The following is a 55,457-nucleotide window of genomic DNA, read 5'->3' as shown; positions in this document are numbered from 1 at the left end:
GACATGGAATGACTCCTCGGGATCTCTGGTTTAGCCTGCCATAGCGGAGTGTGCGGGTATAGAGGATGTCATCAGACATTGTTGCCACGAAAAGATCGTCGCCACTCGCTGGGGGAGATGGCAAAGCGGGCACGAAAGTGATTGCGCAGAGAGGTAGCACTCTTGAAGCCGACCAGCTCGGCAATGCGATCGATGGAATGGCTGCTTACCTCCAGCAGCTCCTGACTGCGCCTGAGCCGTTCCGCCAGCAGCCATTCACCCACCGAGAGGCCGGTTGCCTGATGAAAACGGCGGGTAAAGGTGCGCCGACTCATCAGGGTGTGATATGCCAGAGAGTCCAGGGTGTGAGGCTCGGCCAGATGGGCACGCAGGTGATCGAGCAACTGGTTCATCCGGACATCGCGGGTGGAGGCGGGCACCGGCTGCTCGATAAACTGAGCCTGCCCCCCTTCCCGGTGAGGCGGGATAACCAGCCGCCGCGCCACCTTGTTGGCGATGGCCGAGCCGTGGTACTGGCGTACCAGATAGAGGCAGCAGTCCAGCCCGGCGGCAGTGCCTGCCGAGGTGACCAGCCCTGCGTCATCCACATAGAGGGCGTTGGTATCGAGCTGCACGCAGGGAAAGCGGTGGCAGAAATCCTGTTCGTACTCCCAGTGGGTCGATGCCTTGCGTCCATTGAGCAGCCCGGCGTAGGCGAGCACATAGGTGCCGAGACAGAGCCCGACCAGCCGGGCACCTCTGGCTCTGGCGGCAATCAGGGCATCGAGCAGCGCTGCGGGTGGCCGTGCTGCCGGGTCGTGCCAGAAGGGGATGACGATGATCTCCGCCTCGGCCAGCACCTCCAGCCCATGGGGAGCCTGAATGGTGAAGCCTTGCGCCGAGTGTGAATGAGGGTTGCCATCGCCGCAGCAGATCTTGAGCTCGAACAGCGGTTGGCCCGGCAGGATATCGCCGAAGATGAGGCAGGGGACGGCGCAGTGAAAAGGGCTGAAGTGATCGAAGGTCACCACGGCAACGATAGGGGTGGTCATGGTGTTGGCTCCTCTCTTGCGCGCAGACCACTCATCATAAGCGTTCGGCAGTGAAAGCCGAAGGGCCATCTCTGACATGGCCCTCCTGCGGGTCACAGCGATATCGCCTCGCCATCTTCTGGCACCCGTACCCGATCCATCATGCCCCGTTCCGCCAGATAGTCGCGCAGCTCCTGGCGTGACAGCACGGCGTGGTTGACCGCCTCCATATGGCTGGCGATCAGCGTGGCTTGCGGTGCGGCCTGATAAACGGCGGCGACATCCTCCTTGCCCATGATGATGGAACCGAGCCCGGGCACCTGTGCATCGCCACAGTTGAGGATGATGACCTCGGGCTGATGCTGTTGCAGGGCTTGCTCGACCCGGGGATGCCAGATGGTGTCACCGGCCAGATAGAGGCACTGTTCATCGGGGTGGGAGAAGACCACGCCGCACACTTCTCCCATGCGCTCGCCCAATACCGCCATCAACTGGTCGCTGCCGTGCTGGCCACCGGTCTGCTGCAGGCGAATGCCGGCAAACTCGGGCTGGTCGCTCAGCAGGCGCACATCCTCAAAGCCACTGGCACGAATGGCATCGGCATCTTTCTGATGTTGTACCAAGAGCGGCAGATGTTTGGGGATTAGCGCTCTGGCGGCATCATCCCAGTGGTCGGGATGGTCGTGAGTGACGATTACGGCGTCCACATCGACCAGCGCATCGATCGGTAGCGGCAGCTCGACCAGCGGATTGCGCAGATGGCTGTTGGCGGTGCCCTCAAAGCCGGGGAAGGCCCCCCTGGCCGAGAGCATGGGGTCGATCAGAAAGCGGGTGCCGGCATAGTCGAGCAGCAGGGTGGCGTTGCGAACCTGGGTAATCTTCATGGGATGGCTCCATGTTGGCTGGTGGATATGCAACCAATTATGTGAGACGGAGCGAGTTGCCATCAGTGGCCCATGGGTCGATTATCATCACTATCGGGCCAACAGGTTGATGTTCTACAGATCGGCGCGGCCATTTAAAAAATTTGAAAAAATCCCCTTGAAAGGAAAAAGTGAGCCCCTATATAGGTAACAAGGCCGGAACGCTCGACAGAGGTTTCGACCAGGCGCCCGTCCATAAGGAGGGCAAACAATCCGTTATCGCTCACAAGAGGGTAATACTATGCGTTCTATCGACTTTTCTCCGCTCTATCGTTCTGCCATCGGTTTCGATCGTCTGGCCAATCTCATCGAATCTGCGGCCAGCAATGGCAATGCCGGTTACCCCCCCTACAACATCGAGCTGTTGGGTGACAACGACTACCGCATCAGCATGGCGGTGGCGGGCTTTACCCAGGAAGAGCTGGAGCTGAGCTTCCAGGAAAATCTGCTGACGGTGAAGGGCAACAAGCAGGCCGACACCGGGCGCAACTATCTCTATCAGGGGATCGCCGAGCGTGGTTTTGAGCGCCGCTTCCAGTTGGCCGACTATGTGCGGGTGAAAGGGGCCGACCTGAAAAACGGCTTGCTGCACATCGAGCTTGTGCGTGAAGTGCCCGAGGCGATGAAGCCGCGCAAGATCGAGATCAACGGCTGATAGCCTGAATTCACTGAAATTTTAAAATTTCCCGGGTGCCGATGACGGGCCTGTGGAGAGTTGAACCTGTTGCTTATTAGAAGGATAGGATTATGCGTAACCTCGATTTTTCTCATCTCTATTCCAACGCCGTCGGCTTCGAGCGGATGGCCCGTGAGCTGGAAGGTCTGTTTGAGCAGAAGACCGCCGCTTACCCCCCGTACAACATTGAGAAGCGCGATCAGGATGGCTATCGCATCACGGTCGCCGTGGCTGGCTTCGAGCGCGAAGAGCTGGAGCTGGAGACCGAAAACGGCGCCCTCAGGGTGAAGGGGCGCAAAGGGGCTGCGGCCGGTGAGCGTCAGTTCCTCCATCAGGGGATTGCCGAGCGTGACTTCGAGCTCGCCTTCAAGCTGAGCCAGCACGTGGAAGTGCAGGGCGCCAAGCTGGAGCATGGTCTGCTGACCATCGATCTGGCACGCGAGCTGCCGGAGGCGCTCAAGCCCCGCGCCATCCCGATAGGCAAACCCGAGCAGCTGGCGCTGCCCGGCTAAGTAAACCGGATCGCGACAGACAACAAAGGCCTGCATCTGCAGGCCTTTCTGTTTTTGGCTGGCCGGACTGAGTTAGCCAGCGTAGAGGGCATTGATTTCGTCGGCCAGAATGGCGATGCCGCGGCGCACCAGCTCCTCGCTCTGGGAGTAGTTGAGGCGGATGCACTCCTGGCTGTGGCGCCACTCAGGGTCATCGATACCGGGGAAGAAGTAGTGACCCGGCACGATCAGCAGGTTCTTCGCCTTCAGTCGCTCATAGAGCTCCTGACAGTGGATCGGCAAATCTTCAAACCAGAGCCAGAGGAAGAGGGCGCCTTCCGGCTTGTGAATGTGGAAGCGCGGGTCGGGGATCGCTTCGCGCAACAGCTGCACCGCTAGCTCCGCCTTCTGCTGATAGAAGGGCTTCACCACCTGTTCGCTGAGGGCGATGATCTCGCCGCTCTCGATCATCGGGATGGTGATAGCAGGCCCCAGACTGCCCGGCGCCAGATTGATGATGCCACTCAGGTTGGTGATGGCCTGGATGATCTTCTCGTCGGCGATGACGATGCCGCAGCGGGTGCCCGGCAAGCCGAGCTTGGAGAGGCTCATGCAGAGGATGGTGTTGGCATTCCAGAACGGCTTGGCTTCGCTGAAGATGATGCCCGGGAAGGGGACGCCGTAGGCGTTGTCGATCAGCAGCGGAATGCCCTTGTCGCGGGCAATCTGGTCGAGGTGTTCGATCTCTTCGTCGGTGAGCACGTTGCCGGTGGGGTTGGTGGGGCGGGAGACGCAGATCACCCCGATATCGTCACCCACCTGCAGGCTCTCGAAATCCACGTGGTACTTGAACTGACCATCGGCCAGCTTCTCGATGGTGGGCTTGTAGGCCACGAAGTAGTCGTCCGCCAGCGCAGAGTCGGCATAGCCGATGTACTCGGGGGCGAGCGGGAACAGCACCTTCTTCTTGCGGCCATCGGCAAATTCACCGGCCAGCAGGTTGAACAGGTAGAAGAAGGCATTCTGGCTGCCGTTGGTCAGGGCGATATTGCGGGCCGAGATATCCCAGCCCAGCTCCTTGCTGAGCAGTCCGGCTAGCGCCCTGGTGAACCTGTCTTTGCCTTGCGGGCCATCGTAGTTGGCCATCGCCTTCACCAGTTCGCCGTTGTCGAGCAGGGTTTTGGCCTCGGCCTGAAAGCGTTCCAGCATGGCGGGGATGGGGGCCGGATTGCCGCCACCCAGCATGATGGCGTCCGGATTGGTCAGCCCCTGATTGAGGTCATCCATGAGTTGGGTAATACCGGCGTGGCGAGTGAACTTCTCGCCGAACAAGGAAAATTCCATTCAGTGACAGATCCAGATTTGAGTTACGGGGATGTAGCACCATAGCTCAGTTTAAAAGCGGGTGTCGATCAAAAAGATGGGACGTTCCACGTGGAACATGGCGTAAAAATTAAGCGCGGAGGCACTGCGGTTTCGAAAGAAACATTAACCGGACAAGCGCACAGGTTAAATGTATTTATTTGAACCAAATCAGCTGGTTGGAGCATCTCCTTGGTGGGGAGTGATATAGCGTGCAGGAGTCTGCCCGGTGTGTTGCCTGAAGAAACTGATAAAGGCGCTGTCGCTGGAAAACTCCAGAGCTGAGGATATGCGACTGATGGATTGTCCCTCGGCCAACAGCTCCATCCCCCGCAGCAGTCGCCACTGCTGACGCCACGCCTGATAGCTCATGCCTGTTTCCCGCATAAAGATACGGCCAATGGTCTTGTCACTAGCACCTACCCGTTCGGCCAGCCGGTTGAGCCGATCGGGTAGGGCATCCCCCCGTTTCAACTGCTGTAGCCAGTCGCCCAGTCTGGGATCGGTTGGCAGCGGCAGCTGCCACGACTCCCGCGGCGCCTGCCCCAACTCCTCCATAAACAGTGCCACCGTCCGTTGTTGCTGCTCTTGCGGTTTGTCCCACGGCCAGAGCGCCATCCGTTCGATCAGTTCGTGCAGCAGCGGATTGACCGCCAACACCTCCATCGTACCGGGCAACTCGGGGTGCGGTTGGAAGTAGAGGGAGCGGTAGGCCACCACACCGCGCATCAAGATCCGGTGTGCGGTGCCGGCAGGCAGCCAGGCGGCGCGGGTGGGTGGCAGCAGGCAGACCCGACCTTCCAGCTCCATGGTCATGCAGCCGGATTGGGCGAACAGCAGCTGATGGCGTTGATGTTGATGCAGACCTGAGTCGTGCCAGCCGAGCGCGGAGGCGATGCCGATCACGCAGCCGGTCAGCTGGTCGGGGTCAAAAGGGTGATCGGGAAGAATAAAGGCCATATGTCCGATTCTTGATGTTTATAGTCCTGCTTATTGTAATCAGACAATCGGCATCTCTCTAGAATGGCGACCTCTTGTGAAGGAGGTTTGTCATGAACAACAAGTTGCCACCGCTCTGGCTGGTGGTGGGATTGATGATGTTTCCCCAGATTGTGGAGACCATCTACAGCCCGGTCCTGACCCACATCGCAAGCCAGTTTCAGGTGAGCGAGGGGCAGGCATCCCAGACCCTGTCGGTCTATTTTCTGGCGTTTGCGGTGGGCGTGGTCTGCTGGGGACGGCTCTGCGATCTGATCGGACGGCGTCCCGCCATGTTGGCCGGGTTGCTCACCTATGGCGTCGGCACCCTGCTGGCGCTGCTGGCCAACCAGTTTGAAACTCTGCTGCTGGCCCGGGTCATCTCGGCCTTTGGCGCCGCCGTGGGCTCCGTGGTGACCCAGACCATGCTGCGCGACAGCTATCAGGGCAGCGATCTGGCGCGGGTCTTCTCGGTGATGGGCATTGCGCTCTCACTCAGTCCCGTGCTGGGGCTGCTCAGTGGCGGCCAGCTGGCGAGCGGGTTCGGTTATCTCGGGGTGTTCAGCGGTCTGTTGGTTCTGGCAGTAGGTTTGCTGCTGGTGACCTGCTGGCAACTGCCGGAAACCCGTCCGGCCACCACCCGGCAAGTCGCACTCTGGCCGCTGGCGTGCCGGATGATGAAGGATGGCGGGCTCTGGCGCAGTGCTATGCTGGTGGCCCTGTTCAACACCATGCTGTTTGGTTACTACAGTCTGGCGCCGTTCCTGTTTGCCGGATTGGGATTGAGCACCGGCGAGTTTGGTTACTCGGGGATCTTGCTGGCACTGGCGACCCTGCTTGGCTGCCTGCTCAACAAGCATCTGCTGGGGAGGGAGTGGCTGCCGTCCTCTCTGATCAGACTGGCTTGCGCTCTGGCGCTGGTTGCCGGGCTGCTGGTCTGGGCGACTGAGGTCAGCCTCTGGTTCCTGCTGCCCATGATGGGAATCGTGGTGGCCTTCGGACTGGCGATCCCCAACGTGCTGAGTCAGGCGCTGCTGGCCTATCGCGAGGTGGCGGGTAGTGCAGGCGCCCTGTTCGGGCTTGGCTACTACCTGCTGCTCAGTCTGGGATTGGCGGTGGCGGCCGGATTGCAGGATCTCGGCCTGTTGCTCAGTGGCTGCGGTCTGTTGGCGCTGCTTTGCAGCGGGCGTCGTTCCACGTGAAACGTCAGTTGCCGATAAAGCGGTAGCCGATGCCTGATTCGGTCTCGATAAGCGTCGGTTGCTGGGGGTTATCCCCCAGCTTTTTGCGCAGGCTGGCGATGACGATGCGCAGGTAGTGGGTGTCCTCTTTGTGGCTCGGCCCCCAGATGTCGTTGAGCAGCTGGGTCTGCATCACCAGCTTGCCGGGGTGGCACACCAGCGCCTGCAGCAGGGCGAACTCCTTGCGGGAGAGGGGGATTTCTTCTTCCTTCATGGTCACCTTGTGGCTGCTGATATCGAGCGTCAGGCCACACTGGGGGAAGTGGCGCCGCTCGCCGCTGCTGACGCCAGCCCGCTGGCGCAAGAGCACGCGAATGCGGGCCATCATCTCGCCGATGCCAAACGGCTTGCTCATGTAGTCGTTGGCACCGGCATCCAGCAAGCGCACCTTCTCCTGCTCCGAATCACGGGCCGACAACACCAGCACCGGGTTGGGGTGGTGTTCGCGAATGGCCTGCAGTACCTGAATACCATCGCCATCAGGCAGGCCGAGATCGAGGATCACCAGATCGGGGTTGAGATGGCGGTATTGCTCCAGCCCCTCGGTGACGCTGACCGCTTCGCTCACCTGATGCCCCTCGGCAATCAGGCTGATCCGCAGAAAGCGACGGATCGCCGCTTCATCATCTATGACCAGAATGTGCGCCATCAAACCTCCGGTGAATTGAGCGCGAGCGGCAGGGATATGCGCATGCAGGTGCCGTTGCCATTGGGGCCGGAGAAGGCCCAAATCTTGCCGCCGTGGGCCTCTATCATAGCGCGGGAAATGGCGAGGCCAAGCCCGGTGCCACGGCTGCCGCAATCGCCCACCGGTTGGGTATAGAAGAGGTTGAAGATCTTCTCCCGATCCGACTCGGCGATACCGACCCCGATATCGATGATATCGATGATAAGGTCGGGTTCGGCCACCATCACCTTGAACTCGATGGGGGTGCCTGCCGGCGAGTAGCGGGAGGCGTTATCGAGGATGTTGACCAGCACCTGCTCGATCAGGGCGCCATGCACATAGAGCTGGGGCACATGCTGATCGATGTGTACCAGCAGCTTGTGCTGGCGCCAGGAGGAGTCGAGCCGCTTGCGGGCGCTCTCCACCAGATCGGTCAGGTCGACCCAGTCCCGCTTCAACTGGAAGTCGGGGGAGCCGATACGGGTCATATCCAGCAGGTTCTGCACATAACTGTGCAGGCGGCGCGCCTCGTCCTGTACCGAGTGGAGCAGTTCGTTGCGATCATCCGGCGGGATCCGGTCACCATATTCCAGCAGAGTGCTGCCAGCCCCCATGATGGTGGCCAGCGGCGTCTTCAAGTCGTGGGAGACCGAGGAGAGCAGGGCGGCCCGCATCCGGTCTGTTTCCGCCTGCAGCTGGCTGTCGGCCAGCCGCTCGTTGAGGTCGATCCGCGCCAGCGCGGCGCGAATGTCGGTGAGCAGCGCCTGAAGTTGATGCTCGGCGGAGGAGGAGAGCGGATTGGCCAGTGTTATGCCGATCACCAGATCATCGCTGAGGTGGTGATACTGCGCCTCGGCGGCATTGAGGGTGGCGGTGTGGGCTCCGGCACTCTGCTTCTGGGCCAGACACCAGTCGATGGCCGCTTTGTCGGTCTGGCCGGGTCTGTGCTTCTCGTTGCCGAGGCGGTCGTGAAAATCCTTGTCGATCACTACGGTCGGCTGGCCAAGCGCCAGCGAGATCGCTTGTGCTCCTTGTCTGAGCACCTCCTCCGGGCTGTTGGCGGTTGCCAGCCCCTGACTGAGGGAGAGCAGGGCATTGCCCAGCTGCTGGGTCTCGCGCAGGCCGATCAGCTGTTGCCGCTGGCGGGAGGCGAGGCGTCCCGCAGTCATGCCGACGATAAGCAGCACGAACAGGGTGAGCAGGTCGCTGTGGTTGGCGACGCTCAGGGAGAAGTAGGGGGCGGTGAAGAGCAGATTGTGGGCGATAAAGCCCAGCACGGCCGCCAGCGTGGCGGGCACCAGACTGGTGGTAAGGGCAGTCGCCAGCACCCCCAGCACGAAGATGAGTGGCAACGCTGCGGGGGGTAGCCAGTAGGAGAGCCCCCATGCAATGGCCGAGGTGATCCCCATGATGGCCACCGCCAGCAGGCTGTGGTGAATATCCTTCGGCGTCGGGGAGCGCATCCCCACTCTGGGCTTCTGCTTCTCGGTATCGACCAGGGTGATCTCCAGCCCCTGTGCCTGCTTGAGCAGGTGCTGCACCAGCGAGCGACGCCACGGCGCCTTGTGGGGTTTGCCGAGCAGCAGCTGCGATACTTGCTGCTGCTCGGCAGTCTCCAGCAGGGTATTGGCGACCGCCGGACTGGAGAGGGTCAGCACCTTGGCGCCCAACTGGGAGGCGAGCGCCAGCGCCTGCTCCACATCGGCCGAGCTGTGGCCATTGCTGTCGACATGCACCACCAGCCAGGGCAGCTGGCGACGCTGGGCAAAGCGGTGGCCATAGCGCACCAGCGCAGCCCCGTGCTGGTTGCCGAGGCAGACCATCAGCTTGCCCCGCAGCGGCAATGTGGTTTTGCCCGCCGCCTGCCATTGCAGTTGCAGATCGCCCTCCACATGGCTGGCTGCGGTCTGCATCGCCAGCTCCCGCAATGCGGTGAGGTTGTTGAGGGAGAAGAAGGATTGCAGGGCGGCCTTGGCCTGATGGGGGACATAGACCTTCCCCTCGCGCAGGCGGCCGAGCAGCTCCTTGGGGGGGAGGTCGATAAGGATAATGCTGTCTGCATCGAGCAGAACCTGATCGGGCAGGGTCTCTTTGACCCTGACCCCGGTGAGTTGCCACACCAGATCGTTGAGGCTCTCCAGATGCTGGACGTTGAGGGTGCTGTAGACGTCGATACCGGCGTTGAGCAGCTCCTCCACATCCTGCCAGCGCTTCTCGTGGCGGCTGCCGGGGGCGTTGCTGTGGGCCAGTTCGTCCACCACGGCGATGGCTGGCTTGCGCGCCAGCAGACCGTCGAGGTCCATCTCCTCCAGCCGCTGCTGACGGTGCATGTGGATCTTGCGCGGCTGGATAGCGAGTTTGTCGAGCAGGGCCAGTGTCTCCTGCCGGCCGTGGGTCTCCACCACGCCGATCAGGATGTCGACCCCCTCCTTGGCCTGTTCCCGCACCGCCTGCAACATGGCGTAGGTCTTGCCCACGCCGGGGGCGGCCCCGAGAAAGACTTTCAGCTTGCCCTTGTGCTCTTGCTCCAGACTTGCCAGCAGGGCGTCAGCCCTTACCTCATCACGCATGCTTATCCCTATCGAGCCAACTGCCCGCGTCGAAAATGGAGGTCAACGCCAGATCGGCAAGGAGCGCCCTCAGGCGCCCTTTTGATGATCCAGTTGCAGGTTCAGCTGGAGAATGTTGACCACCTGCGGGCCAAGGATACCAGCTTGTGTGGCCGACTTGACCTGCTCCGTCAGTTGGGCGGGATCCAGTCCACGTTCTCTGGCGACGCGATCCACCTGCGCCAGCACCGCATCGAGTGGCAGATGGGGATCGAGGCCAGAGGCGGAACGGGTCAGCATGGCGGGAGAGCTGGTTTCAGGCTGTGCCTTGGCGGCCTGTTCGGCGAACTCCGCCCGCAGCGGTGAGCTCATCCCCAGATTGCTGGCACTACCGCCAATGGTGTTGAAATCACTGGCGGAGGGGCGGGGGTGGAAGTACTCAGCCCGCTCGAATTTCTGTGCCAGCAGGGCGCTACCTATGAGTTGCTGCTTGCTGTCGGTCAGCTGGCTGCCGTTGGCTTGCCAGGGGAAGAGCAGCTGGGCCAGTCCGGTGACGACCAGCGGATAACCCACGCCCAGCAGCAGGGTCAGGGTCAGCAGGGTTCTGATTGCGATCATGATGGATATGCTCCGAATTCGTTGTGTGGATGCGGGCTGACCCGCATCCCGGTTATGCCGTTACACCAGACCCAGGCCGGTAATGACCAGGTCGATCAGCTTGATGCCGATAAAAGGCACCAGCAGGCCGCCGACACCGTAGATCAGCAGGTTGCGGCGCAGCAGGCTGGCGGCCGATCCCTTCAGGTCGACACCGCGCAGGGCCAGCGGCACCAGCGCTACGATGATCAGGGCGTTGAAGATGATGGCCGACAGGATGGCGCTCTGCGGGCTGCCCAGCTGCATCAGGTTCAGCACCCCCAGTTGCGGGTAGGCGGCGATAAAGAGGGCCGGCAGGATGGCAAAGTACTTGGCCACATCGTTGGCGATGGAGAAGGTGGTCAGGGCGCCACGGGTCACCAGCAGCTGTTTGCCGACCAGCACCACATCCAGCAGCTTGGTGGGGTTGGAGTCGAGATCCACCAGATTGCCCGCCTCCTTGGCGGCCTGGGTACCCTCGTTCATGGCCAGACCCACATCAGCCTGTGCCAGCGCCGGTGCATCGTTGGCACCGTCACCACACATGGCGACCAGACGGCCATCGGCCTGCTCCTGCCGGATATAGGCGAGCTTCTTCTCTGGCGTTGCTTCGGCGATGAAGTCATCCACCCCGGCTTCGGCAGCGATGGCGGCGGCCGTTTTCGGGTTGTCACCGGTGATCATCACGGTACGGATCCCCATATGGCGCAGGATCTGGAAGCGGGCCTTGATGCCGGGCTTGATGATGTCCTTGAGGTAGACCACCCCCAGCAGCTGTTCATGGGTACAGACCAGCAGCGGTGTACCCCCCTGACGAGCGATGTTGTCGACTGACTTGAGCACCAGCTCCGGTACCGCTTTGCGGTCGAGGGAGAGGTAGTTCAGTACCGCATCGACAGCTCCCTTGCGATATTGGTGACCGTTGCGATCCAGTCCGCTCAGACGGGTCTCGGCGCTGAAGGGGATCACCTTGTCATCGTCCAGTTGGCTCGGTTTGGTGTGGCTCTTGCCCGCCAGAGTCAGGATAGATTTACCCTCGGGAGTGTTGTCACCCAGCGAGGCCAGCATGGCCGCTTGTGCCAGCAGGGCCGGGTCAACGCCGGGTGCCGGGATCAGTTCGTCAGCCATCCGGTTGCCGAAGGTGATGGTGCCGGTCTTGTCCAGCAGCAGGGTGCGCACGTCACCGGCCGCTTCGACGGCCCGGCCCGATTTGGCAATCACGTTCAGTTTCACCAGTCGATCCATACCGGCAATGCCGATGGCGGAGAGCAGGCCGCCGATGGTGGTCGGGATCAGGGTGATAAAGAGCGCGATCAGGTAGAGGCGCGGGACCTGAGTGCCGTTGTAGTCGAGGAACCAGGGCAGGGTGGCGACCACCAGCAGGAAGATGAGGGTCAGCCCGACCAGCAGGGCATCCAGCGCCATCTCGTTGGGCGTTTTCTGGCGCTTGGCCCCTTCCACCAGTGCAATCATGCGATCCAGCGTGCTTTCGCCCGGATTGTTGCTGACGCGTACCCAGATCTCGTCTGAAACGACGGTGGTATTGCCGGTTACACCACTGCGATCGGTACCCGATTCGCGGATGACGGGGGCGGATTCGCCGGTGATGGCGGCCTCGTTGACCGAGGCGATACCGGCGATCACCTCGCCGTCGGCCGGGATCATCTCGCCGCTGCGTACCAGCACCAGATCACCCTTCATCAGACTGGTGGCGGGGACCCATTCGCCCTGACCATCTTTTGCATTAGCCACCCGACGGGCCTTGAGCTGGCTCATGCCAGCCTTGAGGCTGTCGGCTCGCGCCTTGCCGCGACCTTCGGCCAGCGTCTCGGCGAAGTTGGCAAACCAGAGGGTGAGCCAGAGCCAGGCTGTCAGCTGCCAGGCCAGCGAGGGGGCGACCCCGGAGAACGGCTGCCCCAGCAGTGACTCCACCGTCGCCATGACTGCTGCCAGCCAGAGGGTGAACAGAATGGGGCTGCCAAACAGCGCCTTGGGATGGAAGCGGTAGATAGCTTCAACCATGGCCTGCAGGATCTGCGATTGCTGTTTTTTGCCCTTCACCTGCATGGTGTCGGGACTCATTGAAGTGGACTTGCTCATTTAGAAAGCTCCCAGCATCAGATGTTCTGCCACGGGGCCCAGTGCCAGCACCGGCAGGAAGGAGAGGCCGCCAATCAGCAATACGGTGATGATCAGCAGGGTAATGAAGAGCGGGCCGCGGATCGGGAAATCCCCTTCGCTTATCTCCTGACGCGGAGCGCGGGCGAGCTGGCCGGCAATGGCCATGATGGGGATGATGTAGCCGAAGCGACCGAGCAGCATGGCCAGACCGATGGCAACGCACTGCCAGTTGTCACCGGCAGCAAAGCCGGCAAAGGCTGAGCCGTTGTTACCGGCAGCCGAGGCGTAGGCATAGATGAGGCGTGACAGGCCGTGGGGGCCATCGTGACCTATGATAGTGGCCGCATCCGGCATCAGCAGAGTGACACCGCCGATCACCAAAACCCCCACCGGCATCACCAGCATGCTGGCGACGACCCACTTCATCTCGGTGATACCGAGGCGCTTGCCCAGATAGGTCGGGGTACGACCCACCATCAGACCGCACAGGAAGACGGTGAGCAGCACGAACAGCATCATGCCGTAGATGCCGGCACCCACGCCGCCGAACACCACCTCACCCAGTAGCATGTTGATCATGGCGACCATGCCGGAGAGCGGAGCGAAGCTGTCGTGCATTGAGTTGACCGAGCCGTTGGAGGCAGCGGTGGTCGCCACTTCCCAGATACTGGAGAGCACCGGGCCGAAGCGGCTCTCTTTGCCCTCCCAGTTACCCGCTTCGCTGGCAAGATGAGTCAGGGCCGGATCCAGTTTCATCTCCTGAGTGATGGAAACGAAGAGTCCCAGTGCCAGCATGATGGTCATGGCAATGACGATAGCGCGGCTGTGGGCCATGTCCTTCACATAGCGACCCAGGGTAAAGACCATGGCGGCAGCCAGGGTCAGCAGGGCGACCATCTCCAGCCAGTTGGAGAGGGCGGTCGGGTTCTCGAATGGGTGGGCGGAGTTGATGCCGAAGAAGCCGCCGCCGTTGGAGCCGAGCTGCTTGATGGCAATTTGCGAAGCTGCCGGGCCGAGCGGCAGCAGCTGCTCCTGACCTTCCAGAGTGTGGAACGGCAGATAGGCTGACAGGCTCTGCGGAACCCCCTGCCATACCAGCAGCAGCGCCAGGATCAGCGACATCGGCAGCAGCACGTAGAGGCAAAAACGCACCAGATCCAGCCAGAAGTTGCCAAGGTGGGTTGTCTGCTGGCGGGCGATACCGCGGAACATCGCAACCGCTACGGCAGCACCTGTGGCGGCAGAGACGAAGTTCTGGGTGGTCAGGCCCACCATCTGGCTGAAGTAGGAGAGGCTGGCCTCACCGGAATAGGCTTGCCAGTTGGTGTTGGTCATAAAGCTGACCGCAGTGTTGAAGGCGAGTTGCCAGTTCAGGCCGGGCAACTGCTGCGGGTTGAGGGGCAGCAGACCCTGCGCCATCAGGATCAGGAACAGCAGGCCGAAGCCGGCGCCATTGAAGGCCAGCAGGCTGAGGGTATAGGACTTCCAGTCCTGTTCCCGTCCGTCCGTGCCGCAACATAACAGGGTGGCACGCTCCACGGGGGCCAGCCAGCGGCACTGGCCTTCAAATACCCGGTAGAGATAATTGCCAAGCAGCGGTGCTGGCAGCAGTACCAGCAGCACAAATGCGACGGGATAGATCATTTCTTGCCACATAGCGGATTCCTCACTCGTGACTGCGCGTGAGTGCGCGCAGCAGATAGACCATCAAGGCGAGGACCAGCAGCAGATATAGCCAATTCATATCGACTCCATTGAGATAATTAGCTGCGAGAGCCGATGTAAAACCATATCGACTCTGTTGGTGTTATTGACGCTGAAATGGTAAGAAGAACCGGCGTAAAGGCGCCATAAAGCGCCATGTGGCAGGCGTAAAATCGGCGTAAAGAACGAGGTTTTTGCGAGGGTTCTGGTGGCGAGTCGGGATCAAAAAACCCGGCCTGAGCCGGGTTTGAACGCTGGTGGATGAAGATGACCTGATATTGGCAGGTCAGCCTGCAGCGTGCTTAGCGCATGGTTACAAACTCTTCTGCGCTGGTGGGGTGGATTGCGACACAGTTGTCGAAGTCCGCCTTGGTGGCACCCATCTTCATGGCGACGCCAAAGCCTTGCAGGATCTCGTCCATCGCAAAACCGATGCCATGCAGACCGACCACCTTCTCTTCAGGACCGACGCAGACCAGTTTCATCCGGGTGGGCTGGCGATGCTGGGTCAGCGCAGAATACATGGCGGTGAACTGGCTGCGGTAGACCTTCACCTGCCCCTCACCGTATTCGGCGATGGCTTCCGGTTCGGTCAGGCCAATGGTGCCGATGGGAGGGTGGCTGAAGACCACGGTCGGTACCAGATCGTAGTTAAGGTGCTCGTTCGGCTTGTTGTTGAACAGCCGCTCGGAGAGGCGACGGCCCGCTGCGACGGCTACCGGCGTGAGCTGGATGCGACCAGTGTTGTCACCTACTGCATAGATGTTGGCAACGGCAGTATTCTGGAACTTGTCGGTCGGGATAAAGCCCTTCTCGTCCAGCGCGATACCGGCGGCGGCCAGATTCAGGTTGTCGGTAGCCGGGACGCGACCGATGGCCCAGATCAGGCAGTCGACGGTGAGGTGGCGACCATCTTCCAGCTGCAGGGTCAGGCTGTTGTCAGCGTTCTTGAGCACGGCCTTGGGAATGGCGTGGGTATGCAGCTTGGGCCCTTCCTGCGCCATGATTTCGACCAGTGTCTCGTGGATCATGGGATCGAAATTGCGCAGCGGGGCGTGCTTGCGCACCACCAGATGGGTTTCTGAGCCCAGTGCCTGCATCACCCCGGCGATCTCGACGGCGATATAGCCAGCACCTACCACTGCAACCCGCTTGGGTTGGCTCTGCAACTCGAAGAAGCCGTCGGAGTCAATCCCCAGTTCGGCACCCGGGATGGCCGGAATTTCCGGGCGGCCACCGGTAGCGATCAGGAAGTGATCTGCGGTGTATTGCTCACCATTGACCTCGATCGTGTTGCTATTGACGAAGCGGGCAAATCCCTTGATGACGGTGATCTGGTTCTTGCCCAGCACATTCTGATAGGAGGTGTGAATGCGGCCGATGTAGGCCTTGCGGGACTCGACCAGCTTGGCCCAGTCGAAGTGGTTGAGAGTGGTGTCGAAGCCGTAATCGGCGCCATATTTAAGGGCATCGGCGATCTGGCCTGCATACCACATGGCTTTCTTCGGGACGCAGCCTACGTTGACGCAGGTTCCACCCAACTCTTTGGCTTCAATCAGGGCAACTTTCTTACCGTACATGGCAGCCCGGTTGGCAGAAGCGATACCGCCGCTGCCGCCGCCGATGGCGATATAGTCAAAATGCTGTGCCATTGCGAGGTTCTCCGCTCATTAAGAATGCAATCACAGCATGATGGGGATAAAGCGGCTGGCTCACAAGAGCCAGCGCTCAGTTATGTTGGATCGGCAGACGAATATGGAACTCGGCGCCGTTACCCGGTTCGCTGGCACAGTGGATGCGGCCGCGCAGCAGCTGCACCACCAGGTTGTAGATGATGTGAGTACCGAGGCCGCTACCGCCCTGGCCCCGCTTGGAGGTGACAAACGGATCGAAGATGCGCGGCAATATCTCCGGCGGAATGCCGCGACCGTTGTCGCTGTAGTCGATCAGCAACTCTTCTCCCTGCTGCTCTACCTTGATGGTGATCTTCTTGGGTTTGTCCCAGTTGTCGAAACCATGGTTGATGGAGTTGAGGATCAGGTTTGAGTAGATCTGGGTAAAGCTGCCGGGGAAGGAGAAGATCGACAGCTTGGGATCGCATTGGATATCGACCTCGCACTGGGCCTTTTTCAGCTTGTGGCCAAGGGAGACGACCACCTGATGGAGGTTGTCGGCGAGGCTGAAGTTGTAGCGAGCTTCCGATGACTGATCGACAGCCACCTGCTTGAAGCTGGCAATCAGTTCGGAGGCGCGGCGCAGGTTGCCTTGCAGCAGCTGCATGGACTCGTCGAGGTTGACGGTGAACTCGTTGAGATAGGAGCGTGACAGCTGTTTTGACTCAATGTGCGATTTGAAGTCGGCAACTCGCTCCTGCAGATAGGAGGAAGCCGTCACACTGATACCGATCGGGGTGTTGATCTCGTGGGCCACTCCGGCCACCAGTGAACCCAGAGACGCCATTTTTTCCGACTCTACCAGAGTCTGCTGAGCCTGCTTCAGATCGTCGTAAGCCTTGCCCAGCTGGGTGTTGGCTTCGCTCAGGCTGCGAGTTCGCTCGGCAACCTTGCCTTCCAACTGCTCGTTGAGCTGGATAATCTCCCGCTCGACCTTCTTCAATTGGGTGATGTCATAGCCAAACCCGATCTGGTATTTGAGGTTGGGCCCTTCGTAGAAGGGGACAAAAGTCCACTGCAGCACCAGTTCATGGGCCTGCTGGTCATGCATGATGACCACCTTGTCGGCGAGTGACCCCTCTGCCGAGAGGATGTTGCTCAGCTCCTGACGTTGGGCGTTGCTGACAAAGAGATCGAGCCAGTTGTGTTGCAGCAGCTCCTGCTGGTGGTAGCCGGTCAGCAGGATGGCTGCCGGGTTGATGCTGGCGATGGTGAGATCCGGCTCCATGCAGCAGATCACCATGTTGGCCGAATTGATCAGAGTGGCAGAGAAGTCGCGCTCCTGTTGCAACTGTTCCACGGCCTGATGGCGAGCCAGCAGCTCATCGCGTAGCCGGGTGCGCATCTGGTTGAGAGTGGCGACCAGGGTATCCAGTTCATCAGGCTTTTTGCGGGGCAGGGGGCGCCCCTCCAGCTCAAGCTCCATGTCGAGCCGATCCAGATTGAACTTCTGGGCATAGCTGGCGATGCGGTTGATGTGACGAACCACCAGATAGTAAATGATGATCAGGATGCAAAACGAGACCACCAGCGTCTTGATAGTCTGGCTGACCATGATCAGCACCGATTTCTCGATCAGGCGCTGGTAGATCTGCTCCAGCGAGGCTGCTACGAACAGCTTGCCCACCACTTCGCCTTGATAGGTGAGGTTGAATTCGCGGGAGATGTCGTAGCTTTCCCGCTCCACCCCCTGGGTCAGTAGCGGGACTTCGGAGTTGCCGAGCATCTCCTTGACCATCACGAACTGCATGTTGGGCAGGTTCATGATGCCCTCGATCTGTACCTTCACCTGCTCTTCATCCAGGTTCCACAAGCTGGCAGCGATAGGTTGCAGAAAAGAGGCCTCGATCTGGCCGATGCTGTCTTCGATAACGGCAACGTCCTTGCGGTAATCCCAGGCAAGTTGCAGTGCAGTGATGATCATCGCCAGTACGGTACTGCAGACCAGAATATAGGAGAGCAGACGGTATGAGAGTCCGTTACTGCCGACGGCCCTGGCGGTCTTGAAGAAATGTCCTGACATGGCGTCCTTGCGGTCTGGATGTGATGTTTTTTAGTTTAACTGCTTCATGGACTTATGTCGTCTTTCCTGCAAAGCATAAAAAAGGCCCCGTTACGGGGCCTTTTGCTTGAGATGAACGCTTAGTTTCCGCTGTTTGCCTTGGGCGGAATGGTCTCGTCAAAGACCGGCAGCGGTTTGTGCTCGGACGCCAGGAAGGTGTAGATCACCGGCAGCACGAACAGGGTGAACAGGGTGCCGATAGCCAGACCGGCCACGATGACGATACCGATACTGAAGCGCTGGGCGGCCCCTGCGCCTGCTGCATAGAGCAGCGGGATCAGACCGGCAATCATGGCGGCTGTGGTCATCAGGATTGGACGCAGACGCACTTTGGCGGCCTGCATCACGGCTTCCATCCGGTTCATGCCGTGCAACAGCTGCTCCTCTTTGGCCACCTCGCAGATCAGAATACCGTGTTTGGTAATCAGACCCACCAGGGTGATGAGGCCCACCTGGGAGTAGATGTTCATGGTCGCCAGACCCCACGCGAGCGCGATCAGGGCACCACTGATGGCCAGCGGAACCGAGACCATGATCACCAGCGGGTCGCGTACCGATTCGAACTGGATGGCCAGCACCAGGAAGATGATGGCCAGTGCCAGCGCGAAGGTGGCGTAAAGCGCATTACCTTCGGTAACGAACTGGCGAGCTTCACCCATAAAGTCGTAGCGATAGCCTTGCGGCAGCTTCTCGTCGGCGGTGGTCTTGAACCAGTTGATGGCATCACCCATGGCAACCCCGGGGGCTGGAACCGCACCTATGGTGGCGGAGTTCAGCTGGTTGAAGTGGGGCAGGGCACGCGGCTCACCGACAACTTCAATGCTGATCAGGCTGCCCAGCGGGATAGATTTGCCGTCAGCGGCGCGGACGTAGTACCCCTTCATGGATTCCGGGTTGAGGCGGTATTTACGCTCGACCTGCGGGATCACTTCATAAGAGCGGCCATCCAGGTCGATACGGTTGACGTAACCGTCCGCCATCATGGTGCCCATGGTGATACCTATGTCCTGCATGGTGATGCCGTAGGCACCCGCCTTGTCCTTGTCGATCTTGATCTTCATGGTGGCAGAGTCGTAGTTCAGATCGAGATCCGAATAGACGAACTGACCATTGCTCTCGGCTGCGCTCAGCATCTCGCCAGCCACCAGGAACAGACTTTCGAAGCTGTTCGGGGTGGTGATGACGAACTGGATCGGCAGACCGCTGGAAGCACCCGGCAGTTCAGGGAACTGGAAGGTGGTGATGGCCATACCCGGGATGTCTTTCACCAGTTTGGCGACGCGATCCAGCACCTCTTTCTGGCTCGCTTCACGCTGGCTCCAGGGCACCATGGAGGCGATACCGAACGCCTGGTTGGAGTTGAACACACCGGAGAAGACCTGGGAGTAGGCGATTTCCGGCTGCTCATCCAGGATCTTGTTCACATCGGCCATGGTGTTTTCGATGTAGTCCAGGTTGGCGTTGGAGGGGGCTGTCCCCAGTACCGCCATTACCCCTTTATCTTCCGATGGTGCCAGCTCACTCGGAATGAACTTGAACAGCAGCGGCAGGCTGGCGAAGACGATGATGGCAAAGACTACTACCACGATGCGTTTTTGCATCACGGCATGCAGCATGCGGTCATAGCGCTCGGTCATCCGCTCCAGCAGGTGGTGGACAGTGCTCTCGAACTTGCTTGGCGTTTCGTTGGCCCGGAGCATCTTGGAGCACATCATCGGCGACAGGGTCAGGGCGATGATGCCCGAAACGAACACGGCGCCCGCCAGGGTCAGGGCAAACTCCTTGAACAGCGAGCCGGTGATACCCCCCATCAGGGCGATCGGCGCGTATACCGCCGCCAGCGTGACCGTCATGGCGATAACCGGCACGGCGATTTCGCGAGTACCGATAATGGCTGCCCGGAAGGGCTCTTCACCCTCCTTGATGTGGCGGTCCACGTTCTCCAGCACCACGATGGCGTCATCCACCACCAGACCGATGGCCAGAACCATCGCCAGCAGGGTCATCAGGTTTATCGAGAAGCCGAACATGTCCATCATCATCACCACGCCGATAAGACTGAGCGGGATGGTGATGATCGGGATGATGACCGCGCGGAACGAGCCCAGGAACAGGGTAATCACCACCAGTACGATGGCGGCCGCTTCCAGAATGGTCTTGATAACCTCGCTGATCGATTCATTGATGGCGATGGTGGAGTCATACAGCACGTTCACCTGCATGGTGCTCGGCATGTTGCGCTTCAGACTCGGCAGCAGCTCCAGTACATCGTGGGCGATGTTGATGGGGTTGGCAGTCGGTGCGGCGTTGACCGCCATAACCACGGCTTCACGGCCGTTGGCGCTGGCGCGATAGACGTCGTGGCTCTTCTCCATCGTGACCTTGGCGATGTCGGAGAGACGGATCACCTTGCTGTCACGGCTGGCTACCACCAGACGCTTCAGCTCTTCGATATCACCGACCTGCGTTTCGGCATTGCCGTTGAAGAGGGTGAAGTAACCGGTCGCCTGACCCGTGGCCGACTGATAGTTGTTGCTGTTGAGCACTGTCATCACGTCGCTGGCGGTCAGATTGAACGCCGCCATCTTGGCCGGATCCAGCCATACCCGCAGCGCAAACTTCACACCACCGTAGAGGTCAACCTTGGAGACCCCGCCGACGGTAAAGAGCTGCGGTTTGATAACCCGCTCCAGATAGTCGGTGATCTGGCTGGAGTTGAGCTCCGGGCTGGTGAAACCGAGGTAGAGCACCGCTGTGGTTGAACCGGTTGAGGAGGTGACCGAGGGGTCTTCCGCCTCTTTGGGCAACTGGGAGCGCACCGAGTTGACCTTGGCCAGGATGTCGGACAGCGCGGCATTCGGGTCGGTGTTGAGCTTCATGTACGCGGTGACGGTGGAGCTGCCCAGCTGGCTGGAGGAGGTCATGAAGTCGATGTTGTCGGCTTGCGCGACCGCCTGTTCGAGCGGCTGGGTGATGAAACCCTGGATCAGGTCGGCACTGGCACCGTAATAGCTGGTGTTGACCGTGATCACCGTGTTGGTCACCTCGGGGTATTCCCGTACCTGCATCTTGAAGACTGCCTGAAAGCCCAGCAGGGCGATCAGGAAGCTGAGCGAGATTGCCAGCACGGGTCGTTTTATGAATATGTCAGTAAATCGCATCGCAGATCTCCGCGCTTACAGCATCGGGGTTTGTGCCGGAACGGCCAGAGCATCGTTCTCGACCACATGCACCTTGGTGTCATTACTCAGACGAACCTGGCCTGACAGCACGATCTCGTCGCCAGCCTGAATGCCGGAGAGTACGTGCACGTCATTGCCACGTCGCTCACCCGCCTTGACGACTACCTGCTTGGCGCGTTTGACCATCACCTTCTTGCCCTCTTTGTCGGTCTCTTCGCTCTCTTTGAGCACGTAGACGTTCTGACCATAGAGAGTGAAGGAGATGGCAGACTGCGGCACCACGATCTGGTTCTGTACGGTTGGCAGGATGATGCTGGCGCGGGCAAACATGCCGGAGCGGAGCTGGCCATCGTTATTCGGGATATCTGCCTGCACCTGGATCAGGCCGCTCTGGTAGTTGACGGCAGGCTCGATGGCGGTGATATGGCCATCAAACTGGGTCTGGGGATAGGCATCTACATTGATTTTGATGATCTGACCCAGTTTGATTTTGGAGATATCGGTCTGGGGCACGGTGAAACGCAGACGCATCACGCTGGTGTCTTCCAGACGCACGATATCGGTACCCGGTTGCAGGTACTGACCAAGGAAGACATTGCGCAGACCGACCACGCCGCTGAAAGGGGCGCGGACTTCACGACGGGCAATGGTCGCCTTCAGACTCTCGATATCCGCTTCCAGCGAGCGATAGGCTGCTTCCGCCTCATCCAGCTGCTCTTTGGAGATGGAGCTGGTCTTGTAGAGGTTCTGGAAACGGTCGAATTTGGCTTTTGCCGCCGGCAGCTTGGCCTGGGAGGCGCGCAGATTGGCCTTCTCCACGCTGGAGTCTAGGCTCAGCAGCAGCTGGTCAGCCTTGACCGGCTTGCCTGATTCGAAAGTGATGGTATCAATGGTGCCTGACAGTTCGGTCGAGAGGGTAACCCCCTGATTCGGCTCGATAAAGCCGATCGCCTCGATGGTCGGGATCCAGTCCTGCGCCTTGGTTACCATGGCCGTTACCGGGAATTCAGGCTCCGGCCGGTTGGCCATGTATTTGGCAATCATTTTCTGTTTAAACAAATTGAAGCCGATGACGCTGCCAAACAGGGCGATCGCTATCAGCAACATAATGGCCATCCACTTTTTCATGAACAGGCTCCTGAGGTGGAAGTATTGGGAGATAAAATTGCATTCCAGCTAGCACGAATAACAGTTTCCAACTGCTGTTCGGTCAGCATGATCTTGTGAACCCCGCACTGCAGGGCCAGGTGTACCACACTGTCCAGGCTCAATACCTGGAGTGCTCGTATCGGTAAATCAATAAACAATTCTTGCTCAACACCTCGCTCAAAAAATCTGTCCAGTGGCTCCCATGCCGACAGCAGAACAGGATTGGTGGCCAGCTCGGCCCCGAGGGGCGAGCTCTCATACTGTAATTTGCATTTCAGAGCGTTGGGTTCGTTCACAAAAATGGCATGAATATTGAGCCATAATTGTCGAAATTGTTGAAATGAAACTTCATTGAAATTCACTTCTCTTATGACCAGCGGCACGCACTGCAATATCGTGTGCTGATGCAACTGTCGAATCAGATCATCCTTGTCATTGAAGTAGCGATAGATGGTGCCGGCAGCGACGCCGGCTTTCTTGGCGACTTCGGCGATCGACAGGCCATGAAAACCCCGTTCACCCAGCACCTCATGGGCGGCATTGAAGATGATCTCTTTCTTGTCGTGACTCATCAGAATGAACTCGTGAATGAACGTTCATTCATTCTAGGTGGGGAAGAGATCAAGTCAAGGCGGCAACATGGTTAATACGGAAAATAGCGCCGAAAGCGATCATCCAGGCGAACCAGCGGGTGTGTTGTTGGGGGAAAAATGAGCCAAAAACGCGCTATTTGTTTGAAAAAACAACGCTTGGCGCAAAGGGACAAAAAAAGTGTAGACAAGCATGCCCCCCATCATTAATATTGCGCCCCGTTCGACAGCGTAGCGCCCGTAGCTCAGCTGGATAGAGCGCTGCCCTCCGGAGGCAGAGGTCACAGGTTCGAATCCTGTCGGGCGCACCATCCAAAGTGCGCCGGTTAAACGGGCGTTGTTGTAGAACGAAAACAGCTGTGGTGGCTGTAGCTCAGTTGGTAGAGTCCCGGATTGTGATTCCGGTTGTCGTGGGTTCGAGCCCCATCAGCCACCCCATTTTACAGCTTGTCAGGTACGCGAAGGTGGCGGAATTGGTAGACGCGCTAGCTTCAGGTGTTAGTGCCCCCCGGGTGTGAGGGTTCGAGTCCCTCTCTTCGCACCATACTTGCTGTATAACGAGGATGGCCATCAGGTCGTCTTTGTTTTTTGTAAGACAAAATATTCTCGGTGATTAGCGCAGCCCGGTAGCGCATCTGGTTTGGGACCAGAGGGTCAAAGGTTCGAATCCTTTATCACCGACCACATTCTGAAAAACCTCGCTTCGGCGAGGTTTTTTGCTTTCTGCCGCTCCTATCCTCGTTTTCCACGTTGCTGTAACGTCTGTTTACACTCTATCCGGACAGTCTTGCCCTCTCTTCAGTTATCCTGCCAGCTGGAGTCCTTGGTGACCGGATGTCACAGACCTCTTTCAGGCTTGTTTTTATGCATAACAGAATTTCGATTTTCTCCCGCTACCCCGCACTTATGGCGGCCATGGTACTGGGCGGGTGTACCCTTAAACCGCCATCGACCGATGAGATGCTGAGCACGATCGTGGTTGCCCATCCGCAGAGCGAGTCAGCCCCCTCACTTTTGCTGACCAACAATGGTTTTTGTGTCGGCATTGCCCGCCAGCAGGCGGTGACACAGGTTTGCACTGATAAAGATGCACAACCATTGGAGTGGGATCTTGGCGAGTTGAAGTTGCAGCAGACCTGCCTGCAGGCCAAGAACAGCAATGAGCTGATGTTGGCGCCCTGTGATGGCCATGCGCAGTGGGTGTGGCAGGAGGACAAACTCTTTAACAGCAAGGTCTCCCGTTGTCTGGATGTCGCTGGCCGACGTCACTTTGCGAATACGCCTCTGCGTCTGGCCGACTGTTACGGTGGGGCCAACCAGAGCTTTCTGGTCGGGGGGATTGAATGATTCGCCCGTCACCTCTGATTGCTGCATGTCTGTCGCTCTCTCTGGGAGGGTGCCAGAATCTCGACTCTTCTGATCTGCTGTTGGGCACTGTGGTGATTGGTGCCATCGGTGCCGCTGCGTATTACGGCCACAAGCAGGAAAAGAAAGAAGCTCGCGCCCGGGAAGAGCATGGCGGGCAAATCGTGGCAGCCAATGGCAAATGTCTCGATATTGCCGGTGGTGTACGTAATGGCAACCGCTTGCAGCTATGGGATTGTCACGGCGGGGATAACCAGCGTTTTCGTCTTGATGGCAATGCCATAAGGGTTGGCGACAAGTGTCTGGATGTTGCCGGGGGCGGCCGCGATGCCGGTGCCAAGGTGATTGCCTGGGATTGCCATGGTGGCGACAACCAGCAGTGGCGCTGGGAGCGAGATCGGCTCATGAGTCGCAGCAGCAAGCTCTGTCTGGATGTTGCTCAGGGGGGAAGCGCCAATGGCACTCCCCTGATCCTCTGGCAGTGCCACGGCGGTGACAACCAGCGCTTTCGGCGGAAGTAATAAAAACGGGAACCCGATGGTTCCCGTTTTTATTTAGCTGGCGACCGGTTCCAGTTCGAAACAGCGCTCCAGATAGACGGCAACGCCATCTTCATCGGAGGTGAGTGTTTGCTCATGCTCCGGCAGTGCCATTTTCAGGCGGTCGTGGGCGTTACCCATGACGATGCCTCGACCCACCATGCTCAGCATTTCGAAGTCGTTCATGCCGTCACCGAAGGCGATGGCCTGGGACATCTCCAGCCCGTGTTGCTCCAGTACGGCGCGCACGGCATTGCCCTTGTGGACGCCGGCGTGCATCACTTCGAGGCAGTCCGGCAGGGAGAAGGTGACGTTGAGCTGGTCGCCGTAGCGCTGGTTGAGGTGCTCCTCGATCTTCAGCAGCTTCTCGTGGTCACCGATGTAGAAGACCTTGTTGATCTGCTCCATCGACTCCTGTTTCAGGTCATCGACCAGACGATAGGTGAAGCCGGATTCGTCGTGGAATTGCAGCAACCAGGGCAGCTCCTCCTCGACCACCCAGTCATCGCCCTGATAGACGTTGAGATGGATGGATGGGTCACGTTCGAGCGCAACCAGCTCGGCGGCGATGTCGGTCGGCAGCGGCTGGTTGAACACCAGTTTGCCCTGTTTGTCATGCACCACGGCGCCGTTGGAGGTGATAAGGTAGATATCCAGACCGAGCGCATCGCGGAAGCTGCGTACATCGACGTGGTGACGGCCGGTGGCGACCACGAATTTCACGCCCTGCTCAACCAGACGGCGGACGGTCTCCCGGGTACGGGAGGAGATCTGGTGCTGCTTGTTGAGCAGAGTTCCATCGAGATCGGATACAACTACCTTGAACATCTTTACCTCGGCATCAATTGAAAGCGGGGGCAGTTTACCCCAGCCTGCATGGTCACCCCATTTATTTAGGGTTACAAAAAATAGCCAGCCTAGTAGCGGGCGAAGAAATCGAGCATGGCGGTCAGCGCGGGCTGGCGCTTGTCGTCGGATTCGATGAAGAGCTCGTGCCAGGCCCCTTCAATTCGCAGCGGCTTGCCCCCTTCGCAGTTGGCTTTGGTGCAAAACGCATCCTGCGCCGCGTTGTCCACCACGCTGTCGTTGCCAGCCTGCAGTAGTAGCAGCGGCGTCTTGATGGCGCCCGCATCGGCAATGGCGGCATCGGCACCGGTGATCCCCTGATAAATCCAGTGGGCGGTGGCCCCCCCCAGCTTGATCTGCGGGTGCTGCTCATAAATCTGGCGGAAAGCCTGATAGCGTGACTGGCTGTGAGTCAGCTCGTTATCGGCAAAGCCATGATCCTGATAGGGGCCCTGACCCGGCCCATAGGGTGGTTCGCCAAACCAGCCGCCGACTGTTCCTATGGTGGTGGCCAGCCCCTTAGCCAGCCATTTGGGCAGGCCGCCCAGATTGATGCCCAGCATGGGGGAGGAGAGCACGGCGGCGCGGATATCATCGGGCCAGCGCTCCAGATAGCGGGCCGAGATGGCACCCCCCATGGAGTGAGCCAGCAGGAACAGCTTGGCGGGCTTGTCCGCCATGATTATCTGGTCGTGAAACTGCTTCATATCGACGACATAATCGTCGAACTGGTCGACATAACCCTTGTCATGGTCGTTCAGCATGCGGCCGGACATCCCCTGACCACGATGGTCGATAAGGTAGAGGCTGTAGCCCTGGCGCCAGAGATCCCATGCCAGCTCCTGATACTTGAGGTAGCTTTCTACCCGGCCGTTGACGATCAGGATGGCGCGATCAACCTTCTCCTGCCGCAGCGCGGCATAGCGGATGGCGACGCCATCCTTGCTCTTGAACTCTCCTTCTATGGCATGCTGGCGCCAGAAGTCGGGCAGGGTTTGCTGGTAGAGGGTGGGCACATCGGCTTCGCTGGTCAGCGCATAGGGATTGGTCACGGCAAGGGCTCCGGCAGAAAACAGGGTCAGGGCCAACAGGGGAATCGAGAGGGATTTCATCAGGCACACTCCGTTTGCCAGTATTGATAAAGCATTGCGATGTCACCGGAGCAGAGCAGCGACATGGCGCTTTGCAGTGTGGGCAGAGGCCAGTCCCACCACTGCATCTCTTGCAGCATGGCGATCTGCTCATCGTTGAAACGGCGGCGGATCGGTTGGGCCGGATTGCCGCCGACTATGGTGTAAGGGGCCACATCCTTGGTCACCACGGCACGAGTGGCGATAACGGCGCCATCACCTATGGTGATGCCGGGCATGATCATCGCTTCCGAGCCGATCCAGACATCGTTGCCGATCCGGGTATCTCCTTTGCGCAGAAAGCCACTACAGGCCCCTTCGCCAAAGGTATCGGGGTTGAACGGGAAGGTGGAGACCCAATCCAGCCGGTGGCCCTGATTGCCTGCCAGCATGAAGGTGGCGCCCGAGGCGATGGAGCAGAACTTGCCGATGATCAGGCGGTCTACTTCTGTACCCCACTCGCCGCTGTCCCAGCTTGCTCTGGTCGAGCCATCCCCGAGTAAATAACGGACACAGTGATCCTCGAACGGCTTGCCGTGGTAGTAGCCGGAGTAGTAGCTGTAGTCGCCGGCCTCTATATTCGGGTTGGTCAGGTGATCCCGGATGATGCGGGATTCCAGCCAGCTGCCAAAAGGGTTCTCCATCACTCCTCCTGTAGGTCGTCCTGCTCGATCTGTTGGGCCCAGCCTTTGCGGGTCAGCTGCATCCGTTGCCACCACTCTTCGTCTGCCAGAATTTCACCGGCCGGGCCGAGCTGGGGGTAGGGCATCTCTTTCTCTTTGCAGAGTTGGGCATAGATGGGATATCCACCCTCGAACAGGATGCTGTTTTGCTCCTCCAGCGTGAGCGGACAGCCGCGCTGATAGCAACCGGCCTGCTCGCGCTGGCGCTGCGCCTCGTAGAGGATGGCGGCAGCGGCCACCGAGACGTTGAGGGACTGCACCATGCCGACCATGGGAATGACGATATGGTGATCGGCCAGGGCCAGCGCCTCTTCACCGATGCCGTGCTTCTCCTGTCCCACCAGAATGGCGGTCGGTTTGGTGTAGTCGATGGCGCGAAAATCGACCGAGCTGTCGGAGAGGTGGGTCGCCAGGATCTGCATGCCGGAGGCTTTCAGCTCGGCGACCGCGCTGCCGATGTCCGGGTGCAGTTTCACATCCACCCAGTTCTGGCTGCCGCGGGCGGTGCCCTTGCGCTTGTGGATCCAGGTCTTGGGCCAGACTGCATGTACCCGGTGGATGCCGATGGCATCGGCGGTACGCACGATGGCAGCCAGGTTGTGAGGTTTGTGCACCTCTTCCATACAGACAGTCAAATCGAGCTGACGCTGGGCCAGTATATCGGTGATGCGCTTGAAGCGTTCGGGGGTCATGGTTGTCTCTTAAAAAGCAGCAGGCGGCTTGCGCCGCCTGTGTGATCAGTTCTTTTGCCGGCTCACCTTGAGCACGTTGGGCATGACGCGGATCTTGCGCATGATGTTGGCCAGATGGATACGGCTCTTGGTGGTGATGAGCAGGCTCACCTGATAGACCCGGCCATCCTTCTCTTCGGTGCTGATGGCGTGAATGTTGGCACCGGTGGCGGCAATCACGTTGGCCAGCTCGGCCAGCGCACCCTGATGATTGATGATCTCGATGCTGATGCCGGTGCGGAACTCCTGTTCCTGCTCCTTGTCCACTTCCCACTGCACCGGCAGGTACTTGTCCGGCTCCTTGCTGTAGCCCTTGATGTTGCGACAGGCTTCCTGGTGGATCACCAGACCCTTGCCCGGGCTGATGTGGGCGATGATGGCATCCCCCGGGATCGGGCGGCAGCAGTTGGCGAAGGTGACCAGCATGCCGTCGGCACCCTTGATCGGCATCTTCTTGCTGCTGGTTTTGGGCTGTTCTTCCGGCGGCAGTTCATCCCCCAGCATGCGGCGCGCCACCATGACACTCATGGCGTTGCCGAGGCCCACATCAGCCAGCAGGCCTTGCAGGTTCTCGTGCTTGGTGTCGGCCAGCACCTGTTTGATGCGCGGCTCGGGGATGTCTTCGATATTCTTGGCGCCCAGCGCATGGTTGAGCAGGCGGCGACCCAGTACCACCGACTCTTCGGTGCGCAGGTTCTTGAGGAACTGGCGGATCTTGGAGCGCGCCTTGGTAGTCACCACGAAGTTGAGCCAGGCCGCGTTGGGACGGGCGCCCGGTGCCGTGATGATCTCCACCGTCTGGCCCGAGTGCAGCGGGCTGCTGAGCGGGTAGGGGTGGCGGTCGACCCGTGAACCGACGCAGGCGTGGCCGATGTCGGTGTGCACCGTGTAGGCAAAGTCCACCGGCGTGGCGCCAGCGGGCAGCTCCATGATGCGCCCTTCGGGGGTAAAGACGTAGATTTCGTCGGGGAAGAGGTCGGTTTTGACCCCCTCGATAAATTCAAATGAGCTGCCGGCGCTCTGCTGTAATTCCAGCAGGCTCTGCATCCAGCGCTGGGCGCGGATCTGGGCGGTAGTACCCGAACTGTCGCCATCCTGTTTGTAGGCCCAGTGGGCAGCAACCCCTTTATCAGCCATCTGATCCATAAATTCGGTGCGGATTTGCACCTCGACCGGTACCCCGTGCGGCCCCACCAGCGAGGTATGCAGCGACTGGTAGCCGTTGGTCTTGGGGATGGCGATGTAATCCTTGAAGCGGCCGGGGCGCGGCTTGTAGAGGCTGTGCATCTGTCCCAGCACCCGGTAACAGGTATCTATGTCCTTCACTTTGACCCGAAAGGCGTAGATATCCATTACCTCATGAAATTGCAGCTCTTTTTTCTCCATCTTGTTGTAGATGGAGAACAGGTTCTTCTCGCGACCACTGACCTGATGCTCAATCCCCGCCTCTTTCAGACGACCGCTGATTTCGCTCTGGATGGAGTCGATAATCTCGCGGCGATTGCCACGGGCGCGGCGCACCGATTCGCGCAGCACGCGGGAGCGCATCGGATAGAGCGCCTCGAAGCCCAGCTCTTCGAGCTCGTTCTTCATGGTGTGAATACCGAGGCGGTTGGCGATGGGGGCGAAGATTTCGAGGGTTTCCCGGGCGATGCGGCGGCGCTTGTCCGGTCGCAGCGAGCCCAGGGTGCGCATATTGTGGGTGCGGTCGGCCAGCTTGATCAGAATGACCCGGATATCCTGGGTCATCGCCATCACCATCTTGCGGAAGTTCTCGGCCTGAGCCTCTTTGCGATCGCGAAACTTCAGCTTGTCGAGCTTGGAGACCCCGGCTACCAGCTCGGCGACCGCATCGCCAAACTGTTCAGCCAGATCGGCCTTGGTGATGGGGGTATCCTCAATGACGTCGTGCAGCACGGCGGCCATCAGGGTTTCATGATCGAGGCGCATATCGCCCAGAATTCGGGCAACGGCGACGGGGTGGGTGATATAGGGCTCGCCACTGGAACGCATCTGTCCCTGGTGGGCATCACGGGCCACCACATAGGCTTGCCTGAGCTTCTCGACCTGCTCGGGCGGCAGGTAGGAACTGGCTATTTCTTTAAGATTTTCAAATAAATACAAGACAGTCCCCGCAGCGGTGAAACGGCAATTCGTGGAGTTGAGCGTGTAGACCTGAGTTTGCGAGGTTTTCGAGCGGTTGTAAATGGGGATGAACAGTCGGCACCCGGGCGGGTACCGACTATGGGGAAAGACTTACTTAACCGCGGCCTTCGGCGATGGCAGCAACGGCAGCCAGCTCGGCGGCTTCCTGTTCTTGCTGCTCGTAGCGATCCTGGGTGTCCATTACCTGGTTGTTTACCAGACCCAGCTCGATCTCACGCAGGGCGATCACGGTCGGCTTGTCGTTCTCTTCTTCAACCAGCGGATCTTTGCCTTGAACCGCGATTTGACGGGCGCGGCGTGCGGCGACCAGCACCAGGTCAAAACGGTTACCAACCTGTTTTACAGCATCTTCTACAGTAACGCGTGCCATGCAGGACTCCAGTTATGTGGGCTTTCTGTGTTTAGAAAAGCGGTGTTTAAAAATGACGCAAAAGTTTACTCGTTTTTGGCTTATTCTGCCAGTAACTGTTGCAGCAAGTTTTGTTGTGCCTGCTGTTGATGACGCATCTCCAGCCGTTGGCACTCAATAATGGCTCTGAGCTGGAACAGCGCCTGCTCGAACTCTTCATTGATAATCACGTAGTCATATTCGTCGTAGTGCACCATTTCGGCAATGGCTTTTGCCATCCGGCCGGCGATCACTTCTGCGCTGTCCTGACCGCGGCCAATCAGGCGGCGTTCCAGCTCTTCACGGCTGGGGGGCAGGATGAAGATGGACTTGGTCGGCATCAGTTCGCGGATCTGGCGGGCGCCCTGCCAGTCGATGTCGAGGAATACGTCGATACCCTGCGCCAGACAGGCTTCGATGGCTGCGCGGGAGGTACCGTAGTAGTTGCCGAATACCTCGGCCCACTCCAGAAAATCACCGCGAGCGATCAGCTCCTTGAACTCTTCCACCTTGACGAAGTGGTAGTGGACACCGTGCTCTTCGCCTGGACGTGTAGCGCGTGTGGTGTGGGAGACCGACAGCTGCATCTTGCCAGCTTGATTGTGGTTGGTCAGCAAGGCGTTGAGCAGACTGGATTTACCTGCACCGCTCGGGGAGGAGATGATATAGAGAGTGCCTTGTTGCGCCATGTTATTACCTTTAATCGGAACCCGCATTTTGGTTGTAGCAGAGGCCGCCGTCTTGTGCCCGAAAGGGAGACAGCCAAACGCATGATGCGGATAAATTCTTGGATCAGGGGGATGTAAAGGCGGCGAATTTTAACAGAAGGTGGCGAATAAAAAAACGGCCGGAATCATATTCCGGCCGATCAAAGTGTTCGTAGCTTGTTGCGGGAGCGTAACCCACATCGGTCGTTATTCTGCCTGTCGCTCCGGCATGGGGCCATCAGGTTATCCCTGCCTCACAGCTCGGGATTTCCGAGCTGCTTTCAGTCAGGCAGATGGCGATCGGCGCAGAGGCGATCGAAGGCGGCGATGACCTGCTCGCTGGTGATTTTGCTCATGGCATCGGGATCCTTGAGGCGGGTGCGCCAGCCGAGCTCGGCCAGTGGCTTGCCTGTCTCCTGCTCGACCAGCTCCTGATAGACGCTGACCACATAATCCCGGCAGAGATAGGGGCCGGTGCGGGCCGGATTGTGGTGGGCATAGAGACCGATGACCGGCGTGCCGACAATGGTGGCCATGTGGGTTGGGCCTGTGTCGGGGGCCAGTACCAGACTCGCCTCACCAATCAGCGCCAGCAGCTGCTTGAGGTTGGTCTGCCCCACCAGATCGACCGGTTTGCTCTGGCTTAAGCGCTGGATGTCGGCAGCCAGATCCCGCTCCAGTTTGGCAGGCCCGCCACAGAGATAGACCTGAAAGCCCTTGCTGGCGGCGTGATCTGCCAGCGCGGCATAGCCTGCGGCCGTCCAGTTCTTGAAGGCCTTGCTGGCGGCGGCGCAGATCAGCAGGGTCGGTTTGCCGCCAATCTTCTCTTTTGCCCACGCCTGATGTTCGGCGCTGATGGGCAGTTGCCAGTCCGGGGTCAGCTCCTTGATGCCGAGCTCTTTGGCAAAGGCGAGGAAACCATCCAGCACATGGGGGGAGGCAGGCGAAGGCACCTTGTGGTTGGTGAACAGCCATTGGCCGTCGTTGGCCCTCTCCCGATCAAACCCGAGTTTGACCCTGGCCTTGATGCCGAGGGTGGCGATGCTGGCGCGCATGGCCGCCTGCAGATGCAGCAGGGCATCAAACTGGCGCCCCCTGAGGGTCTGCCACAGGTCGCGATAGCCGCGCCATCCCTTGCTCTTGTCGAAGGCGATCACCTCGACACCGGGCAGATCGGCAAACAGGGTTGCCTCGATTTTTCCGGTGATCCAGGTGATGCGGGTTTGCGGCCACTCCCGCTGGATGACCCGTACCAGTGCCAGCGCGTGGCAGCAGTCGCCGATGGCGGAGAGCCGCAGAATGCAGATGGAGGAGGGAGGCGTTTGAAATAGCGGCATGATGTGGCGCACGGCTGGCAAAAAGGGTGGATGGCATTATGCAAACTCCCCTGTGGATTGTAAAATTGCGCGCAATCGTCAGCCGGGCTTTGCCACCCTAATAGCCGCCATGGCTGGCACATGTTGCGGGCATGCCACAGTCGCAGCCTCATCGCCCATACATAGGGGCGATCAACGACCCACCGAGCGGGATCTTCATGATGCTGATACAGACCGAACACAACCAGGTTTGCTGGTTCGCCGAAGGGGCCTTTCGCGACCCCACTTCCCAGTTATTCGAACCGGCCTGGTGGCAGAACAACCGTCAGGTGGTGGGAACCTCCATCGGTCGCGGTGTGACCTGGTTCGTCAAGGATGAGTCCCGCCATCTGGTGCTGCGCCACTACTATCGTGGCGGCATGGTGGGCAAGGTGGTGCGGGATCGCTTCTGGTTCGAAGGGGTCGAATCGAGCCGCGCCATGGCGGAATACACCCTGCTGGCCAAGTTGTGCGAACTGGGGTTGCCGGTGCCGCGTCCGTTTGGTGCGCGGATGGCCAAACAGGGCCCATTTTATCGCGCCGACATCCTGATCGAGCGTATTCGCGGTGCCAAGGACATGGTCGCCCTGCTCAAGCAGGGGCCGGTTGCTAGCGAGGTGTGGCACAAGATTGGCCAGACGGTGCGCCAGCTGCACGATGCCGGGGTTTACCACGCCGATCTCAACAGCCACAACCTGCTGCTCGATAAGGATGAGAAGGTGTGGGTGATCGACTTCGACAAGGGGGCGATCCGCTCCCCCGGTGAGTGGCAGAAGGGCAATCTGGAGCGGCTGTTGCGCTCCTTCAACAAGGAGTCTCAACTGCACACCAGTTTTCACTTCGTACCGGACAACTGGCAGACCCTGATGGAGGGTTATCACGGAAAAGCGAGCTGACCCTGTTGCTCGCCGCCATGGCCAATGTTACTTATGAATCAGCTCTTCAGATTCGGTTTCGAGGTGCCCCATGGAAATGCTCAAGACACCTTTGGTGGATGTCACCGCCCGGCTTGATCCGGGTCTGCTGTTCGATGCCATGGCGCTGCTGGAGGCGGGGATCTGGACCTGGTCTCCGCAACAGGGATTGCGCCGCGACCCCTCCTGCCTGCGCCTGCTGGGGCTTGGCGATAGCTGGCCGGATGATCTCGGCTGGCTGGAGCGGGTGCATCCCGATGACGTTGCCCGGCTGGCAGATGCCCTGAGCTTCTGCCAGAGCGGCCGCAGCAGCGGTCTGCGCCTCGAATATCGCATTCTTCACCACCACGGCCACTACATCCGGCTGGAAGAGCGGATCCGCCGTGACGAGCGGGGCCATCTGCTTGGCGTGGTGCGCCATCTCGATCCCGCCGTCGTGCTGGTGGAAGAGCGGCACGGTACCGATCCGCTGACCGGGCTGGAGAGTCGCAGCCGCTTCGAGCAACTGCTGGAGGAGAGGCTGTTGGCCGAGGGGGGAAGTTTCAGTCTGCTGCAATTTTCGGTCGATCACATGGCCAAGATCCGCCAGCTCTTTGGCGAGGCTGCCTGTGACGCCATGCTGGCCAAGCTGGCGCGTATCGTGCGTCACGAGTTGCGCCGCGAAGATCCCTTCGCCCGCTGGGATGAGGATGGCTTTATTCTGATGCTCTCCCGCACCGAGCGGATGAAGGGGCTGGAGATTGCCGAACGGCTGCGCCTCGAGATTGCCGACGCCAGCCTGCTGCCACAGCGGCCGGTGACCGTCAGTATCGGGCTGGTACAGAGCCAGCCCGGCGAGCAGCTTGACCATCTGCTGGCCCGTCTGGCCACCTGCCACGGTCAGGCCAGACGGGAGCGCAACGCCGTCGTCGGCTAGTTGCCACTCAGGATGAAGTGACCTTGCGATGCTGGCACACCTTGAGGGATGCCAGCATCAGCACGCCGCCGATGGCCAGCCGGGTCAAATCGGTATCCTTGCCCCAGATCAGCAGATTGACCAGCAGGCCGGCCGGAATGAGCGCATTGTTCATGATGGCGAGCACCCCGCTGCTGACCAGCGTTGCCCCCTTGTTCCACAGGAAGTAGCCCAGCCCCGAAGCGCCCACCCCGAGCCAGAGCAGAATGCCCCACTGCAGCCCGCTGGTCGGATACTGGGGCTTGCCCAGCAACCACCAGGCGGGCAGGGCGATCACCAGTGCTCCCAGATAGAAGCAGCCGAAAATCGCCAGCTGTGGCGGTTGCTCAGCCTCCCTCGCCAGCAGTACCTTGTAGCCCACCTGACCCATGGCAAAGCAGAGGTTGGCTCCCTGCACCACCAGAAAGCCCAGCGCATAGCTCTCGGTCAGCCCGTCAAAGCGGATCACGGCTGCACCGGCGACGGCCAGCAGGGCTCCCCATAGGTAGGCGAGGTTGAAACGCCGCTCAAGCAGGTCGTGGAGCAGGGTGACGTAGATGGGGGTGAAGATGGTAAAGACCAGTACTTCCGGCACTGTCAGCAGCAGGAAGGAGTGGTAGTAGAAGAGATACATGATGCCGAGCTGGATGGCGCCCAGCGCCATCAGTTTGCCTGCCAGAGCGGGGCGCAGCCAGCGGCGACGCAGGAAGGGTAGAAACACCAGACTGGCGAGAGCGATGCGGGTCAGCACCGAAAAGTAGGCATCCACCTGACCGGCGAGGTAGACCCCGATCAGGCTGAAGGAGAATGACCAGAGCAGGGTGACCCCTATCAAGTAGTTCATGTGGTTGATTTGTCGTCAGTTGTCAATTTTTGAGGGGGCTATGATGGCCGAGATGGAAGCGGCAATCCAGCGTTTATGGGCACGATTGCCACAGGTCGGAGCATTTGGCTTCACCGCCAGCAATGGCGAGGGGTCGGCGACCGACTGGAATGGTCGCGGCGAGGGGGTTGTGGCGGTGGCCGATCATCAGGGTGGCTGGCTCTTCAGCGAGCAGGGGCGCTACACCACTCCCCATGGTCGGGTGCTCACCATGCACAACCGTTTCTGGTGGCAACGTAGCGAGCGGGGGATCCGCCTTTCTCACCTGCGTTATGAGGCGCCGGTCGAACTGTTCGAACTGCTGCCGCAAGGGGATGGCCGCTGGCTGACCGCTGAGCCCCATCTGTGCGGGGCGGATCACTACCGCGCCGAGCTGACCGAGATTGACGGCGGTTTTCTGCTGAGCTGGCAAATCACCGGCCCGCGCAAGAACGAGCGGATCGACTACCTCTATCGGATGTGAGTGGCGGCAAGCGGGCATAAAAAAACCGGCGCAGAGCGCCGGTAGCGGGGGACAAATCGGAGGTTTTTTAAAACAGTCCCAAAAAACAGGAGAGATGAACTCTCTTCACACACTCAGAAAAGCGATTCAGGCACTCAGGGCATAGCTCAGCATGGCTTGCAGCTTGCTATCGAAGAACCAGGGCAGCAGTACCATCAACAGCCCCAGCATGCCCGCCAGTCGCTGGCGATACTGCCAGCCGGCAATCAGGACCAGACCGCCGCACAGGGTGGTCAAGATGCCTGACATAGGGTTGCCTCACGCTGTACACGACGCTGCTGGGCCCACTGGTTCATGGCGACCGAGCCGAGGATCAGAGCCAGTGCCACGCCGGTGGTGGGGTGGATCTGTTCGCCGAGGAACAGGGCGCCCAGCATCACGCCGAACAGCGGCACCAGATAGTTGCTGAAGGAGGCGAATGTCGGGCCGGCCTTCTGGATCAGCGCCATGTAGAGGAAGTAGACCAGACCGGTACAGAGGGTACCCAGCACGGTAATCGCGCTCAGGGCCTGGCTGCTCGGCAGGGTCAGGCCGCTCAGGTCAACCATGAAGGGGGCGACCAGCAGCAACTGGGTTGCCGAGGAGATCAGGATATTGCGGGCGACCACGACCGGATGGTCCTTGGCGAAGCGCTTGATCATCAGCAGACCGATGGCGAAGCAGCTGGCACCCAGCAGGATGGCCATGGCACCGAGCAGACCGGCGTTCATGCCCTGGGAGAGTTTCGGCCAGAACAGGGTGAGCACACCGGCAAAGCCGATGATCACGGAGAGCAGACCGGTTTTGGTGATTCTTTCACCAGAAATAAACAGCGGTGCAGCCAGAATGGTCACAAACGGGATACAACCCATGACCACGGCAGCGATGGCGCTATCCACATACTGTTGGCCCCAGGCGACCATGATGAAGGGGATGGTGGCATCCAGCAGGGCGATCAGCATGTAGGTACGCCACGGGGTGTTTTCACTCTTGAGGCGCATGAACAGGCAGAGCAGACCCAGGGTAAGGCTGCCGCACAGGGCACGACCCGCAGCCACCAGAATGGGGGGCAGCTCGGCAACGGCCTGGTGCATGAAAATGAACTGGGAACCCCACAGCAGGCCGATGGCCAGCAATAACAGATAGCTACGCATTTTAATCTCCGATGTATTAAGCCTGCGCATTCTAGGTAATCTGTTACTATGGTAAAAATGAATTGTCGGCATTCAACTATGGCTAATATCGATGGATAGCTCTCTCTCCCGCCTCGACCTCAACCTGCTCGCCGTATTCGACATGCTGATGCAGGAGCGCAACGTCACCCGCGCCGCCGAGCGGCTGCATCTCTCCCAATCCACCGTCAGTCATGCGCTGGGTCGGTTGCGGATCGCGCTGGATGACCCTCTCTTCGTGATGAGCCGACGGGAGATGATGCCGACCGAGCGGGCCAAGGCGTTGGCCGGTCCGGTGCGGCAGGCACTGGCGATGCTGGAGCAGGGGTTGCGGCAGGCCAAGGGATTCGAACCTGCCAGCGCGCGGCGGATCTTCCGCATCGCCACCCCGGGTTCGGTAGAGCACGGGCTGGTGCCACTGCTGGTGGATCGCTTGTTCCGCGCAGCGCCCCACTGCCGGCTGGAGGTGTGCGAGCTGGCCGACAGCGACTACGAGCGGGAGCTGGAGAAGGGTGAGCTGGATCTGGTGATCGGTTTTGCCGGTGCCAACCACCTCTCGCCCCGTCTCTGGCGTGAGGAGTGGTTCAGCAATCCGCTGGTCTGCCTGTCGCCCCTTGGCAGCGAGCTGCCCGATCTGTTGACTCCGGTCGAGCTGGTCAGCCGCCCCCATATCCACACCTCCAGCTGGGGTCACAGTCAGGCGATGGTTGAGCTCTGGCTGGCCCGCTTCGGGGTGGAGCGGGAGCTGGGGGTCCGGTTACCGAGCTTTATGGCGGTGCCGCCGCTGATGGCGACCGGCCGCTATCTGGTGGTGGTGCCCGAGATGATCGGGCGCCACTTCTGCCGCTACTACCCGCTGCGGATGCATCAGCTGGATCCGGAGATCCCCATCGTCTATCTGATGGCGGGCCACCCGCTCACCGCCCATGACGAGGCGATCAGCTGGTTCAAGAGCCTGCTGCATCAGCTGGTGTACGACCTCTACGGCGCCGATGCGCTCGGTACGCCGACTCAGCGGATGCTGGCGAAGTAGTCGAGCCCCATAGCGCTTTTCACCTCCGCCAAAACCTCATCGGTGAGGATGCGGGCCTGCTCGGTGCCCTGATAGAGCAGCTCCAGCAGCATCTTCTTGTCGGCGATGGCCGCGGCCCGGCGCTCCCGCATCGGGGCAAGCAGGGTCTGCAGGCAGTCGTTCAGCACCTGTTTGCAGCGCATATCGCCCAACCCGCCGCGCCGGTAGTGCGCCTTCATCTCGGCGACCAGCTCCTTGTCCGGATGGAAGGCATCGAGATAGGCGAACACCGTATTTCCCTCCACCTGACCCGGATCGCTCACCTTGAGGTGGTTGGGGTCGGTATACATGGCGAACACCGCCTGTTTGACCTCTTCCGCCGACATGCCGAGCTCTATGGTGTTGCCGAGGGATTTGGACATCTTGGCCTTGCCGTCGATGCCGGGCAGGCGGCCGGTGTCGCTCAGGATCGGCTGGCACTCGGTCAGCACCTCTTTGCCTACCAGTGAGTTGAAGCGGCGGACGATCTCGTTGGTCTGCTCCAGCATCGGCAGCTGATCCTCCCCGACCGGCACATGGCTGGCGCGAAAGGCGGTAATGTCGGCGGCCTGACTCACCGGATAGACCAGAAAACCGGCTGGCAGCGTGCGTTCGAACCCTTTTTGCTGGATCTCTGCCTTGACGGTGGGGTTGCGCTCCAGCCGGGCGACGCTGACCAGATTGAGGTAGTAGCAGGTGAGTTCGGCGAGGGCGGGCAGGGCGCTCTGCAGGCAGAAGGTGGTCTTGGCCGGGTCGAGGCCGACCGCCAGATAGTCGGCCATCACCTCCAGCACGTTGTCGGTCACCTTGGCCGGGTTGTGGCCGTTGTCGGTCAGCGCCTGCAGATCGGCGATCATCACGAATTGACGGTAATGGTGCTGGGCTTCGACGCGCTGGCGCAGGGAACCGACATAGTGGCCGATGTGCAGTTTGCCGGTGGGACGATCGCCAGTCAGGATAACGGGGTTGTGCATGTCACTCTCTCCAGTTGGGTGAGCCGGGAGGCGACAAAGGGATAAAAACAGTTGACCGCCTCTCGGCGGTCACGGTGTTTTCTTTGGGAAATTTACAATAGAAACGCGGTGCCGCCTGTTTAAGAGCAGCACCACCAGTAGTTGTGATTGAATGAGGTCATATTCATGGCAAATCACACTACGCCTGTTTGATCACTTCTGCAAGGGAACGACCAGCAGATCGCACGGCACGGTATTCATCAGCTGGCGCGCACTCGAGGTGAGCAGGCTCCAGAAGCTCTGGCGATGGCCGCATACCAGCAGATCGATCTCGTACTCCTTGACCGCCTGATTGACCCGCTCGCTCAGATCGCCGCAGATGACCAGCTTCTTCTCGATGGGGTAGTCCACCGAGGCGAGGAAGGCCTCCAGCTTCTCTTTCGCTTCGGCGATCACCTGATCCTGCACGTTGTCGATGTCGATATCGATCATCTCGGTGTAGAGATCCTTGAGGTCCACATCGACATGGATAACCGACAGCTTGGCGCCGTTGGAACGGGCTCTGTCCACCGCCTTGTCGATCACCTTGCGGTTATCCTCCGACAAGTCGATCGCAGCCAGAATGTGCTTGTAATAGGTTGTACCACTCATGGGATGTCTCCTTACCGATCCTTCACTCACTATACCAATCTCTGCTGAAACTAAAATGGTGCCTTGGGCACAGTTTAGGGATTTGAACGAGTTTAATTTCCAGCTGACGGTTGCAATTGACTCAATTAATAATCACTTTTTGCTCGTAAATTAAACAGGAGTTTGAGCCAGGTCACACCCACTCTATTGCCCGCAGCCATTGAGAGGCATAGGATGTGCCCGTGCTTCGCAATGAACACAAAACAACAAAAAGCATCTGAATACCGCTTTGGGGAGCCACGTGCTCCCTTTTGTTTTTCTGCCTCATTTCCTGCTGCTTTTCTTGCCGTTTTCTTACTGATAGAGATCCGGCATCAAGTTAATCTCCCGCGACTTGGTTATGCTGTAGCCAGTTTCTTTGGAGGTCTTCTCATGATCATTCATCCCCAGATTCAAGGTTGTGTTGCCCGCAACTGTCACCCCATCGGCTGCCGCGCCGCCGTGCAACAGCAGATCGAACGGATCAAGGCCGCTTGCCCGTTCAGCGGGCCCAAGCGGGTGCTGGTGCTGGGGGCCTCCTCCGGTTTCGGGCTGGCGTCGCGCATTGCGCTCGCCTTCGGTGCGGGTGCCGACACCATCGGCATCTCGTTCGAGCGTGGCCCCTCCGACAAGGGGCTGGGCAGTGCCGGTTGGTACAACAACATCTGGTTTCGCAAGGAGGCGGAGCAGGAGGGGCGTATCGCCATCAACCTGATCGGCGATGCCTTCTCCGACGGCATGCGCCAGCAGGCTATCGACACCATCCGCCAGCAGCTGGGGCAGGTGGATCTGGTGATCTATTCGCTGGCGAGCGGCATCCGGGTGCTGCCCGATGGTACACAGGTGCGTTCGGTGCTCAAGACTACCGGCCAGCCGTTCAGCGGCTGGGGGCTGGATCTGGAGCGCGATACGCTGGTGCAGCAGTCACTGGCGCCCGCCACCCCGGAGGAGATCCGCGATACCGTTACCGTGATGGGCGGCGAGGATTGGCTGCTCTGGATGCAGGCGTTGCAGCAGGCGGATTGTCTGGCCCCTGGCGCGCAAACCGTGGCCTACTCCTACATTGGCCCGGAATCCACCTATCCCCTCTATCGGGACGGCACCATCGGTTATGCCAAGGAGCATCTGCACGCCACCGCCGAGACCATCAACCTGCAGCTGGCCGAGATCGGTGGCCACGCCTGGGTATCGGTCTGCAAGGCGCTGGTGACCAAGGCGAGCGCCTATATTCCGGTGCTGCCGGTTTATCTCGGCCTGCTGATGGGGGTGATGAAGGAGCGCGGTGTACACGAAGGTTGTATCGAGCAGATGCAGCGGCTGTTCGCCGCCAAGATGTACGGGCCCAATGGGGTGGTGGCTGATGGCAACCGGTTGATCCGGATGGATGACCACGAGCTCGACCCGGCCATTCAGGCCGCCGTTTCGGCGCTCTGGCCCAAGGTGACGCCGGACAATTTCCACGGGCTGGGGGATTTTGCCGGGTTGCGGCAGGATTTCATGCAGCTCAACGGCTTCGAGTTGCCGGGCGTCGATTACGGTGCGCCGGTGGATGTCGCCTCCCTTGGCGAGCTGACACCCTGAGTTGGCAGGAACGGGATCCCCCTCTCTCTGGCGGGTTGATTCATGGCCGGAGTGTGGCGACAATCGATACCAAATCACTGAGGAGAAACAAGATGTTGGCCAAAGCCATGATCGAGAAGTTGAACGAGCAGATTAACCTGGAGTTCTACTCCTCCAATCTCTATCTGCAGATGAGCGCCTGGTGTGAAGACAAGGGTTTCGAGGGGGCTGCCACCTTCCTGCGCCAGCACGCCGTCGAGGAGCGCCAGCATATGGAGCGCCTGTTCACCTATGTGAGCGAGACCGGTGCCATGCCCAAGCTGGGTGCCATCGATGCCCCTCCCCACGAGTTCAAGTCGCTGGGCGACGTGTTCCGTACCACCCTGGAGCACGAGTACCACATCACCAAGTGCATCAATGGTCTGGCCCACGTAGCCTTCACTACTCAGGACTACTCCACCTTCAACTTCCTGCAGTGGTATGTGGCCGAGCAGCATGAAGAGGAGAAGCTGTTCAAGAGCATCGTCGACCGTCTCGGTCTGGTGGGTGAAGATGGCAAGGGCCTCTACTTCATCGACAAGGAGCTGGCCGAACTGGCCAAGGGCGCTCCGGCCAGCATCATGGACAGCAACGCCTGATAGTCGTGGACACTTAGTGTTCAGCCAGTACAATAACGGCCCTTTTAAGGGCCGTTGTTTATTCTGGTTGGCAGCCACTATGGTTGTGTTCCGCCAGAGGCAATCACGGTTCTGGCCAGGTGCCGTTTCTATTTTGATAAGTGAGTGATGATGAAGCAGGTCGATGTGGTGGTGATCGGGGCCGGTGCGGCCGGATTGATGTGTGCGGCGCAGGCAGGCTATCGGGGCCGCTCGGTGCTGGTGCTCGACAACGCCAAGAAGCCGGGCCGCAAGATCCTCATCAGTGGCGGTGGTCGCTGCAACTTCACCAACCATCAGGCTGGCGCTCACGCCTACCTGTCGGAGAATCCCCACTTCAGCAAGTCGGCACTGGCTCGCTACACCCAGCAGGATTTCATCGATCTGGTGGATCGCCACGGGGTCAACTATCACGAGCGCACCTTGGGGCAGCTGTTCTGTCTCGAGAGCGCCAAGGAGATCGTCGATGCGCTGCTTACCGAGTGCGACTGGGCCGGGGTGACCCTGCAGTTCCAGACCGAGATCCTCACCGTCAGCAAGCAGGACGAGGGCTTCGTGCTGACGACCAGCAAGGGGGAGATCGGCTGTCACTCGCTGGTCATCGCCACCGGTGGTCTCTCCATGCCCAAGCTGGGGGCGACCCCATACGGCTTCAAGCTGGCGGAGCAGTTTGGCCTCAAGGTCATTCCGACCCGCGCCGGTCTGGTGCCCTTTACCCTCCATCAGGCGGAGAAAGAGGCCTTTGCCGATCTGGCGGGTATCAGCCTGCCGGTAGCGGTGACCGCCGAGGATGGCACCCGCTTCAAGGAGGCGATGCTGTTCACCCATCGCGGCCTCTCCGGCCCCGTTATCCTGCAGGTCTCCTCCTACTGGCACGCCGGCGAGAAGATCCACATCAACCTGCTGCCGGAGCTGGATATTCCGGCTGCCTTGCGCGAATGGGCACAGGCGCATCCGGCACAGGAGCTGAAAACCGTGCTGGGGCGCGAGCTGCCCAAGCGCTTCGTCGACAAGCTGGTGGAGCTGGGCCAGCTGGTCAGTAAGCCGATGCGCCAGTATAACGAGCGGGAACTTGAGGCGATCGCCAACCTGCTGGGTGACTGGCAGATCCTGCCCAACGGCACCGAGGGGTATCGCACCGCAGAAGTGACCCTGGGTGGCGTCGATACCAACGAGCTCTCCTCCAAGACCATGGAGGCGCGCAAGGTGCCCGGCCTCTACTTCATCGGCGAAGTGGTCGATGTGACCGGCTGGCTTGGTGGCTACAACTTCCAGTGGGCCTGGTCCTCCGGCTGGGTAGCTGGCCAATATTGTTGATGTCGCTGGGGCTGGTTTATCCGGCCCCGGTTTTTGGTGATGGTTGCGGGTTGAACGAGTGACAACGAGGGGGTCTGGATGCTTGAAAATCAGATGATGCTGCTGGCGGTGTTCGAACGGGCGGCGCTGATGCTGATGACCCTCTTCTTCCTGACCCGCACCCGGCCGTTCCAGCGGCTGTTCCAGAAACAGGATCACACCCCGGCGGAGCGGGTGCTGGTCGCCACCATCTTCTGTCTGTTTGCGGTGTTCAGTACCTACACCGGCATTCCGGTGGAGGGGGCGCTGGTCAACGTGCGGATCATCGCCATTATCTCCGGCGGCATTCTGTTTGGCCCCTGGGTCGGCATTCCGGCCGGGGTTATCTCCGGTCTGCACCGCTATCTCATCGACATGGATGGCCACACCTCGATCCCGTGTCTCATCGCCAGCATCATCGCCGGCCTGCTCGCTACCTGGCTGCACCTGCGCTGCCGCAAGTCGCGGCTCTGGCTCTACGGTATTCTGGCGGGAATGCTGTGTGAAGGGCTCACCATGCTGCTGATCTGGCTGCTGACCGAGCCGCACGAGGTGGGCGTCGAGATCGTCAGCCATATCGCTTACCCGATGATTGCCGGGGCGCTTTGCATCGGTCTCATCATCAAGCTGGTGCAGGATCTGGATGACGAGAAGGAGCTGATTGCCGCCAAGCAGGCCAAGCTGGCGCTCGATATCGCCAACAAGACGCTGCCCTTCTTCCAGAACATCGACCGCCACTCCCTGAGCCAGGTCTGCGCCATCATTCGCAGCGAGATCAGTGCCGACGCGGTGGCCATCACCGACACCCGCGACGTGCTGGCCTATGTGGGGGTGGGCAAGGATTACTACGAGCTGGAGGAGCACCACGCTATCAGCGGCATGACCCAGCAGGCGGTGCTGCTCGACCAGATCATCATCAACAACGATCTGCGCCAGTACCATCTGGCCGACTTCCACTCGGTCATCATTATTCCGCTGCGGGAGAACGGCGCCGTCAGCGGCACCCTCAAGATCTACTACCGCCGCACCCACAGCATCACCAGCTCGCTGCGGGAGATGGCGGTCGGCCTCTCCCAGCTCATCTCCACCCAGATGGAGGTGTCGCGCATCGAGCAGTTGAAAGAGATGACCCGTAAGGCGGAGTTCACCGCCCTGCAGAGCAAGATCAATCCGCACTTCCTGTTCAATGCCCTCAACGCCATCTCGTCGCTGATCCGCATCCGGCCCCAGCAGGCGCGCCAGCTCATTGCCAATCTGGCGGATTACCTGCGCTACAACCTCAACAAGGGTGACACCCTCATCGACATCAAGGAGGAGTTGCAGCAGGTGCGCGACTACGTGGCCATCGAGCAGGCCCGCTTTGGCGACAAGCTGGAGGTGGTGTTCGATGTGGATGACGTGCATATCGAGGTACCGAGCCTGCTGTTGCAGCCGCTGGTGGAAAACGCCATCCTGCACGGCATCCAGCCCCGCAGCGCGCCGGGTCGGGTCACCATCGAGGTGAAGCAGCTGGCGGGCGGCATCCGGGTATCGGTACGAGACACAGGTTACGGCATCAGTCAGGAGGTGATCGACGGGGTCGCCGCCGGTCGGGTGGAGAGCCGCAGCATCGGCCTGATGAACGTGCATCAGCGGGTCAAGCTGCTCTATGGTGACGGCCTGCACCTCAAACGGCTGGAACCGGGTACCGAAGTGAGTTTCTATCTGCCGGATCAGGAGTCGATGCCATGCTGAGTGCCATCATGGCTGAGGATAAGTGTGTGCCGCGAGAGGTGTTGTCATGCTGAAAGCGATCATTGTGGAAGACGAATGTTTGATTCGTGAGGAGCTTGCCTCTCCTGTGCTTCTTCAGGGGGCAATGTCATGTTGAAAGCGATCATAGTGGAAGACGAGTATCTGGCCCGCGAGGAGCTCATCTATCTGGTGAATCAGCACAGCCAGATCGATATAGTGGCGAGCTTTGAGGATGGGCTGGAGGCATTCAAATACCTGCAGGATCACGAGGTGGACGTGGTGTTTCTGGATATCCAGATCCCCTCCATCGACGGCCTGCTGCTGGCCAAGAACCTGCACAAGTCGAGTCACCCGCCCCACATCGTTTTCGTCACCGCCTACAAGGAGTTTGCGGTGGAAGCGTTCGAGCTGGAGGCGTTCGACTACATCCTCAAACCCTACAACGAGCCGCGCCTCATCAGCCTGCTGCAAAAGCTGGAGCAGGCGGGCAAGTCGCAGGCGGGGCAGGGGAGCGAGCCGGGGGCAGCGCAGAATCGCACCGTCAATCTGGTGAAGGGGGAGCGCATCATCGTCACCCCCTGCGAGCAGATCTACTACGCGGAAGCCGACGAGAAGCTTACCTATGTCTACACCCGCGATGACCGCTACGTGATGACCATGACCATCAGCGAGTTTGTCAGCCGGCTGCCTGCCGAGGGGTTCTTCCGTTGCCACCGCTCCTACTGCGTCAACATCAACAAGATCCGCGAAATAGTCCCCTGGTTTAACAGCACCTATCTCATCCGGCTCCATGATCTGCCGTTCGAGGTGCCAGTCAGTCGCAGCAACATCAAGGCGTTCCGTCAGCTGATGCGGCTCTGATTGTCATTCATTCCCGCCGATCTGCATTTCATGCCTTAATCGATCGGCGCGAACTGCGTCTTGCCTATAGTGGCCTCAATTTCCTTAAGGCCATCGACCGAGACGCATCATGACCAAAGAGATGAATCGCACCCGGTACCTGACACTGATCGGTACCATCATCACCCAGTTCGCACTGGGTTCTGTCTACACCTGGAGCCTGTTCAACGCTCAGCTCTCCGACAAGCTGGACGAGCCGGTGAGTCAGGTCGCTTTCGCCTTCGGCCTGCTCAGCCTCTCGCTGGCGGTCGCCTCCTCCATGGCGGGCAAGCTGCAGGAGCGATTCGGGGTGCGCAACGTGACCTTGGGCGCCGGTGTGCTGCTTGGCATCGGCTTCTTCCTCACCGCCCACGCCAGCAATCTGGCGATGCTCTACCTCTGCGCGGGCATTCTGGTCGGTTTTGCCGACGGTACCGGTTACCTGATGACCCTCTCCAACTGCGTGAAGTGGTTCCCGGAGCGCAAGGGGCTCATCTCCGCCTGTTCCATCGGTGCCTATGGCCTCGGCAGTCTCGGTTTCAAATACATCAACCTGCTGCTGCTCTCCAGCTCCGGCCTTGAGACCACCTTCCAGCTGTGGGGCTTGATTGCGATGTCCATGGTGCTGGTGGGCGGCATGCTGATGAAGGATGCGCCCAAGCAGGCCGCCTCCGTGCAGCAGAGCGAGAGCCGTGACTTCACTCTGGCGGAGGCGATGCGCAAGCCGCAGTACTGGATGCTGGCGCTGATGTTCCTCACCGCCTGCATGAGCGGCCTCTATGTCATCGGCGTGGCCAAGGATATCGGCGAGAAGATGGTGGGTCTGCCTGCTGTCGTCGCTGCCAATGCCGTCGCCATCATCGCCATGGCCAACCTGGGTGGCCGTCTGGTGCTGGGTATCCTCTCCGACAAGATGTCCCGCATTCGGGTCATCACCATCGCCCAGCTGATTACCCTGGCGGGCATGGCGCTGCTGCTGTTCGTGCCGCTCAATGCCAATCTGTTCTTCGTGGCGGTTGCCTGTGTGGCCTTCAGCTTCGGTGGCACCATCACCGTCTACCCCTCGCTGGTGAGCGACTTCTTCGGTCTCAACAACCTGACCAAGAACTACGGTGTCATCTATCTGGGCTTTGGTCTGGGCAGCATCATCGGCTCCATCGTAGCCTCCCTGTTTGGCGGCTTTATGGCGACCTTCCACCTGATCCTGGTGTTGCTGGTGGTGGCGCTGGTGCTCTCCCTCACTATCCGTCTGCCGGCCCCCGTGGCGCTGACCACCGAACGGGCCTGATAAGGCTCCCTGCCACAGCAAGCAAAAATAGAGACCCGGGCCATGCCCGGGTCTTTGCATTTCCGATGATCGATTAGCGTGGCGCTAGCCCCAGCAGCTGGCGGGCCTTGCGGCAGGTATCCTCCACCATTGGCCAGTCGTCACCGGTTACTGTGATATGGCCCATCTTGCGGCCGTGGCGGGGTTCGCTCTTGCCGTAGAGGTGCAGCTGCAGGCCGGGCAGCGCCAGCAGGGTGGCCCAGTCGGGCGTGCCGTTTTGCCAGAGATCCCCCAGCAGGTTGATTAACAGGGCGGGGCGCATGGCGATCTGCTCCGGCAGCGGCAGATCGCACAGGGCCCGCACCTGCAACTCGAACTGGCTGCATGCGGCGTTGTCGAGGCTGGGGTGGCCCGAGTTGTGGGGACGGGGCGCCAGCTCGTTGACCAGCAATCGACCTTCCACCAGAAAGAACTCCACCGTCAGCACCCCGACATAATCGAGGGCGGCGATGATGTGTTCGGCGATCCCTTTGGCTTCGCTCTCGAGCACCGGCACCTTGGCTGGGGAGCGGGTCTGATCGAGAATGCCGCCGCTGTGCCAGTTCTGCACCAGCGGCAGGGTGCTGATGGCGCCGCTCGGGCTACGGGCCAGAGTCAGGGCAAACTCACCCTCCAGCGCCAGCCGTTTTTCCAGCACGCAGGGCACACCACTGGCTGTCAGTGCCGTCGCCAGCTCATCCAGATTGTTCACTTGCCACTGCCCCTTGCCGTCGTACCCCTCGCGGGCCGTCTTGAGAATGGCGGGCAAGAGTTCGCTGGCCTGTGCGGGGATAGGCTCTTCCGGCAGTAGCGCCAGATAGGGGGCGACCGGGATGTTGGCTCCGCGCAGAAAGGCTTTCTCCTCGCGGCGATCCTGACAGACCTGCACCGCGCTGGCGGCCGGGCGTACCGGCTTTTGTTTTTCGAGCAGCGCGAGGGTGGCGGCGGGCACGTTCTCGAACTCGCAGCTGATGGCCTCGCAGTGGCTGGCCAGCTCGTGCAGGGCGGTCTGGTCGTCATAGGTGGCGACAATATGGTGATCGGCTGCGGCACCGGCGATGCTGGCCGGGTCGGGATCCAGCACCACCACCTTGTAGCCGAGGCGGTGGGCGGCCATCACGAAGTAGCGGCCAAGCTGGCCGCCCCCCAGCATGCCGAGGGTGGCGGGTGGCAGGATCATGTCGGTTCCTCCAGTTGCAGTGCCAGCACCCGATCTCGCTCGTGGGTGCGGAAGTCGTCGAGCTGCTGCCGGTAGCGGGGGGCGTCGCCGTCTTGTGCAACGGAGAGCAGAGAGACCGCAAACAGTGCGGCGTTGGCAGCCCCCGCCTCGCCGATGGCGAAGGTGGCGACCGGTACCCCTTTGGGCATCTGCACGATGGAGAGCAGGGAGTCCATCCCCTTGAGATGTCGGGAGGGAATGGGCACCCCCAGCACCGGCAGCGTGGTCTTGGCGGCGACCATACCCGGCAGGTGAGCGGCGCCACCGGCTCCGGCGATGATGGCGCGCAGGCCGCGCTCGCGGGCAGTGGCAGCATACTCGAACAGCAGATCCGGGGTGCGATGGGCCGAGACCACCTGCGCCTCGTAGGGCACGCCGTGCTCCTTGAGGATGCGGGCGGCAGCCTGCAGCACTGGCCAGTCGGAGTCGGAGCCCATTACCAGGCCGATCAGGGGAGGGGTGTTCATTTTCTCTGAATCCTTGTTGTTAAACGTTTGCTTTTGGTGAGCAAAAAGAGCCGGCAAGCCGGCTCAGAATTTCTCGGGTCGCACGATTTCGACCGGTTGCAGAAAGGCGATCATGGCGTAATCGGGGTAGTAGCGACTCTGCAGGTGGGCCAGCAGCCGCTCCGCCTGCTCCCGGCTGCAGATCGCCTCCAGCCGGATGTTGCCGCTCTCGCTCCAGCTGGCGTTGCGCTCGCCATGATCCCCCCTGCCGCGGGCATCTGTGATGGTGTAGCCGCGCAGCCCCTCGCGGGTGAGGGTGCGCAGCAGGGTCGGCTCCAGATTGGCTTCCGTGATGACGGTCAGCAGGGTGCGGGTCTCGGTCTGCATGTGGCTACTCCGTGAAGTGGCGGGCCCAGCTGTGGTAGAGCGGGATCCCCAGCATGATGTTGAACGGGAAGGTGACCCCCAGCACGGCGCTGAGAGAGAGCCCCGGGTTGGCCTGGGGCACGGCGATGCGCATGGTGGCCGGCACGGCAATATAGGAGGCGCTGGCCGCCAGGGTGGCCAGCAGGGTCAGGCCGCCGAGGGAGAGCCCCATCAGCTGGCCAGCAGCCAATCCCAGTCCCGCCGAGGCGAGCGGCATCAACAGGGCGAAGCCGAGCAGGAACAGACCATGGCGGCGCAGATCCTGACACTGGCGAGCGACGATGAGACCCATCTCCAGCAGGAACAGCGCCAGCGCACCCTTGAACAGGTCGACAAACAGCGGTTTGAGCGGGGCAATCCCGTCCGGCCCGGCCAGATAGCCGATGGCCATGCCGCCCAGCAGCAGGGTTACCCCTTTGCCGAGGAAGGTCTCGTGCGCCAGCATGCGCCAGCGGGTCTCGCGACTGATGCCGCGGGCGAGCACTATGCCCACCAGAATGGCCGGGATCTCCATCACCGCGAGAAAGATGGATAGCTGGGATTCAAAGCTGATGCCCCGCTCGGTAAGCCAGTTCACCCCGACCGCAAAGGTGGCGACGCTGACCGAGCCATAGTGGGCGGCAGTGGCGGCGGCATCGACCCGGTTCATCTTGAGGCGCAGTACGGCAAAGCCGAGCAGGGTCTGCACCACGCCGAGCAGGATCACCAGCGCCAGTTGCGGTAGCAGGGGCTGCAAGGATTGCTGGGCCAGCCCGACGCCGCCCTTGAGGCCGATGGCCAGCAGCAAAAAGAGGGAGAGGGTGTCGTAGAGGGCGGGTGGCAGCTTGAGCTCGGAGCGCACCAGACCGGCCAGCAGACCAAACAGAAAGAAGAGAACAACGACGTCCAGCATGATGGCTCGCAGGGCAGTTCAGATAATGGTTGCATGCTAGAGCCCGCAATGTTTCGATAAAATCAGATTCTCGCTGATGGTTGTTCGATAAAAACTGATAGGGAACGGCATGCTCAACTACAAACAGCTCTACTACTTCTGGCATGTGGCGCGCTGCGGCAGCGTGACGCAGGCCGCCGAACAGCTGCATCTCACGCCGCAGACCATCAGCGGTCAGGTCGCCGAGCTGGAGCAGTCCCTCGGGGTAGCGCTGTTCAACCGGGTGGGGCGACGTCTGGTGCTGACTGCTGCGGGACGGCAGGCACAGGAGCAGGCGGGGGCTATTTTCTCGCTTGGCGCCGAACTGGAGCACACCCTGCGCCACGCCAGTCAGGAGCTGACCATGCAGGTGGGGATCGCCGATTCGGTACCCCGTACTCTGGCGTTCGAGCTGCTGGCTCCCGCCATGGCGCTGGCGACGCCGCTGCGGTTGGTGTGCCACGAAGAGCGGGCCGAGCAGCTGTTCAGCGAGCTGGCTCGCCACAGGCTCGACATGGTGCTGATCGATCGTCCGCTCCCTCCCGACAGCGGCGTGCGCGGCTATAACCACGAGCTGGGGCGCAGCCCGCTGGCGCTGTTTGCCAGCCCCGATCTGGCGGCGCGGGCGCGGGACGGCTTTCCCGCCTCGCTGGAGGGGTTGCCGTTGCTTATTCCCGGAGAGAAGTCTGCCACCCACGATCGGCTGCTGGAGTGGTATCGCCAGCAGGGCATTCATCCCCATCTGGTGGGGCAGTTTGATGACTCCACCCTGATGAAGTCGTTCGGCAAGGCGGGGATGGGGATCTTCCCGGCGCCGCTGGCGATGGCCGACGAGATTGGCCGCCTCTACGGAGTGGAACGGATTGCGACTCTGGCCGACGTTACCCTCTCTTACTATCTGGTCTCGGCAGGGCGCCATCTCTCTCATCCCGGGGTGCAGGCGGTGATGGAGGGGGCCCAACAGCGGCTGGCGGTGCTAGCTGGCAATAAATAGAAATCTGGATGGCTATACATCCAGCTTTGCTCTGCCTATAATCCTCCCGCTTTGGCGCATCATGCTTAATAGGGAATCCGGTGAGAATCCGGAGCTGGCGCGCAGCGGTAAGGGGGAACGAAGCGACATCAGGGCACTGCCGTCAGGCGGGAAGCCGTCGCCGTAGGCTATCAGCCCCCGAGCCCGAAGACCTGCCAGAGTTCGTATTTCGGGCCGAGAGAAACCGGCCACGAAGTAGATACTTACGCGAACTTAAGGATCTCTCATGTCGAAGAAATTTCTGGCGGCTGCCCTGTTGCCGACGGCGGCGTTTGCCCAAACCACCATCCCCATCAATCCAACTCTGGTCATTACGGCCAACCGCGTGGAACAACCGGTCAGCTCGGTGCTGGCGCCCGTTGTGGTGATCGATCGCGCCGAGATCGAATCTCGTCAGGTTCAGAGTTTGCCCGAACTGCTGAAAACCCTGCCTGGTGTGCAGATAGCGACACTGGGAGGCCGGGGTCACATCAGCAGCCTGTTTATCCGTGGAACCAACTCCAACCACTCGCTGGTTTTGATGAATGGTCGTCCGATTGCCGCCATGGTGGCGGGTACGCCTGATCTCAGCCAAATCCCGCTCGGCAATATCGAGCGCATCGAGTATATCCGTGGCCCACGCGCGGCTGTGTATGGCTCCGATGCCATTGGCGGCGTTATCAACCTCATCACCAAAACATCCGCCAAGAATGGCAGCGAGACACACCTGAAGGGCGGTGCTGGCAGCAATGGTTATGGCCAAGGCGAGCTCAAAACGGTTCAGTCATTGGGTCAAAAAACCGATATGAACATGCTGATCGGCTACGAGCGTACCGATGGTTTTGATGTCGTAGCCAATACCAAACAGCCGGATCGGGATGGTTTTGCTAGCCGTAATGGCCAAATTGGTTTGAACCACGCTTTTAATGATGCTTGGAGTGCGGACTTCAATGCTCAGGGCTATGACAATCTCACCGACACAGATGGCAGCACGGACCAGAGTCGGGTACAGGCTTTCCAATATGATGGTGGTCTCAAGTTCCAGGGTAAGGATCTGATCAGTCGACTTGAAGCCAGTTACGGTGAGAACAAGCTGAAGACTTGGCAGGAGGCTAAAGGAGAGGCTAGCGGTGAGCCTATTCATACAGGTTTAACCCGCTTCTCCTGGATTAACAGTTGGAGCGGCATCGAAGGGATGAATCTGACCGGTGGCGCAGATTGGCAGCGTGAGGAGATGAAATCAGACTCCCGCAGCTATGGCAAAACCTTCAGCGCACCTGATCGCGACAATACCGGTCTGTTTGCCGTGGGGAGCTACCGTTGGCAGGCGCTGCTGTGGGAGCTGTCAGGTCGTACCGATGACAACCAGCAATATGGCCGTCACAACACCTGGTCTGCGGCCAGCGGGCTGGATATCGATGAAAACCATAATGTCCGGCTGAGCTACGGTACTGGCTTCAAAGCGCCCACCTTCAACCAGCTCTATTATCCAGGGTCTGAGAATCCGACACTCAAGCCGGAAGAGAGCAAAAATCTGGAGCTGGGTCTGTCAGGCCGCTATTCGGCCTGGGACTGGTCTGTAAATCTGTATCGCAACCGCATCGATAATCTGATTTATTGCCTGACCAGCATGAGCTACACCTGCAATCCCAAAAATACCACGGCGGATATCAAAGGGGTGGAAACGGAAATCGGTATCGATACCGGGCCCGTGCATCATCGTTTGAGTTACGACTACACCAGAGCCAAAGACAAGGGTAATCAGGATTTGCAGTTGCTGCGCAGAGCCGAGCATAAGGGTAGCTGGATCGCAGATACCCGATTCGATGCCACGACACTGACGACTGAGCTGCTCTATGTCGGCAAGCGCTATGACAATAACTGGGCGACAAACCAACGGGTAGAGCTCGGTGCGTATACGTTGTTAAACCTGGCCGCCAGTTACGAGGTGACTCAGCAATTTACCTTGGGGGGGCGTATAGATAACTTGTTCGATCGTGATTACGCCCCTGCCTATGGTTATGCCTCACCGGGTACCGAGTTCAAAGTGACTGCCGATTATCGCTTCTGATGCTTTATTCGGTTCATCTTTGAAAAACCGAGGCCCTGCCATTGGCAGGGCCTTTTCTATTGGCGGCAGGCGGGAGTATGATCGCCGCCTTGCACCAAAGGGGGAGGTCAAGTGGCCAATATTCTCGTGTTTGACTCCGGTATGGGTGGCCTGACCATCTACCGCGAGATCCGTCGCGTTCTGCCGGCACACAACTATTTCTACTGCTTCGACAACGCCAACTTCCCCTATGGTGAATTGAGTGAGCCCGCCCTGATTGCTGCCTGTTCCCGCTTGGTTACTACCATGGTGGCCCGTCATCAGATCGAGCTGGTGGTGATTGCCTGCAACACGGCCAGCACCATAGCGCTGCCGGCCCTGCGCGAGGCTCTGGATATTCCCGTGGTGGGGGTGGTGCCTGCCATCAAGCCCGCCGCCGCGCAGACTCGCAACGGTTGTATTGGCCTGTTGGCCACGCCGGGTACCGTCAGCCGCGACTATACCCACGAACTGATCGCCCAGTTTGCCCCCGGCAAGCGGGTGCTGCTCAAGGGCACCACCGAGCTGGTAATAGAAGCGGAGCACAAGCTTGCGGGCCTGCCGGTCAATATGGCGCTGCTGCGTGAAGTGCTGGCTGACTGGCTGGAGGGGGAAGAGCAGCCGGATACGCTGGTGCTCGGTTGTACCCACTTCCCTCTACTCAATGAAGAGATTGGGCAGCTGATGCCGCAATGTCAGCTGATCGACTCGGGCAGTGCAGTTGCCAAACGGGTGGCCTGGTTGCTGAGCAATGGCGGGCACGCCGCCGTGCAGCCTGTACATATAGAAGAGGTGATTGCCAGGGCTTACTGCACCCGGCTGGATGGGGAGGCCCAAAAACTGACAGCCCCCTTGCAAGCATGGGGGCTGTCATCACTGGAAGAGGTGGGGTTCTGACGGGGGATCAAGCCTCGACTTCACCACCCTCCTTCTCCTCTTTGTCTCGCTTGTCGTTCGCTTCGCGTACCTTGAGGGTTCGCTGCTGATACTCTTTGTCATTCAATGCGGCAATCGCTTTGGCAGCATCGGCAGCAGGCATCTCGACGAAACCAAATCCTCTGCGCTTGCCGGTTGCCTTGTCCTTCATCAGGCGTACGGAAATTACCTGGCCCTGTTCGGCAAACAATTCGCGCACGGCAATCTCGTTGGCGCGATATGGCAGGTTGCCTACATATAAGGTGCAAGTCTCCTGATTGGCGATCGCTTCGGCTGCATTAGCCGGGGTTCTTTTCAGGAGCAGCGGTACCACAAAACCGCCAATCGCCAGACCTGCTGCAAAAATGACTTCCGCTTTCAAAGAGAATTGCAGGGCCTGGGCAACCAGGTAGCCAACCACTGCCAATACCAGAGCAAGGATTGCGGCCTGCATATAGACGGGAAACTTGGATAAATTCATCTTAAAAGACCTTTTGTAAATGAAAGCAAAAAAGGTGCAACACTGTATTCACCTCCATGGTAACCAGCTTTCCTGATTGGCGCTACCATGGTCCACTCGGAAGAGGTTATCGGCTCCAGTATGGCACTCCCAAAGGCTCTGGCGGCGATATAAATGGCGCTAAAAGGGGAGTGAAACAGCTGGATTGTGGATAACCTTGTATATATACACTGAATAAGCTGTTTCTAATTGAATAATTTGAAATTTTCGTGATTTTCTTCAAAAAACTATTGTCATCGCGGCGCGGCTCCCTATAATGCGCCCCTACCAGCACGGCGGAACACGCCAACCTGATAAGCCAGCTTCCTAGCGAAGCAGGCGCCGAAAGAAAAGCGAAAACAAGCGCTTGACTTTCGAAGTGAGAAGCGTAATATGCGCCTCCTCAACGCGATAAGCGTGACGCTCTTTAACAATTTGAATCAAGCAATCTGTGTGGGCACTCACAGCATCGAGCATCAAAAACAATTTT

At 59.9% G+C, this 55,457-nt stretch carries 51 protein-coding genes, 4 tRNA genes and 1 riboswitch (1 of these 56 running past the window's edge); of the genes, 22 read left to right on the top strand and 33 right to left on the bottom strand.

Annotation, left to right across the window (positions count from 1 at the left end):
* The 3 genes from NOM67_RS20085 to NOM67_RS20075 form a co-directional block, all read right to left on the bottom strand.
* Positions 1 to 5 carry the start of a YafY family protein gene (locus NOM67_RS20085; protein ID WP_127007981.1) on the bottom strand. The gene continues 700 nt to the left of window position 1, outside the view, so 5 of the gene's 705 nt are visible here — the first part of the coding sequence; the start codon lies at positions 3 to 5; its stop codon lies beyond the left edge, outside the window.
* A 66-nt stretch (positions 6 to 71) separates the two neighbouring features.
* Entirely contained in the window at positions 72 to 1,031 is a 960-nt protein-coding gene (locus NOM67_RS20080; RefSeq protein ID WP_255939650.1) for a helix-turn-helix domain-containing protein, read from the bottom strand.
* A gap of 92 nt (positions 1,032 to 1,123) precedes the next feature.
* On the bottom strand, positions 1,124 to 1,894 hold the full coding sequence (locus NOM67_RS20075) for an MBL fold metallo-hydrolase (RefSeq protein WP_255939648.1): 771 nt from the start codon (positions 1,892 to 1,894) through the stop codon (positions 1,124 to 1,126).
* Positions 1,895 to 2,174: 280 nt separating this feature from the next.
* Here NOM67_RS20075 and NOM67_RS20070 point away from each other — a divergent pair, with 280 nt between their 5' ends.
* A complete protein-coding gene (locus NOM67_RS20070; RefSeq protein WP_255939646.1) occupies positions 2,175 to 2,588 on the top strand; it encodes an Hsp20 family protein in 414 nt (137 codons plus the stop codon).
* Between the two features lie 92 nt (positions 2,589 to 2,680).
* On the top strand, positions 2,681 to 3,121 hold the full coding sequence (locus tag NOM67_RS20065; RefSeq protein ID WP_255939644.1) for an Hsp20 family protein: 441 nt from the start codon (positions 2,681 to 2,683) through the stop codon (positions 3,119 to 3,121).
* Positions 3,122 to 3,193: 72 nt separating this feature from the next.
* Here the strand turns inward: NOM67_RS20065 and NOM67_RS20060 are convergent, their stop codons facing one another.
* Both NOM67_RS20060 and NOM67_RS20055 read right to left on the bottom strand, forming a co-directional pair.
* Positions 3,194 to 4,444, bottom strand: a complete 1,251-nt coding sequence (locus tag NOM67_RS20060) for a valine--pyruvate transaminase (RefSeq protein WP_255939642.1) — start codon at positions 4,442 to 4,444, stop codon at positions 3,194 to 3,196.
* A 189-nt stretch (positions 4,445 to 4,633) separates the two neighbouring features.
* Entirely contained in the window at positions 4,634 to 5,422 is a 789-nt protein-coding gene (locus tag NOM67_RS20055; RefSeq protein WP_255939640.1) for a helix-turn-helix domain-containing protein, read from the bottom strand.
* A gap of 92 nt (positions 5,423 to 5,514) precedes the next feature.
* On the opposite strand from NOM67_RS20055, the gene NOM67_RS20050 reads away from it, so the two are divergent.
* Entirely contained in the window at positions 5,515 to 6,642 is a 1,128-nt protein-coding gene (locus tag NOM67_RS20050; RefSeq protein WP_255939638.1) for a multidrug effflux MFS transporter, read from the top strand.
* Between the two features lie 4 nt (positions 6,643 to 6,646).
* On the opposite strand, the gene NOM67_RS20045 is transcribed toward NOM67_RS20050, so the two are convergent.
* The 10 genes from NOM67_RS20045 to NOM67_RS20000 form a co-directional block, all read right to left on the bottom strand.
* Entirely contained in the window at positions 6,647 to 7,330 is a 684-nt protein-coding gene (locus NOM67_RS20045) for a response regulator (RefSeq protein WP_033115265.1), read from the bottom strand.
* Positions 7,330 to 9,918: a sensor histidine kinase KdpD gene (locus tag NOM67_RS20040; protein ID WP_255939633.1), complete on the bottom strand. Its 2,589-nt coding sequence runs from the start codon at positions 9,916 to 9,918 to the stop codon at positions 7,330 to 7,332. Before NOM67_RS20040 ends, NOM67_RS20045 begins: the two co-directional genes overlap by 1 nt.
* 69 nt (positions 9,919 to 9,987) lie before the next feature.
* The gene (locus tag NOM67_RS20035; RefSeq protein ID WP_255939631.1) at positions 9,988 to 10,515 is read right to left on the bottom strand and encodes a potassium-transporting ATPase subunit C; all 528 of its coding nucleotides are present in this window, start codon (positions 10,513 to 10,515) and stop codon (positions 9,988 to 9,990) included.
* A gap of 60 nt (positions 10,516 to 10,575) precedes the next feature.
* Positions 10,576 to 12,633 carry a potassium-transporting ATPase subunit KdpB gene (kdpB, locus tag NOM67_RS20030; RefSeq protein ID WP_255939629.1) on the bottom strand — a complete coding sequence of 686 codons (2,058 nt, stop codon included), beginning with the start codon at positions 12,631 to 12,633 and terminating at the stop codon, positions 10,576 to 10,578.
* Positions 12,634 to 14,310, bottom strand: coding sequence for a potassium-transporting ATPase subunit KdpA (gene kdpA, locus NOM67_RS20025; RefSeq protein ID WP_041210495.1), 1,677 nt, complete (start codon positions 14,308 to 14,310; stop codon positions 12,634 to 12,636). It abuts the gene before it with no gap.
* Positions 14,311 to 14,660: 350 nt separating this feature from the next.
* Positions 14,661 to 16,010 (bottom strand): glutathione-disulfide reductase, encoded by a 1,350-nt coding sequence (gene gorA / locus NOM67_RS20020; protein ID WP_156854500.1) that lies wholly within the window; start codon positions 16,008 to 16,010, stop codon positions 14,661 to 14,663.
* A gap of 76 nt (positions 16,011 to 16,086) precedes the next feature.
* Complete coding sequence (locus tag NOM67_RS20015) at positions 16,087 to 18,054, bottom strand: ATP-binding protein (protein ID WP_156854498.1); 1,968 nt, start codon at positions 18,052 to 18,054, stop codon at positions 16,087 to 16,089.
* A gap of 119 nt (positions 18,055 to 18,173) precedes the next feature.
* Positions 18,174 to 21,254 carry a multidrug efflux RND transporter permease subunit gene (locus NOM67_RS20010; protein WP_043851691.1) on the bottom strand — a complete coding sequence of 1,027 codons (3,081 nt, stop codon included), beginning with the start codon at positions 21,252 to 21,254 and terminating at the stop codon, positions 18,174 to 18,176.
* 15 nt (positions 21,255 to 21,269) lie between these two features.
* Entirely contained in the window at positions 21,270 to 22,403 is a 1,134-nt protein-coding gene (locus tag NOM67_RS20005) for an efflux RND transporter periplasmic adaptor subunit (protein WP_071914563.1), read from the bottom strand.
* Positions 22,400 to 22,996, bottom strand: coding sequence for a TetR/AcrR family transcriptional regulator (locus NOM67_RS20000; RefSeq protein ID WP_071914565.1), 597 nt, complete (start codon positions 22,994 to 22,996; stop codon positions 22,400 to 22,402). Before NOM67_RS20000 ends, NOM67_RS20005 begins: the two co-directional genes overlap by 4 nt.
* A 252-nt stretch (positions 22,997 to 23,248) precedes the next feature.
* Between NOM67_RS20000 and NOM67_RS19995 the strand changes: the two genes are divergently transcribed.
* The 6 genes from NOM67_RS19995 to NOM67_RS19970 all read left to right on the top strand — a co-directional run bounded on the left by NOM67_RS19995 (position 23,249) and on the right by NOM67_RS19970 (position 24,900).
* Positions 23,249 to 23,325, top strand: a tRNA-Arg gene (locus tag NOM67_RS19995).
* Positions 23,326 to 23,376: 51 nt separating this feature from the next.
* Positions 23,377 to 23,452 (top strand) — tRNA-His (locus tag NOM67_RS19990).
* 20 nt (positions 23,453 to 23,472) lie between these two features.
* Positions 23,473 to 23,558: transfer RNA gene (locus NOM67_RS19985), tRNA-Leu, on the top strand.
* 63 nt (positions 23,559 to 23,621) lie between these two features.
* Positions 23,622 to 23,698: transfer RNA gene (locus NOM67_RS19980), tRNA-Pro, on the top strand.
* 222 nt (positions 23,699 to 23,920) lie between these two features.
* Complete coding sequence (locus NOM67_RS19975; RefSeq protein ID WP_043851694.1) at positions 23,921 to 24,361, top strand: RICIN domain-containing protein; 441 nt, start codon at positions 23,921 to 23,923, stop codon at positions 24,359 to 24,361.
* Complete coding sequence (locus NOM67_RS19970; RefSeq protein ID WP_255939625.1) at positions 24,358 to 24,900, top strand: lectin; 543 nt, start codon at positions 24,358 to 24,360, stop codon at positions 24,898 to 24,900. The genes NOM67_RS19975 and NOM67_RS19970 overlap by 4 nt, the downstream gene beginning before the upstream one ends.
* 33 nt (positions 24,901 to 24,933) lie before the next feature.
* Here NOM67_RS19970 and NOM67_RS19965 read toward each other — a convergent pair whose 3' ends face one another.
* From NOM67_RS19965 to NOM67_RS19930, 8 genes are all read right to left on the bottom strand, one after another.
* Positions 24,934 to 25,746: a Cof-type HAD-IIB family hydrolase gene (locus NOM67_RS19965; protein WP_185227997.1), complete on the bottom strand. Its 813-nt coding sequence runs from the start codon at positions 25,744 to 25,746 to the stop codon at positions 24,934 to 24,936.
* A gap of 89 nt (positions 25,747 to 25,835) precedes the next feature.
* Entirely contained in the window at positions 25,836 to 26,876 is a 1,041-nt protein-coding gene (locus NOM67_RS19960) for an alpha/beta fold hydrolase (protein ID WP_255939623.1), read from the bottom strand.
* On the bottom strand, positions 26,876 to 27,538 hold the full coding sequence (locus NOM67_RS19955) for a CatB-related O-acetyltransferase (protein ID WP_156854492.1): 663 nt from the start codon (positions 27,536 to 27,538) through the stop codon (positions 26,876 to 26,878). Before NOM67_RS19955 ends, NOM67_RS19960 begins: the two co-directional genes overlap by 1 nt.
* Positions 27,538 to 28,269, bottom strand: a complete 732-nt coding sequence (gene trmH / locus NOM67_RS19950) for a tRNA (guanosine(18)-2'-O)-methyltransferase TrmH (RefSeq protein WP_156854490.1) — start codon at positions 28,267 to 28,269, stop codon at positions 27,538 to 27,540. Before trmH ends, NOM67_RS19955 begins: the two co-directional genes overlap by 1 nt.
* A 45-nt stretch (positions 28,270 to 28,314) precedes the next feature.
* A complete protein-coding gene (gene spoT / locus NOM67_RS19945) occupies positions 28,315 to 30,432 on the bottom strand; it encodes a bifunctional GTP diphosphokinase/guanosine-3',5'-bis pyrophosphate 3'-pyrophosphohydrolase (RefSeq protein WP_043851698.1) in 2,118 nt (705 codons plus the stop codon).
* Between the two features lie 136 nt (positions 30,433 to 30,568).
* Positions 30,569 to 30,844: a DNA-directed RNA polymerase subunit omega gene (rpoZ, locus tag NOM67_RS19940; protein WP_026456240.1), complete on the bottom strand. Its 276-nt coding sequence runs from the start codon at positions 30,842 to 30,844 to the stop codon at positions 30,569 to 30,571.
* A gap of 80 nt (positions 30,845 to 30,924) precedes the next feature.
* Positions 30,925 to 31,551, bottom strand: a complete 627-nt coding sequence (gene gmk / locus NOM67_RS19935; RefSeq protein WP_104016763.1) for a guanylate kinase — start codon at positions 31,549 to 31,551, stop codon at positions 30,925 to 30,927.
* Between the two features lie 299 nt (positions 31,552 to 31,850).
* The gene (locus NOM67_RS19930; protein ID WP_255939612.1) at positions 31,851 to 32,906 is read right to left on the bottom strand and encodes a glycosyltransferase family 9 protein; all 1,056 of its coding nucleotides are present in this window, start codon (positions 32,904 to 32,906) and stop codon (positions 31,851 to 31,853) included.
* Between the two features lie 200 nt (positions 32,907 to 33,106).
* On the opposite strand from NOM67_RS19930, the gene NOM67_RS19925 reads away from it, so the two are divergent.
* Together NOM67_RS19925 and NOM67_RS19920 are read left to right on the top strand one after the other, a co-directional pair.
* Positions 33,107 to 33,820: a 3-deoxy-D-manno-octulosonic acid kinase gene (locus NOM67_RS19925; protein ID WP_042031136.1), complete on the top strand. Its 714-nt coding sequence runs from the start codon at positions 33,107 to 33,109 to the stop codon at positions 33,818 to 33,820.
* 70 nt (positions 33,821 to 33,890) lie between these two features.
* A complete protein-coding gene (locus tag NOM67_RS19920) occupies positions 33,891 to 34,754 on the top strand; it encodes a sensor domain-containing diguanylate cyclase (RefSeq protein WP_255939610.1) in 864 nt (287 codons plus the stop codon).
* 7 nt (positions 34,755 to 34,761) lie between these two features.
* On the opposite strand, the gene NOM67_RS19915 is transcribed toward NOM67_RS19920, so the two are convergent.
* Positions 34,762 to 35,616, bottom strand: coding sequence for a carboxylate/amino acid/amine transporter (locus NOM67_RS19915; RefSeq protein ID WP_041210831.1), 855 nt, complete (start codon positions 35,614 to 35,616; stop codon positions 34,762 to 34,764).
* Between the two features lie 40 nt (positions 35,617 to 35,656).
* Between NOM67_RS19915 and NOM67_RS19910 the strand changes: the two genes are divergently transcribed.
* Entirely contained in the window at positions 35,657 to 36,118 is a 462-nt protein-coding gene (locus NOM67_RS19910; RefSeq protein WP_255939609.1) for a DUF6314 family protein, read from the top strand.
* A gap of 126 nt (positions 36,119 to 36,244) precedes the next feature.
* Here NOM67_RS19910 and NOM67_RS19905 read toward each other — a convergent pair whose 3' ends face one another.
* Together NOM67_RS19905 and NOM67_RS19900 are read right to left on the bottom strand one after the other, a co-directional pair.
* Positions 36,245 to 36,406 (bottom strand): hypothetical protein, encoded by a 162-nt coding sequence (locus tag NOM67_RS19905; protein WP_104016764.1) that lies wholly within the window; start codon positions 36,404 to 36,406, stop codon positions 36,245 to 36,247.
* Positions 36,391 to 37,290, bottom strand: coding sequence for a DMT family transporter (locus NOM67_RS19900; protein WP_043820771.1), 900 nt, complete (start codon positions 37,288 to 37,290; stop codon positions 36,391 to 36,393). Before NOM67_RS19900 ends, NOM67_RS19905 begins: the two co-directional genes overlap by 16 nt.
* A gap of 91 nt (positions 37,291 to 37,381) precedes the next feature.
* Here NOM67_RS19900 and NOM67_RS19895 point away from each other — a divergent pair, with 91 nt between their 5' ends.
* Positions 37,382 to 38,341: a LysR family transcriptional regulator gene (locus tag NOM67_RS19895; RefSeq protein WP_033115285.1), complete on the top strand. Its 960-nt coding sequence runs from the start codon at positions 37,382 to 37,384 to the stop codon at positions 38,339 to 38,341.
* Here NOM67_RS19895 and trpS read toward each other — a convergent pair.
* Positions 38,320 to 39,333, bottom strand: coding sequence for a tryptophan--tRNA ligase (gene trpS / locus NOM67_RS19890; protein ID WP_255939608.1), 1,014 nt, complete (start codon positions 39,331 to 39,333; stop codon positions 38,320 to 38,322). The two genes, NOM67_RS19895 and trpS, sit on opposite strands and share 22 nt — an antisense overlap.
* 192 nt (positions 39,334 to 39,525) lie before the next feature.
* Positions 39,526 to 39,963: a universal stress protein gene (locus NOM67_RS19885; protein WP_005339229.1), complete on the bottom strand. Its 438-nt coding sequence runs from the start codon at positions 39,961 to 39,963 to the stop codon at positions 39,526 to 39,528.
* 411 nt (positions 39,964 to 40,374) lie between these two features.
* On the opposite strand from NOM67_RS19885, the gene fabV reads away from it, so the two are divergent.
* From fabV to NOM67_RS19855, 6 genes are all read left to right on the top strand, one after another.
* Entirely contained in the window at positions 40,375 to 41,562 is a 1,188-nt protein-coding gene (fabV, locus tag NOM67_RS19880) for an enoyl-ACP reductase FabV (protein WP_255939607.1), read from the top strand.
* Between the two features lie 92 nt (positions 41,563 to 41,654).
* The gene (gene ftnA, locus NOM67_RS19875) at positions 41,655 to 42,179 is read left to right on the top strand and encodes a non-heme ferritin (RefSeq protein WP_041210835.1); all 525 of its coding nucleotides are present in this window, start codon (positions 41,655 to 41,657) and stop codon (positions 42,177 to 42,179) included.
* 150 nt (positions 42,180 to 42,329) lie between these two features.
* The gene (locus tag NOM67_RS19870) at positions 42,330 to 43,514 is read left to right on the top strand and encodes an NAD(P)/FAD-dependent oxidoreductase (RefSeq protein WP_255939605.1); all 1,185 of its coding nucleotides are present in this window, start codon (positions 42,330 to 42,332) and stop codon (positions 43,512 to 43,514) included.
* A 78-nt stretch (positions 43,515 to 43,592) separates the two neighbouring features.
* Entirely contained in the window at positions 43,593 to 45,266 is a 1,674-nt protein-coding gene (locus tag NOM67_RS19865) for a sensor histidine kinase (RefSeq protein WP_041210837.1), read from the top strand.
* Positions 45,267 to 45,395: 129 nt separating this feature from the next.
* On the top strand, positions 45,396 to 46,127 hold the full coding sequence (locus NOM67_RS19860; protein ID WP_255939602.1) for a LytTR family DNA-binding domain-containing protein: 732 nt from the start codon (positions 45,396 to 45,398) through the stop codon (positions 46,125 to 46,127).
* 109 nt (positions 46,128 to 46,236) lie between these two features.
* Entirely contained in the window at positions 46,237 to 47,433 is a 1,197-nt protein-coding gene (locus NOM67_RS19855) for an MFS transporter (protein ID WP_019446255.1), read from the top strand.
* Between the two features lie 73 nt (positions 47,434 to 47,506).
* Here NOM67_RS19855 and NOM67_RS19850 read toward each other — a convergent pair whose 3' ends face one another.
* From NOM67_RS19850 to NOM67_RS19835, 4 genes are all read right to left on the bottom strand, one after another.
* Complete coding sequence (locus NOM67_RS19850) at positions 47,507 to 48,631, bottom strand: 5-(carboxyamino)imidazole ribonucleotide synthase (protein ID WP_255939599.1); 1,125 nt, start codon at positions 48,629 to 48,631, stop codon at positions 47,507 to 47,509.
* Positions 48,628 to 49,137, bottom strand: coding sequence for a 5-(carboxyamino)imidazole ribonucleotide mutase (gene purE / locus NOM67_RS19845; protein WP_139394789.1), 510 nt, complete (start codon positions 49,135 to 49,137; stop codon positions 48,628 to 48,630). The genes NOM67_RS19850 and purE overlap by 4 nt, the downstream gene beginning before the upstream one ends.
* 63 nt (positions 49,138 to 49,200) lie before the next feature.
* Positions 49,201 to 49,503 carry a hypothetical protein gene (locus NOM67_RS19840; RefSeq protein WP_005321666.1) on the bottom strand — a complete coding sequence of 101 codons (303 nt, stop codon included), beginning with the start codon at positions 49,501 to 49,503 and terminating at the stop codon, positions 49,201 to 49,203.
* A 4-nt stretch (positions 49,504 to 49,507) separates the two neighbouring features.
* Complete coding sequence (locus NOM67_RS19835) at positions 49,508 to 50,434, bottom strand: sodium-dependent bicarbonate transport family permease (protein WP_005342109.1); 927 nt, start codon at positions 50,432 to 50,434, stop codon at positions 49,508 to 49,510.
* Between the two features lie 109 nt (positions 50,435 to 50,543).
* Here NOM67_RS19835 and NOM67_RS19830 point away from each other — a divergent pair, with 109 nt between their 5' ends.
* From NOM67_RS19830 to murI, 3 genes are all read left to right on the top strand, one after another.
* On the top strand, positions 50,544 to 51,446 hold the full coding sequence (locus NOM67_RS19830; protein ID WP_255939596.1) for a LysR family transcriptional regulator: 903 nt from the start codon (positions 50,544 to 50,546) through the stop codon (positions 51,444 to 51,446).
* A gap of 35 nt (positions 51,447 to 51,481) precedes the next feature.
* Positions 51,482 to 51,660, top strand: a riboswitch (cobalamin riboswitch).
* A 51-nt stretch (positions 51,661 to 51,711) separates the two neighbouring features.
* The gene (locus tag NOM67_RS19825) at positions 51,712 to 53,535 is read left to right on the top strand and encodes a TonB-dependent receptor domain-containing protein (protein ID WP_255939594.1); all 1,824 of its coding nucleotides are present in this window, start codon (positions 51,712 to 51,714) and stop codon (positions 53,533 to 53,535) included.
* Positions 53,536 to 53,646: 111 nt separating this feature from the next.
* Positions 53,647 to 54,450 (top strand): glutamate racemase, encoded by an 804-nt coding sequence (gene murI / locus NOM67_RS19820; RefSeq protein ID WP_255939592.1) that lies wholly within the window; start codon positions 53,647 to 53,649, stop codon positions 54,448 to 54,450.
* A gap of 7 nt (positions 54,451 to 54,457) precedes the next feature.
* On the opposite strand, the gene NOM67_RS19815 is transcribed toward murI, so the two are convergent.
* Positions 54,458 to 54,949: an RNA-binding protein gene (locus NOM67_RS19815; protein ID WP_041210845.1), complete on the bottom strand. Its 492-nt coding sequence runs from the start codon at positions 54,947 to 54,949 to the stop codon at positions 54,458 to 54,460.
* Between the last annotated feature and the right edge of the window lie 508 nt (positions 54,950 to 55,457).

Source organism: Aeromonas sp. SG16, from assembly GCF_024436135.1.
Classification (GTDB): Bacteria; Pseudomonadota; Gammaproteobacteria; order Enterobacterales; family Aeromonadaceae; genus Aeromonas; species Aeromonas jandaei.
Note: the sequence above shows the minus strand (reverse complement) of the source record. Positions and strands in the feature narration are given on the sequence as shown.

What these genes read in the sequence shown, in the direction of transcription:
- NOM67_RS20040 (WP_255939633.1), bottom strand. Translation starts at nt 9,918, where the DNA reads ATGCGTGATGAGGTAAGGGCTGACGCCCTGCTGGCAAGTCTGGAGCAA.
- NOM67_RS19905 (WP_104016764.1), bottom strand. Translation starts at nt 36,406, where the DNA reads ATGTCAGGCATCTTGACCACCCTGTGCGGCGGTCTGGTCCTGATTGCC.
- NOM67_RS19840 (WP_005321666.1), bottom strand. Translation starts at nt 49,503, where the DNA reads ATGCAGACCGAGACCCGCACCCTGCTGACCGTCATCACGGAAGCCAAT.
- trmH (WP_156854490.1), bottom strand. Translation starts at nt 28,269, where the DNA reads ATGACCCCCGAACGCTTCAAGCGCATCACCGATATACTGGCCCAGCGT.
- gorA (WP_156854500.1), bottom strand. Translation starts at nt 16,010, where the DNA reads ATGGCACAGCATTTTGACTATATCGCCATCGGCGGCGGCAGCGGCGGT.
- NOM67_RS20070 (WP_255939646.1), top strand. Translation starts at nt 2,175, where the DNA reads ATGCGTTCTATCGACTTTTCTCCGCTCTATCGTTCTGCCATCGGTTTC.
- NOM67_RS20010 (WP_043851691.1), bottom strand. Translation starts at nt 21,254, where the DNA reads ATGCGATTTACTGACATATTCATAAAACGACCCGTGCTGGCAATCTCG.
- rpoZ (WP_026456240.1), bottom strand. Translation starts at nt 30,844, where the DNA reads ATGGCACGCGTTACTGTAGAAGATGCTGTAAAACAGGTTGGTAACCGT.
- purE (WP_139394789.1), bottom strand. Translation starts at nt 49,137, where the DNA reads ATGAACACCCCTCCCCTGATCGGCCTGGTAATGGGCTCCGACTCCGAC.
- kdpA (WP_041210495.1), bottom strand. Translation starts at nt 14,310, where the DNA reads ATGTGGCAAGAAATGATCTATCCCGTCGCATTTGTGCTGCTGGTACTG.
- kdpB (WP_255939629.1), bottom strand. Translation starts at nt 12,633, where the DNA reads ATGAGCAAGTCCACTTCAATGAGTCCCGACACCATGCAGGTGAAGGGC.
- NOM67_RS20065 (WP_255939644.1), top strand. Translation starts at nt 2,681, where the DNA reads ATGCGTAACCTCGATTTTTCTCATCTCTATTCCAACGCCGTCGGCTTC.
- NOM67_RS20080 (WP_255939650.1), bottom strand. Translation starts at nt 1,031, where the DNA reads ATGACCACCCCTATCGTTGCCGTGGTGACCTTCGATCACTTCAGCCCT.
- NOM67_RS20050 (WP_255939638.1), top strand. Translation starts at nt 5,515, where the DNA reads ATGAACAACAAGTTGCCACCGCTCTGGCTGGTGGTGGGATTGATGATG.
- NOM67_RS19895 (WP_033115285.1), top strand. Translation starts at nt 37,382, where the DNA reads ATGGATAGCTCTCTCTCCCGCCTCGACCTCAACCTGCTCGCCGTATTC.
- NOM67_RS19815 (WP_041210845.1), bottom strand. Translation starts at nt 54,949, where the DNA reads ATGAATTTATCCAAGTTTCCCGTCTATATGCAGGCCGCAATCCTTGCT.
- NOM67_RS19865 (WP_041210837.1), top strand. Translation starts at nt 43,593, where the DNA reads ATGCTTGAAAATCAGATGATGCTGCTGGCGGTGTTCGAACGGGCGGCG.
- trpS (WP_255939608.1), bottom strand. Translation starts at nt 39,333, where the DNA reads ATGCACAACCCCGTTATCCTGACTGGCGATCGTCCCACCGGCAAACTG.
- NOM67_RS19870 (WP_255939605.1), top strand. Translation starts at nt 42,330, where the DNA reads ATGAAGCAGGTCGATGTGGTGGTGATCGGGGCCGGTGCGGCCGGATTG.
- NOM67_RS20045 (WP_033115265.1), bottom strand. Translation starts at nt 7,330, where the DNA reads ATGGCGCACATTCTGGTCATAGATGATGAAGCGGCGATCCGTCGCTTT.
- NOM67_RS19965 (WP_185227997.1), bottom strand. Translation starts at nt 25,746, where the DNA reads ATGTTCAAGGTAGTTGTATCCGATCTCGATGGAACTCTGCTCAACAAG.
- NOM67_RS19830 (WP_255939596.1), top strand. Translation starts at nt 50,544, where the DNA reads ATGCTCAACTACAAACAGCTCTACTACTTCTGGCATGTGGCGCGCTGC.
- NOM67_RS20060 (WP_255939642.1), bottom strand. Translation starts at nt 4,444, where the DNA reads ATGGAATTTTCCTTGTTCGGCGAGAAGTTCACTCGCCACGCCGGTATT.
- NOM67_RS19900 (WP_043820771.1), bottom strand. Translation starts at nt 37,290, where the DNA reads ATGCGTAGCTATCTGTTATTGCTGGCCATCGGCCTGCTGTGGGGTTCC.
- NOM67_RS19915 (WP_041210831.1), bottom strand. Translation starts at nt 35,616, where the DNA reads ATGAACTACTTGATAGGGGTCACCCTGCTCTGGTCATTCTCCTTCAGC.
- NOM67_RS19975 (WP_043851694.1), top strand. Translation starts at nt 23,921, where the DNA reads ATGGCGGCCATGGTACTGGGCGGGTGTACCCTTAAACCGCCATCGACC.
- NOM67_RS19835 (WP_005342109.1), bottom strand. Translation starts at nt 50,434, where the DNA reads ATGCTGGACGTCGTTGTTCTCTTCTTTCTGTTTGGTCTGCTGGCCGGT.
- NOM67_RS19910 (WP_255939609.1), top strand. Translation starts at nt 35,657, where the DNA reads ATGATGGCCGAGATGGAAGCGGCAATCCAGCGTTTATGGGCACGATTG.
- ftnA (WP_041210835.1), top strand. Translation starts at nt 41,655, where the DNA reads ATGTTGGCCAAAGCCATGATCGAGAAGTTGAACGAGCAGATTAACCTG.
- NOM67_RS19860 (WP_255939602.1), top strand. Translation starts at nt 45,396, where the DNA reads ATGTTGAAAGCGATCATAGTGGAAGACGAGTATCTGGCCCGCGAGGAG.
- NOM67_RS19850 (WP_255939599.1), bottom strand. Translation starts at nt 48,631, where the DNA reads ATGATCCTGCCACCCGCCACCCTCGGCATGCTGGGGGGCGGCCAGCTT.
- NOM67_RS19930 (WP_255939612.1), bottom strand. Translation starts at nt 32,906, where the DNA reads ATGCCGCTATTTCAAACGCCTCCCTCCTCCATCTGCATTCTGCGGCTC.
- NOM67_RS19970 (WP_255939625.1), top strand. Translation starts at nt 24,358, where the DNA reads ATGATTCGCCCGTCACCTCTGATTGCTGCATGTCTGTCGCTCTCTCTG.
- NOM67_RS19885 (WP_005339229.1), bottom strand. Translation starts at nt 39,963, where the DNA reads ATGAGTGGTACAACCTATTACAAGCACATTCTGGCTGCGATCGACTTG.
- NOM67_RS19855 (WP_019446255.1), top strand. Translation starts at nt 46,237, where the DNA reads ATGACCAAAGAGATGAATCGCACCCGGTACCTGACACTGATCGGTACC.
- gmk (WP_104016763.1), bottom strand. Translation starts at nt 31,551, where the DNA reads ATGGCGCAACAAGGCACTCTCTATATCATCTCCTCCCCGAGCGGTGCA.
- NOM67_RS20075 (WP_255939648.1), bottom strand. Translation starts at nt 1,894, where the DNA reads ATGAAGATTACCCAGGTTCGCAACGCCACCCTGCTGCTCGACTATGCC.
- NOM67_RS20015 (WP_156854498.1), bottom strand. Translation starts at nt 18,054, where the DNA reads ATGTCAGGACATTTCTTCAAGACCGCCAGGGCCGTCGGCAGTAACGGA.
- NOM67_RS20000 (WP_071914565.1), bottom strand. Translation starts at nt 22,996, where the DNA reads ATGAGTCACGACAAGAAAGAGATCATCTTCAATGCCGCCCATGAGGTG.
- fabV (WP_255939607.1), top strand. Translation starts at nt 40,375, where the DNA reads ATGATCATTCATCCCCAGATTCAAGGTTGTGTTGCCCGCAACTGTCAC.
- NOM67_RS19925 (WP_042031136.1), top strand. Translation starts at nt 33,107, where the DNA reads ATGCTGATACAGACCGAACACAACCAGGTTTGCTGGTTCGCCGAAGGG.
- NOM67_RS19825 (WP_255939594.1), top strand. Translation starts at nt 51,712, where the DNA reads ATGTCGAAGAAATTTCTGGCGGCTGCCCTGTTGCCGACGGCGGCGTTT.
- NOM67_RS20055 (WP_255939640.1), bottom strand. Translation starts at nt 5,422, where the DNA reads ATGGCCTTTATTCTTCCCGATCACCCTTTTGACCCCGACCAGCTGACC.
- NOM67_RS20005 (WP_071914563.1), bottom strand. Translation starts at nt 22,403, where the DNA reads ATGAAAAAGTGGATGGCCATTATGTTGCTGATAGCGATCGCCCTGTTT.
- NOM67_RS20035 (WP_255939631.1), bottom strand. Translation starts at nt 10,515, where the DNA reads ATGATCGCAATCAGAACCCTGCTGACCCTGACCCTGCTGCTGGGCGTG.
- NOM67_RS19955 (WP_156854492.1), bottom strand. Translation starts at nt 27,538, where the DNA reads ATGGAGAACCCTTTTGGCAGCTGGCTGGAATCCCGCATCATCCGGGAT.
- NOM67_RS19920 (WP_255939610.1), top strand. Translation starts at nt 33,891, where the DNA reads ATGGAAATGCTCAAGACACCTTTGGTGGATGTCACCGCCCGGCTTGAT.
- NOM67_RS19960 (WP_255939623.1), bottom strand. Translation starts at nt 26,876, where the DNA reads ATGAAATCCCTCTCGATTCCCCTGTTGGCCCTGACCCTGTTTTCTGCC.